The sequence below is a fragment of the Sphingomonas sp. SRS2 genome (assembly GCF_000971055.1).
Classification (GTDB): domain Bacteria; phylum Pseudomonadota; class Alphaproteobacteria; order Sphingomonadales; family Sphingomonadaceae; genus Rhizorhabdus.
Genome location: NZ_LARW01000093.1, coordinates 1 through 57,671, shown reverse-complemented (window position 1 = coordinate 57,671; position 57,671 = coordinate 1). Strand labels below are relative to the sequence as shown.

Below are 57,671 nucleotides of genomic sequence, written 5' to 3'. Positions count from 1 at the left end.
CCGGCCTTCTCGTGGCGAAATGACCGACGCGGCGATGGCCGCGCGCGCCGAATGCGTGATGCTGAACAAGGGCCCACATATCCTCGAGGCGATCGAGGTTCTCGACACCCTGCTCGGCCGCATGGGCGAGCACCAGCACAAGAAGACACCGCAACTGCGTGCTCTGAAAAGCTGGTAGCCTTCGACACACATTAGCCCAATGAGGTATCTGGAACTGTCAGGCGCTCTCGCCGGTTCTGGGGATGCAAGGAGATAGCCATGGCCAGCACCCCACCCGATCCGCATCCCGACTCTCCACCCCGCGGCCCCGACCAGACCCCGGAACAGCTTCCGCAGCCGGATGACGATGGCCGGGAAAGCGTCGAAGACCTGCCGGAAGAGTAGTGCTTTACGATCATTGCACCGCAGCTAAGCTCCGGGTCCTTGTCAGTGGTGGCCTGAGCCGTGTCCGGAATTATGATGGCCACCGCTCATGCGGTGATGGCCGCGTGATCCATGGCCGATCGAACGGTGCCCCAAGCCAACGAACGCCGATCCGTAGCCGAAGGTGCCAAAATAGGGTTGGCCGTAATAACCGGCAGGGTAATAGCCGCGCGAGGCTACCGCCGGAGAGAGGACAAGCAGGCAGGTCGGCGCCGCCGTCACACCTCCTTCAGTCGGGGTCGCGGGAGGCGACGGCGATCTGGTAACGGGCGCAATCGGCTCCGCGGCTATCGAACCCGGGGTCGTGCAGGGCACGCGGTAATAGACGTACCCTGGTCCGCGCGGCGTGGTGGCGCATCCGCTCAAAGCAAGTACGGCCAGCAAACCAACTCCCGCAAGCCTCGATCTCGTGAACAACATTGTTCTTCCTTCTGGCGTGCCTCCCCGAAGGCCGCATGTTCACGATACACCACAGAGCCTCCTTCGCATAGCAAACTGCGCAGCGTGCTGGCTTTACGGGGCGTCAGCGTCATTCACCGCCAATTCAACCAAAGGATGCCACGCTGCTCGCCCACGGTTGACTAAAGTCAGGAGGTTGTCGTGAACAGGCGTGCTTTGTCGCTTTTGGCCGGATCGGCAGCGGCTCTCTTTCTGGCCGCGCCGGCACTTGCCGGACAGCATGGCGGCGGCGTGAATTGGACCGGGTCACATGGCGGCGTCAACTGGGACGGAGGCCACCCCTACTCGGGCGTCGACTACAAGGGCAATTCCACCCCCACTACGACCGAACGCTACCCGCGTCGGGCGCCCTATCTCACCCCCCGTGCTGATCCGGCAAAGCCCACACCTACCGACCGAGAGGCCCGCAACGGCTCTAAAAAACGTTCAGGCTCACCATACGGTACTCGGTAGACTTTCGCCGACTATCGCTCCTTTGAAAGCCCGTTCCGAGATAGGCAATGGGCAGTCCTTCACTGCTTGTTAACCTTAATGAAGGACAATTTTCTCGCCTCAAGGAGCAGGACGAATGAGCGACATCGGCAGCATCATGGCCGCGCGCAACGCGATCATCCAGGGCAATGCCGCCCTGCGTGCCGCGGTGCAGCGTTCACCGGTCGATGCCCAACGAGGCGCACAATTCGCTACGGCATTGGTGAATGCCCAAAACGCTCCTTCTACCCTTCGTGCAACGAGCACAGGCGGGACTCCTCCCCCCGAAACCGCGGGTCCCGTGCCCGGTTTCGCCTCGACGCTTTCAAGCCTGCTGGCCCGGGTCAATACCGGACTGGACGCCGAGGACACCGCGGCGGAAGCCTATGAGCGCGGAGAAACAACCGACATCGCAAGCGTCATGCTCACTCAGCAGCAGGCGTCCATTCAGTTCGAAGCGACTCTGCAGGTACGCAACAAACTGCTCACAGCCTATAAGGACATAATGAACATGTCGATTTGAGGCGCTATGGCTTCACTGCTTAGCGCTCACCGGTGAGACACCGGCCTGCTCACACCCAATGCCTGATTACGCCGGTCCGACTTAGCGATGCTTCCGACCGAAGGTCGCAACGCGCCAAAGATACCAGATTCCTGCCAACGCCAGCACGGCATTGCTGACCGGCTCGACAATCGTGGCGATCTGGCCGTAGCGCTCGCCCAACTCATAGCCTGCGATGGCCAGCATGGCAGTCCACGCCGCCGATCCGATGGTGGTCCAGGCCAAAAATGGCCCCAGCGCCATGCCGGTGACACCAGCCGGCACCGAAATCAGCGTGCGGATGCCCGGCAACAGCCTGCCGAACAGCACCGCCCAGCGACCATAGCGATCGAACCATTTGTCCACCCGATCGATTTCTTCGGGTGTCAACGTCAGCCAGCGGCCATGATCCGCGGCAAACCGCTTGAGCCGCTCGATCCCGATCCAGCGCCCCACATAATACCAGAGGGTGGCACCAGCGACCGACCCCAGCGTGCCGGCCATGATCACGACCGGCAGCGAGCCGCGCCCCTGCGCTGCCGTATAGCCGGCCAGCGGCAGGATGACCTCGGACGGGACAGGCGGGAAAAGAATCTCCCCAAACATGAGCAGAAATACGCCAAGGCCGCCCAGGTTGGAGATCAGCGCGACGATCGCGTCATACATTCTGCTTTCTCCAAGCGAGCGTTGCCGTGACGGTTACTTTCATCAACAATCCCTCCGCGCGATCATCGTTTCAGGCAAGCGACGATCGCGGTGATCACCGAAACCGTCTCCGCGACGTCACGAACCCTTACGGTGTCGAGACCAATCTCGGCCGCCGGATAGTCGTTGCCGCCCGGATAGATCGCATCGCCCAGAAACAGCATTTCATCCAGCCCGACGCCGCTTTCCGCGCTCAACCGCTTGAGACCGTAGCCCTTGTCTACGCCTGCGCGCGTGACGTCGATCGACGTGGTGCCGCCGAGGTTGATCGAAAGACCGGGTAGTGCTTCGCGGAGAACGGCCTGAAGCGCCGTCCGCTTGGTGCGATCCGGATCCCATGCCTCCTTGGCTTCGAGCGGCGCTTGCTGCCCGAGCCCCGAAAAGGTGAACTGGCTGCCGCGGTCTTCGAGCCGGTCTCCCCAGATGCGTTCATCGGTCAGATCCGCCTCCGCCAGCGCCCGGTCGAAAGCTGCGCGGATCTTTGCCTTCTCCTCCTTTTCGAACAGGTCCGCATAGACCGTTTGCCACGCGCTCCCGTCGAACCGATAGAGTTTGGTGCCGGTGGTCGGCATCAGCCAGAGCCGCTCTCGCTTAGCGTCGGCCGGCAGGCGCAATGCGACTTGCTTGTCGAACTGCGGCCAGTCACCGCCCGAGATCACCGCCACATCCGCAACCTCCAGAAGGCTCGATAGCGCGGCGCCCATCTCTTGGGACAAAGGCTGTTTGCTTTCCGCCAGCGTGCCGTCCAGATCGAACGCAATCAGTCGCTTCATGCCACATCCTTCCTCTGTCTAGCCGCGCGCTCATCTCCCGTCGACCGGGTTGGTTAGCCGCTTCGCGCGCGCCCAAAGTTGGTGGAATGCACCAGACCGTCCAAGGTGCCACCATTGCGGCGGCCCGTTCGCGGTTTATTCGGGGCTCTCTGCGCTCAGTTAGCAGTTATTCGACGTATGCAATTCCATTCGACATATCGACAAAGCCGTACATGGCGCAGCGGGCGCTGATCCTATGCAGCACTGCAACACCAATGCGGTCGCGCACGGCGGGAAGAATGCCGTGGACGCAATGGGCGAAATGAAGCAACCCACGCAGTAGTTTTAGTGATTCCTTGAGTTTCCACTGGCTTGATCGAGCACGACGGTGGCGATTTTCGACCTAGCTCGGAAAGATTGAGTCGGTCCAGATGCACGCCCTCCAGCGGTCACGCCCAAAACCCCTGCAGAAGTTCCATCGCCGCTTGCGATCGGTAGCGCTGTTTGAACAGCTCGGCCCCGGGCTCGTCACCGGAGCGGCCGACGACGACCCGAGCGGGATCGCCACCTACTCGCAGGTCGGCGCTCGCTTCGGCTTCCAGCTCCTCTGGGTCATGGTGCTCGTCTATCCGCTGATGACCGCGATCCAGCTCATCAGCGCCCATATCGGTCGTGTCACCGGTTGCGGTCTTGCCAAGAATATGAGCAACGCCTTGCCCAAATGGCTTGTCGCGGGCCTCGTGGCACTGCTGTTAATCGCCAACACGATCAATATCGGCGCCGACCTCGCCGCTATGGGTCAGGCGGCGGGGCTCATCGTCGGCTTCGATGGCAAAATTCTGACCGTTGGCCTGGCACTGGTTTCACTGACCTTGCAGCTGTTCGTCCCTTACAAGCGCTATGCTGCCTTGCTAAAATGGGTGACCCTGAGCCTGCTTGCCTATGTTGCCGTCCTCTTCCTGGTAAAGATCGATTGGTCCGCCGTGTTGGTAGGCCTCGTCTGGCCCAAGGTGGCCGGCGTCGGTGCCTGGACGATGATCGTCGCCGTCCTCGGGACCACGATCAGTCCCTATCTGTTCTTCTGGCAGTCCGCGCAAGAGGTCGAGCAAGTCTCCCAGGACCCTGATGCAAAACCTTTGAAAGAGGCGCCCGGCCAGGCGCGGCGCGAGTTTCAGCGCATCCGCATCGACACCTTCGCCGGCATGGCGATTTCGGTTGTGGTGGCCCTCGCGATCATGATCGGCACGGCGGCGACCTTGAATGCCGCCGGTCAGACATCGATCCAGACCGCGACCGATGCCGCAAAGGCACTCGAGCCGGTCGCGGGCAAGTTCGCCCTGGCGCTCTTCGCCCTCGGCATCATCGGCACCGGCATGCTGGCGGTTCCGGTGTTGGCGGGATCGGCCGCCTATGCCGTAGGTGAGAGCCGCGGCTGGAAATGCGGCCTCGAAGAAAAGCCCTGGCATGCGGTGGGCTTCTACACCATCATCGGCCTTGCGACACTGGTAGGGCTCGCGATCAGCTGGTCACCGATCGATCCGATGCATGCGCTTATCTACAGCGCGGTCATCAACGGCTTTGTCGCCGTCCCGATCATGGCGACGATGATGACCATCGCCCATCGCCGATCGGTGCTTGGCAATTTCACAGCCTCGCGTCCACTTCTGGTGCTTGGCTGCCTCGCAACGATTGTCATGGCCGGCGCGGCGCTCGCGTCCGTGCTCCTGCCGTAGCGCCCGCAAACACCTGCCGTGTTATAACTTGAAGATTGAGGATCAAGCCTCATGAAGGAAAAGAGGAGATCGCAGGCCCGCCGCGCCGCATTCCGACGCCGCTCGATCATCGTCACGGTGTTGGGACTGGCAGCCGCTGGCACGATCATGGTCCTGGGTTCTCTGGGCCTGTATCCGCGCGCCTGTTTGATCGCGAGTTCGCTACTGTCGCTGTTCACCCTTTTCTATGCCATTTCACCTTCCGTTCGATCCGGGCAGACAACGCCCGGCTCCAAAGGGAAATCACGATCGCAAAGCTACGCCTGTCGGCCAACCTGCCACCACCGGTCCGGCCGGCGCGGCCTAAAGGTGCCGGTGGCGGGGACAATGAAGAGGTGTGATCGCCGACCGCTCTCTCAAACGCTACACCCAGCGTTGTCGGCGCAGACGCAGACAGATCGCCGCGCAGAGGCTGCCCATGGCGAGAAGAAAAATGCCTTAGCCGAACCTGGCCGTCACACCTACAATGCCGGGAAAATTCACACTGGAAAGCGCTGTAGCCGATGTCAGAAGCGCGAGCATGACAGACCATGCGGACAATGTACGCACCGTCCGTTCGATTTCGGTCGCCGGTACCCAGTGCGCCCGGTGCGAGCTTCCGGGCGACTACGCCATCCCAATATACTCGCGCGGCCACAACGCGCATGGGGTTCTCCCGCTGATTTCGATATCAATGTCACTTCACGCGGCAGTAGCGGGCGGCACGTCGACGGCCAAGCGAGATGACGAACTCGGAAGATGCACTCGAATGAGAAAGCGACCATCGGTTGTTGTTGCGCTGTTGCCGGCTGGCGTTTGGCTGCTTGCCGCACGGGCCATGATGGCTACCTCAAGCCGGACGCGGCGATTTGGTTTGATCCACCCCCGTCTCGCGCTTTACCTCAGCTTCCGAGCAGCCGCGCTCTATCGCGCGGGCTTTGCGGCCTGGAGTTACAACCGGGGAAAATGGCGCTGACTTCTCTTCGCATCACAGTGCCCTATCTAGGCGAAGCCGACATGATGTACGCTCGTGTCCGGCTGCGTCTAAAGCTCGCGGGATGACGCAGTGACCGACACCCTCAAGGCAGCCGATGTCTTTACCAAGCTCGACATTAAGCTGATGCCCGATCCCTCCCGGACGGTCATCCGCCCTTTCGGTTTCGACTATCCTGCGGCGTTTGCAGCGGGCCGGCCGCCGAGGAGCCAAGCTGTTGCGGCCCGGCTGATGGCGCTCGATCCTACCTATCGGCGGCGGATGCTGGCGTTGCTGCGCCGCGCGATGCAAAGGCGTCATCGACGCGTCGACAATGTGTTCCTGCACCGCTTCGAGGAAGTCAAAGGCGGGCTTGGGATCAACGTGGTCGACCAAGACGATCGGCTGCTCGTCGGTGCCTATTTCAGCCAAGAATACGCCTTCGAAAGCGCGGCGCTGTTCAACCCCAGCATCGTCGAGATTCCCCATCGCGACCCAGGCGACGGCAGCATACGCTTCCTTCTTTCGTTGCGCGGGGTTGGCGAGGGTCACGTCTCGTCGGTCACCTTCCGCTCCGGAAGCTGGGACGGTGGCGACGGCCTCGTCATCGATACGGCGAGCGGCCAAGGCGTGCCACCCCGAATAGAGCGCCAGGAGCAGGGATGGGTCCGACTGCGGTCCGATGACAGCGAGGATATTTCGGAAACGGTCATCTTTCCCATCCTGCCCAGCCAGCGGCAGGGCGTGGAAGATTTGCGATTGGTCCGCTTTACAGATCATGATGGTGCGCAAAGCGTAATCGGCACCTACACAGCTTTCGACGGCAGCACGGCGCGCGCCGAGCTCTTGCGCGGTATCGATGTGCGCACGTATGAAATGCGTCCACTCGTCGGCGCCATGGCGGGATACAAAGGCATGGCGCTGTTCCCGCGGCGCATCGACGGGCGATACACAATGCTCGGACGGCAGGATAGTGAGAGCTTGTGGCTTCTACAATCTGACACGCTTGAGCGATGGGAAGAAGGCGTGCCCATCATGGCGCCTCGTTACCCGTGGGAGTTCGTCCAGATCGGCAATTGCGGCTCGCCGATCGAGATCGACGAAGGGTGGCTGGTGTTCACCCACGGCGTGGGACTGGTCCGCGGTTACTGCATCGGCGCCTGCCTGCTCGACCGGGACGATCCTACGAAGGTGCTTGCGCGGACACCCTCTCCGCTTTTGTTCCCGAGCGGCGAGGAGCATGGCGGCTACGTGCCGAACGTCACCTACAGCTGCGGCGCGCTGCTCCACCGGCGGCGTGTGCTGCTGCCCTACGCCGTCGCCGACGAATATTCCGCGTTCGCGGTGGCGAGCGTCGATGATCTGCTCAGCGTGATGCGGTAGGCCGTTCGATCTTCGCGCGCCCGGGAGAATAGCGTGCCGTGACCGATGAGGCTCAGCAATATCCTACGTCATAACGCTACGATCAATTGCCAAGTGATTTGATTGTAAAATGACCGCCTAGGATTTAAGCCAGTCGAGCAGTTCTGAGCCGAGCAGCTGAGTGTTGAGCTGTTCGTCGGACAATTCGACGAAGGCGTCGAGATCGCGGATGATGACAACGCCCGTGTTACGGAAGCGGGCGGCGATGTGGCGCAGGAAGCCGAAATCGACGTCGTGCTCGCATGCGCCGACGAACAGGAAATAAACCTGATCGCCCCGCCGTTCAGATTCCTCCAGGATTTGAATCGTGCGGCCATGGTCGGATGGGTCGTTCTCGCCATCGGTTACGAAGATGACGATCGAACGCTTCTTCGTACGAAATTCTGGCTCCTGGCCGACCCCGAAGAAGCGACTAAGGAACCCACCCCCCGCCTCAGCTGGCAGCCAACCAAAGTGCTGGAGATTCCGTTCGAGCACGTAGCTGTAAGTTGTGCCGCCGTTCCAGCCAGGCACGCGCTTTACTACGTTGCGGACAATATACCCTCGGCAATCGTCAGGCGCGACTGTACCAACGTGTTGCACGCTACGCTTCCCGTCGCTGAAGGTGAAGACGTCCATCCGCCCGTCTGGATCAAGCTCCATGCCGAAGGGCACCAGCCGCTCGATAAGCCGGCTGGTGGTGCCCTCCTCATGCTCGTGCTCGAACGAGCCCGATACGTCCATGTCGAAGATCAGCTCGGCCTTGACGTCGGCGGCAACACCGGCCTTCTCGAGGGACACGCGCAGGGTACGGGCGGATTTCTGGAGGTCGAGCTGGAGCGTCATGGTCTTGGGCCCTTCATGTCTTGAGCTGCTGCAGAATAGTTTGGAGGCGGTGTTGGAGTTCGCCGGCCTCGGTCGGGTTGGGCGAGCGCGCCCCACTCGCAGTGGCGGTCAATGCAGCTATGGTGGAGAGCCAGGCGGGCATTGCCACCAGCACCGCTTCTTGGATCGCGGCGATCAGGTGCAGCGGCTGCTCGGCCTGCGCGGCGCGGAGCGGATCGTCGCCTCGAAGCTGTACGACTGAGCGGGTCAGGCTCATCGCGCGCTCCAGGAACCGCTGCGACAGCGCTGGCTGCGTGATCGAGAGATGGTCAGCCAGGAACCCCGCCGCCAGCGCCGCCGCCTCGATGTCGCCGCCGGTGGCCTCAATCCGGCGCGCCTGTTCGCTCAGCCGGTCGCGCAGCCGCAGAAGGGGATCGAGTGCGGCGGCCGTCAGCCGCACCAGCTGGTCGAGTTCGGCCCGTGCGTCTTCCAGCGCACAGAGTGTATCGATCCGGCCCGTTCCGCCAAACAGCCGGTCGAACACCCCGGCCGGCCGGCCGATGCCGCAGATCACCGGCAGATCAATCGCACCGAGCAAGTCGATCATCCGCGTCACATACGCCCGAACCCGGCCCAGTTCGTCAGCCCGCGCCAGGTCAAGCGTCCGTGCGACAAGATCGGCGTACTCCTGTTGCGCGCCGTGGCCCCACAAGGTGATGGTGCGGTCGCGCGCACCCTCGACCACGAAGCCCTCGACGAGCCGCACCGCGGTGGCGGCGACGGCGGGGGCGACGCCGGGCGACAGCCGGGCGATATCGGCGACGGTGACGGCGATCCGCCTGCGTTCGACGCCGGGAATAGCGGTGGGAGCTACGACGGGGCGGGTCGCATGCTCGGACACGGACGGCGGCGCGCGGTCGGCGGAGCGGCGCAAAGTCTTTTGGGCCGGCGCGATCGGGCCGATGACCGTCGGGCGCAGCCGGGCCGGCCCGCGGTTGGAAGGCGAGTCGTCGGTCACCAGCTCAGGAGAAATGAGCGAGCACGTCGTTAAATGTCCCGTTGAAGCCACGTCCCACCGCGGCATATTCCCAGCCTTCAGGGCCAAGCAGGAGGCTGCCGAGCTGGACCACGTTGAACTCCTTGAACTCGGACGACAGCTGGTACGCGCCGAGCTCGCGTCCGCTGCCATCGGTCAGCGTGATCGTGCACAGGTCGATGTCGCCGAACGCCGGCTCGTCCTCATCGGCATCGCCCTCTTCATGCCCTCCGCCATGATCCGCCTCGTGGACCGTTACCAAAATAGGGATCTCATTGACCCCCGCAGGCAACTTCGATCCGTCGATGACGATTGATTCGCTGCTGTTCTGCACGCGAAGGTCGCCGCTGTGCGACAAGCCACCGCTCGGGGTGGCGAAGGAGCCGTCCGTGTTAGACGCCAGCGCGCCACCCTGTGGGTTCATTCGCGTGGTGTTGTAGGTCGAGAGCACACTCACCAGCTCGGTCACCTTGGCGCCATTGCCGTCGTTGCGCGCCTCCAGCGCGTGGACATCGACGTCGTCCGCATGGTCGGCGTCGCAGCGCCATTCCACCTTGGCGGTAAAGCGCGCGCCCTTATTCAGCGAAAGTTGCAGCTTAGGCACCGCGACGCCGGGCTTCTCGAGCGACAGGGTGAGCATTGTTGATCAGGTCCTTCGTTTCAATTGGGAGCAAGCGTGGCGAGTTCCCGCCGCGCGTCCGCGAACTTGCGGCGGGCTATCTCGAACTTCTCGTCGGTGGTCTTGCGCGCAACTTCGACCAGTCCGTGAATTTCCTTGGTGGTAGCAATGATCGTCTCGATCTGCTGGGCCTGCGCGACCCGGTTATCGCCGGGTGCGATCGCCGCGGTCACCGCCACGTCCTTCAGCGCGCGGCCGCGCAGCTCGGTCAACTGGCGGTCGAGCTTGGCTTGGCGGCCGGCGATTTGCTGCACGCTTCTTACCGCAAACGCGCCGTGGATCGACAGCAGCGTCATCTTGATGGAGGCGAAACGCGACGCGACGGTGGTCGCAGTTTCCTGCAGGGTGGCGACCCCGGCCTGCTCGATCTGCTGGATTACCAGCTGGTCGGCTGGAAGACGGGTGTAGCTCCCCTCCAGCGCCAGCGCGCGGCTTTCGAGCAAGCGCAATTTGTCCTTCAGCTCCGTCAGCCGAGCCTGTGCCACAGGGTCGGCCGGGTCGAGCGCCGCCTCCTCATTTGCGACATAGGCCTGCGCCTTGTTGAGCAATGCGCGCGCCACCCCGGCGGCGACGGCGAACTCGCCGAAGTGGTTGCCGTAGCTTTTCTTCAGCTGGTCGAGGTTCTGGAGCTCGGCGAACAGCTTCTGCATCTCCTTGCTGAGCTCACCCTCCAGTCGGGCCATCTCGTCGGCAAGCGTCTTGGTCCGCCCCGCGATCAGGTCGCCGATCGCGGTCAACATCTCGTCGATCAGCTGGTCTGGCCGCTTACCGCGCAACCGCCCGAGCAGGCGGCCGAGGAAGCCCGGCTTCTCGCCGTTCTGCATTTTATCAAGGATGGCAGGCAGGTCAGCGTCCTCGACCCCTTTCTCCAGCCGCCCGAACAGCGCGAACACCGCCGCAGCACTGTTCTTGTCGAGCCGCTGAAGAAAGCCGTCGAGCGTGCTTTGCAGCGCTTGTTCGGCTTCGAGGCCGATACGGATCACATCGCCGGAACGCATGGTGGCGAAGTCAAGCTGCGCGAGCTGCTTCTCCGCCTCGGGCAGCTGCTCGGGACGAAGGATGATGGCGCCGGTTTCAAGCGGTATGGGAGAAGCCGCCGACTGCTGAAGTTCGACGGAGTTCCTGCCCGGGTTGGATCCAATGATCGTCGGCTTCATCACTTCTCCTTCGCCCACAGGCGACAATATATTAGCAGCGATGATCGCACCAGCAATTTGCGAGGATAAGGCGCCGCAACCCCAGAGCAGTTCGCAACGGCGATACCGCCCGTCCCCCGGCATAATAGTGCGGCCAGCACGTTGAAAACGGTCACAAACTGCGACGCTTGGCAGATCGTGCCTGATCACGATGAAAATTGGCGCTGCGCGACCGCGTGAACGCCTCTGCGCAACCCGCCGCGATGCTGTGCTCGTTGGCGATGCCTACAATCAGGCCGCGTTTGCCGTCAAGATCGACAAGTGACGTCATGATTGCAATGCTACCAAAAGGGCCAGGGTGTGAAGCGCGATCATCCGCTCCTCGTCGGTCGGAATGACGAGAACGTCGATGCGGCTTTCGCCGGCCCGCGAAATGCGAAGCGCGTTGTCCGCATTGGCGTCGTCGTCGATCTCGAGACCCGCCCAAGCCAACCGGGTACAGATGCGCCGCCGCACATCAGCGTGATTTTCACCGATGCCGGCGGTGAACACGAACGCATCCAGTCCGCCGAGTGATGAGATAAGCCCGCCGGCCTCGCGCGCCACCCGCCAGCAGAAGAGATCGATCGCCTCCTCCGCCTCGACGCTCCCATCCTCCGACAGCGCGCGCATGTCGCTCGAGATGTTCGATACGCCAAGAAGACCGGATTTGCGGTAAAGCAGGTCCTCGACCTCGGCCACCGGCATGCTTAGCTGTGACTGGAGATGCAGCACGACGCCGGGATCGATGCTGCCGCAGCGCGTACCCATGACGAGCCCGTCGAGCGCGGTGAAACCCATCGTCGTGTCGATGCTGCGCCCGCTCTGCATTGCGCACAGGCTGGCGCCGTTGCCGAGGTGCGCGGCAATCACACGCCCGCGCGCGAGCGCCGGATCGATCTTGCCCAGACGCCGTGCGATATATTCATAAGAAAGACCGTGAAAGCCGTAGCGGCGGATACCCTGATCGTGGAGGAAGCGGGGGATGGCGAGCCGGGAGGCGACCATCGGCTTGTCATGGTGGAAGGCCGTGTCGAAGCAGGCGACCTGGGGAAGATCGGGGTTGATCCGGGCAATGGCGCGGATAGCGGTGAGATTGTGGGGCTGGTGGAGCGGCGCGAGAGGGCAAAGCGCCTCCAGGGCGTCGAGCAGGACCGCGTCGACCCGTTGCGGCGCGGCAAAGCGGGTGCCGCCATGAACGACCCGGTGGCCGATCGCGACGACCTGCCGGTCACCAAGATGGTCCGTGGCCCATGCAAACAGATCTTCGAGCAGATCGGCATGGGTCAGCGACGCCCCATCCGGCCAGTCGCGGTCTATCAGGACTTCACCCTCGGCGGAGCGGATGCGGAGAGCGGGTGCAATACCGATCTTTTCGATCTTGCCGCTCGCCGACAAGGTGAGGCTGTCAGGATTGCCGAGCGTATAGAGCGCGAACTTGATGCTCGATGATCCGGAATTGAGACTGACGACGGCCTTCATGCGCGCGTCGCCATCCCCGGCGCGGCCTTTGTCGCCGCATGGGCCATAAGCACAGCGACCGCGCACGAAGCCAGCCGGGTCCGCAGGCTGTCGGCACGGCTGGTCAGGATGATCGGCACGCGCGCGCCGAGAACGACACCGGCGGCATCCGCATCACCCAGAAAGGTCAATTGTTTGGCCAGCATGTTGCCGGATTCGATATCGGGTACGACGAGGATGTCCGCCCGTCCCGCGACCGGCGAGACGATGCCTTTCTCGTGCGCCGCATCAGGGCTGATCGCATTGTCGAACGCGAGCGGCCCGTCGAGCAGTCCGCCGGTGATCTGCCCGCGATCCGCCATCTTGCAGAGCGCCGCCGCGTCGAGCGTGGAGACCATTGCCGGATTTACCGTCTCGACCGCGGAGAGGATCGCGACCTTCGGCTCCTCGATTCCGATCACATGCGCGAGATCGATGGCGTTGCGAACGATATCCGCCTTCTCCTCCAAGCTCGGGGCGATGTTGATCGCCGCATCGGTGATGATGAGAGGTCCCGGGTGGTCCGCCACATCCATCACATAGGCATGGCTGATCCGCCGCTCCGTCCGCAGGCCCGTGCCCGACGTGACGACAGCGCCCATCAGTTCGTCGGTGTGGAGCGAACCCTTCATCAGCAGTCTGGCCTTGCCCTCATGTACGAGTGCGACCGCTCGGGCTGCCGCGTCATGGCTATGGCCAGCAGGCTCGATCGGAAAGGCCGTGATGTCCTTGCCGGCTTCCTCGGCCGCGATGCGTATTTTCGCCACCGGGCCGACCAGGATGGGGGCGATCAGGCCCTGCTCGGCTGCCTCCGCGACCGCCACGATCGCCGCCGCGCTGCACGGATGGGCGACCGCGGTCGGCACCGGCGCGAGCCCGGCCACTTTTTCCATCAATCGACGATAACCATGACGTTCGGCAAGATGGACGTCCGGCAGGGCAATGCGCGGGCGGCGCACTTTCTCGTTCGGCGCCTTGACCTCCGCGCGGCCTGAGATCACCTCCTCGCCGTCCTGGTTGACGCAGCGGCAGTCGAATATCACGATGCTGTGTTCCGTCTGCTTCTCGGCCACCGTGACGCTGGCGGTGATCGTATCGCCAAGGCCGACCGGACGCGAGAAGCGGAGCGACTGACTGAGATAGATGGCGCCGGGACCCGGAAGTTCGGTGCCGAGCACCGCCGATATCAGCCCGCCACCCCACATGCCATGCGCAATCACGCGGCGGAACAGGTCAGTCGCGGCATAGTCGGGATCGACGTGCGCCGGATTGACGTCGCCCGAGACCAGCGCGAAGAGCTGGATGTCCTCCTCGCGCAGTGTTCGCGCCAGGCTCGCCGTATCACCCACCGCGATCTCGTCGAAGGTGCGGTTCTCGATCATTGGTTCGTCATTCATCGCTCAGCGCTCCAGCACAAAATGGCCGGGTGCGTCAGCGAGCGGCGCATAGCCCTTGTCCGTTGCGCCCATCGGCGGCGGGGTGCCCGCGTTGCCCGACAATTTCGCGAGCCAATCGCCCCAGGCGGTCCACCAGCTGCCTTCGTGACGCGGCGCGGCATCCAGCCATGCGTCGGGGTCGAGCGCGGCCCCATCCGCCTCGCGAGTAAGCAGACGATAGGACCGGCCTGGATGCCCCGGCTCCGAGACGATCCCGGCATTATGGCCGCCGCTGGTCAGCACGAAGTCGATCGGCGCCCCGGTCAGCCGGTGGATCTTGAAGACCGAACGCCAAGGCGCGACATGATCGCGCTCCGTGCCGACCACGAACATCGGCCAGCGCAACACCGACAGGGCGATCGGGCGTCCATTGACCTGGAAGCGTCCTTCAGCGAGATCGTCCTCGAGGAACAGCCGGCGCAGATACTGGCTGTGCATGGCATAGGGCATCCGCGTGCCGTCCGCGTTCCAGGCCATGAGGTCGTTCATCGGCTCGCGCTCGCCCATGAGATAAGTGGTGAGCACGCGCGACCAGACCAGATCGTTCGAGCGCAGCATCTGAAACGCGCCGCCCATCTGGGCGCTGTCGAGATAGCCTCGACCCCACATCATGTTCTCGAGCAGGCTAAGCTGCCCTTCGTCGATGAACAGGCCCAATTCGCCAGGCTCGCAGAACTCGGTCTGGGCCGCGAGCAGCGTGAGGCTGGCCAGCCGGTCGTCGCCATCGCGCGCCATGGCCGCCGCCGCGATCGCGAGCAGCGTCCCGCCGAGGCAATAACCCGCCGCATGGACCGAAGCGCCGCCGGTGATCGCGGCGACGGCGTCGAGTGCGGCCATCGGTCCAAGCTGCAGATAATCGGCCATCTCGAGGTCGCGATCGGTGCTGCCGGGATTATGCCAGGAGATCATGAACACGGTGAAGCCCTGCGCGGTGAGCCACTGGACCAGCGAGTTCTCCGGCGAAAGGTCGAGGATGTAATATTTCATGATCCAGGCGGGCACGATCAGGATCGGCTCGGGCCGGGCCTGCTCCGTCGTCGGCGCATATTGGATCAGTTCCATTAGCCGGTTCCGGTACACGACTTTGCCTTCGGCGGTCGCGAGGGTTTCGCCGACTTGGAACGCTTCCGTACCGGCCGGCGGCAGGCCGCGCATCAGCGCCTCGACGTCGGTCATCCAATTTCGCAGGCCATCGGCCAGGCACTGTCCGCCGGTCTCCAGGATACGCTGCTGCAGGACGGGGTTCGTGGCGAGGAAATTGGTGGGCGCCACCGTATCGAGCCACTGGCGGACAGCGAAGGCCACCATCTCCTCATGATGCGCGGTAACGCCCGTGATCCCGGTCGTTGCCGCGTGCCACCATTGCTGGTTGAGCAGAAAGGCCTGCGAGACGAGGTTGAACGGCGCCGACGCCCAAGCTGGGTCGGCAAAGCGCCGATCCTGCGGCAGCGGCTCGATCGCGCGCGCCGCCTGCGCGTCCGTCGCGCTACGCATGGCATAGTCTCCCAGTCGCGTCATTTTGCGCAGCGCCTTGGCAGCGAGCTGCGTCTGCTTGCCCGGCGAGGCTGCAAGGTGCAGCATCCAGTCGGAGACGGCCTGGGCCAGCGTGGCTGGCGACAAGCCGAAGGTTGCCTGAGCAATCATGGCACCCGCGGCGCGGTCCATGGTCTCCGCCAGGCCATCGAGCGGATCACCCACGCCGGGGATCTGGGCTTCGACCATGATCTTCAAACCTTTCATCAACGGGCGAATTCCTAAGCCTTCCGCACATGACCCCGAGACTCGGGAGCGGAGCAGCACAATCGAGGCACGCCTTTCCTATGTTCGGTAACAGACGCGCTATAGGGACATTCCCTATGGTGTCTTTGTTGCGTACGGGTGAAGATGGCCGCTGGGTCGTTTGGCCAGACCCCGCATCTGGCTAATATGAAGGGAATTCGCTTTGTCACATGGCTCGCGACGCTGGAAAAACCAATCGATCGAAGGCTTTCCGCAGGAGGGAGCCACGCGGATCCGAAGCGGGAAATTGCGGCCTTTCGCCTGGATTCTGATCGGCCTCGCGATGCTAATCTGGTCGCTGCTCTCCTGGCTTCTCTACAGCTTTACCGACCCCGTGCTCGCCTGGCTCGCCACCTCGCTCGATCTCGTCGTGGATCGCGGACAGGATACCGCGAAAACCCTGGGCAACAAATCTGCCGGCGACATACTGGCCGCGCTCGATACCAGCAGCCTGCCCGGACAATTGCTGGGGATGCTAAAGAGCACCGGCAAGGGTGCCGTCGTGGTCATCTGGGTAATCGGCATGGCCGCATTAGCCATTTTGCCTATCGGCTTGTCCCTGATTGGCCGTTTCTATGTCCGGGGGCGCCATTGAAGTATGGCGACGCAACGGAACTCGAGCGCCTGGACGGCTTGAGAACGCTCAGCCATCTCCCACCCCGATCGATTTCTTCGCATTCTCGCCCAATGACATCCGTTGAACGTCATGGCCGCTCGGTGCCTGATAGAGGCGCAGGCCGAATTCAGGCAGGATCGCGAGCAAGTGATCGAAAATATCGGCCTGGATGGTTTCATATTCCGACCAGATCGTCGTCGCGGTGAAGCAGTAGATCTCCAGCGGCAATCCCTGCGCGGTAGGTTGGAGCTGACGCACAAGCAGGGCCATATCGCCCGACACACGCGTTTGTGCGCGAAGATACGCGATAACGTAGGCGCGAAACGTGCCGATGTTAGTTAGACGCCGTCCATTCACGACATCCCCGCCATGCTCGACGAGCTGATCGTTCGATTGCGCCAGTTCGCCCTGTTTGCGGATTAGATAATCGTCGATCAGCGCGAAACGGCGCAGGCTCAGTTCGTCCTCTTCGCCCAGAAAGCGGATACTGCTCTGGTCGATGAAGAGAGATCGCTTGATCCGTCGCACACCGACGTCTTGCATGCCGCGCCAGTTCTTGAAACTGTCGGAGATGAGCCGATAGGTGGGTATGCTCGTGATCGTCTTGTCGAAGTTCTGCACTTTGATCGTGTGCAAGGCAATATCGATCACGTCTCCATCAGCATTGAGCGCTGGCATCTCGATCCAGTCCCCGACCCGGAGCATGTCGTTGGAGGTGAGCTGCACCGATGCGACCAGCGACAGGATTGTATCCTTGAACACCAGCATGAGCACTGCCGCCAGCGCGCCCAGTCCCGAGAGCAGTAGCAACGGCGACTGTTCCATTACCACCGCAATCACCAGCACCGTGCCGGCAAGAAACAGCAGGATTTTGAGGACCTGGATATATCCCTTGATGGGACGGTGGTCGGCATCGGGCCGGCGCTGATAGAGCCGGTTTGCAAGATTGAGCGCGGCGTTCATCGCCAGGATGATCGTCAGGATGATGAAGGCATTCGCCACATTATGGATCGCCGTCGCCAAACCAGCTGGCAGATGCACGACCAGTCCGACGCCGCGGGCGAGGATGAGCGCAGGCACGATATTGGCGAGCCGCGCGACGATAGGTGCGGGAGTCGGACCGTCCTTGGGCAACAGCTGCAAGGCGAACTTAAGGATCACCTGCTTGACGATCCAGTTGACGAAGACCGCAACCGCAAACAGCAGGGCGACCCCAAGCATCGCCTCCAGCCATGAAGGCATGGCCGCCGCGAAGGGGAAAGTGACGGAGAAGGTTTGCGAATCGATCATGGCGCTCGCCGGCAACCTATCTTGCATCGCAGCCGAGGATTTCAATAAACGGCAGCCAATATGGGGCCGCCACTTCGACAAATAGAAGCGACGAAAGCTGGATTCGCAACGGACCCTCCTTCAAGATTGCATTGGAACAACACCAGATTGACACCATGGCGACGTAACGACGGCGCAGTAAACGACTGGCGGGTCACACGAACAGGTTTTTTGGTAGATCGTCGCCTTGGCCTGTATCGCCTCCGAACTTCAAGAGGTCAGGGTCGATCCAGAGCAGTGCTTGCGAAGGCTTCTCGGTCGAAACCTGCACGTCACACTTACATGAAACGCCAGTCCCGAAGTTCACCAGATAATTCTGTGAGGTTGAGAACCACCGCCTCATCCAGACGCACCGACGATGAACACCCTCCAGGCAAATTGGCTCGATTGGCTGCGAGACGTTCGTAATCGACCTTGATAGCCGGCCGCCGCCCGGCCCAGAGGATTGCTTCTACCCCCAGGCGACGCCATCCCCATAACACTGAAGGAATTCCTTTCCGAAGTGGTCTCATCGTGCTATCCGCGTCTATCATGCGGCGTGTCCTGCTCATTTTTGCAGCGCTTTATGTCAGCCTGTCTCTGACTGGCGGATCGATTGCACACGCCATGGAGCCGATTTCCTGCGTGGACAGTGCAACAGCCGCCAGCATGGGACACAGCAACGGTGACGGGGACCAGGTTCCTTCCGATGCAAATAAGGGATTCACGCATCACCATGGGGGCTGTCACAGCCACCAAGTTTGCGATGCTGTGAAAAGCGAAGTGCTGCCAATCGCTTTTGGCATGGACAACCCGTCATCGCTTTTCGGTTTCCAGTACCTCCCGCTCGCTACAGCTGACCCCGCGCTGCGACCTCCAATAGCCTGATATTCCGACTTCGCCGCAACGTTCGCGGCCTCCCGGAATTATCAGGAGCTCTCATTCATGCATCGTGTCATTGCGGCCCTGCTGGCCGTGGCGTCTTGCGCGGCTATCGCGCACGCGCAGACGTCGCCATCGCCGCCAAGTTCCTCACCTCCCTTCACGTTGGAACGCGCCCTCATTGCGGCGGGCGCGTCGTCCCCAAGCCTTGAAGTCGCTGATGCGGGCGTACGGGCGGCAGGTGCCGCGCGCACCGTGGCCGGCTTGCGGCCTAACCCACAGGTCCAGGTCCAGGTTGAAAATGTCGGTGGATCAGGCCTCTACCGGGGCACGCAAAGCGCCGAAACGACGACCGGGCTCGCCCTGCCGATCGAGCTTGGAGGCAAGCGGTCGGCCCGCATCGCCGTTGCAGACTCGCGTCGCGATCGCGCGCGGATCGAAGCCGCCATTGTGGAGGCGGACCTGCGCGAGCGGGTCACGATGGCCTATGTCGCCGCCGTTTCTGCAGAACGCCGCGTTGCCGTAGCACGGCAATTGGCGGAGTTTGCCAATCGCGGCTTCAGCGCTGCCAGCACGAGAGTAACGGCGGGGGCGGCTTCGCCGATCGAGCAACAACGCGCCGATGTCGAGCGGGTAAATGCCAATGTCGCGTTCGACAGAGCTGTTCGGGAGGCCGTCGTCGCGAAAGAGAACCTGGCGCGCTTGATCGGCGAACCAATCGCCGGTGAGCTTGACGTTGCCTGGTTCGATCGGGTCGGAACCTATGGTCCGGCAGTCCCCGTCTCCGCGCAGGGGACGCTCATCATCGCGGCGGCCGAGGCAGATGTTACGACGGCCGACGCCCTGGTCAGGCTTGCCCGCTCGCAGCGCGTGCCGGACGTGACGCTCAACGCGGGTGCGCGCCGTCTCTCAGCCTCCGGTGACACAGCAGCGATTTTCGGTCTTAGCATCCCTTTCCCCCTCTTCAATAATGGCCGTGCCGCCGTGAGCCAGGCCGAGTCGGAACGGCTCCAGGTCGATGCGCGACGGCGCGTTACCCTATTGGAAACGGAACAAACCATCGCCAGCGTGCAGGCAGAGCTCGCCAATGCGGCGGCAAGCGCGCGAGCGGCCGGCGGGCCGGCACTCTCCGCAGCCACGGAAGCCGCCAGAATCGCGAGGATTGGCTATGCGCAAGGAAGGTTCAGCCAACTCGACCTGCTCGTTGCCGAGCGGACGCTAGCGGACACCAATGGTGCGTTCGTCGATGCGCTCGTTGCCTATCATGACGCGGAAGCGCGGCTCGCACGTCTGACGGTCCCGGCGCCAGTTATTGCGGAGACACCGCAATGATCGCCTTCACCACAACGCTCAACATTGTCTCCACTGCATTCGCAGTGCCGAGCGAGGTAGTTCTCGCCCGCTGCTCATCCAATTTCGGAGAAACTCGATGATAACACAAGACAAGCGCCTCCTTGGGGGCGTGGCAGGGGCGGTTTTACTCGCTGCAGTCGGTGGCTTCAGCGTCGCGCGCTGCACCGCGGATCCGGTCAGCAGCCAATCAACCGAGAAGGTCGGCGGGAAAAAGAGCGAAACGCCACCAGACAGCCTTGCAATGAGTGCGCAGGCGATTCGCGAAGCCGAAATTGCGGTTGAGGCGGTGCGTGCTGGCGGCCTTGGCTCCGAGATCGTTGCGCAGGCGCTCGTATCGCCCTCCCCCACCGGCGAGGCGCTGGTAACGGCCCGCGCTGGCGGCGCTGTCACGCGCGTGTTCAAACGGCTCGGTGATCCTGTTCGAGCGGGTGAAGCGCTCGCCGTGGTCGAGAGCCGAGACGCGGCTCAGATCGCCGCTGATCGCACGGCGGCGGCGGCTCGCGCCGACCTGGCTCAGAAGTCACTCGCGCGCGAGCGCTACCTTTTCGATCAGAAGGTATCAGCGCGCGTCGATCTCGAACGGGCACAAGCCGAAGCAGCAGCGGCAGCGGCTGAAGCAAGGCGAGCCCAAGTCTCGGCCGGCGCCGCAAATGTCACCAGCGACGGTCGGGGCGTAATCGTCGCCAGTCCGATCGCAGGCCGCGTCACCTCGGCATCGGTAAGCCTAGGTGCCTTTGTCCAGCCTGAAGCCGAGCTGTTCCGCGTCGCCGATCCCAGCCAGATTCAGGTCGAGGCTGCGATCACTCCTGGCGATATTGCGCGCCTTGCTCCTGGCGACCGCGCCGTTGTCGAACTCGCCGATGGCCGCACGGTGGAAGGCAAGGTGCGCGCCGTCACGCCCACGCTCAACAACGAAACCCGATCGGCAACGGCGGTGCTCGATGTTCCGGGCGGGATACTCCAGCCCGGCCTCGGTGTGCGCGTGAGGCTGATGCCGAGTCGGGGTTCCCCGACGGATTCCATTGTCGTGTCCGAAGACGCAGTGCAAAGCTTTGAAGGTCGCGATGCAGTCTTCGTCCGGACCCCCCAAGGGTTCCGCGCTCGCTTCGTGACTCTGGGGCAACGCAGCGCTGGCCGCATCGAGATCGTCTCCGGCCTCAAGTCCGGCGAGACCATCGCTACCCGTAACGCTTTCCTGCTCAAAGCCGAACTCGGCAAGGGCGCGGGCGAGGAGGAATAGGCCATGATCGCAAGTCTCATGGCGCTGTCCGTCCGCGCGCGCTGGGCGGTGCTGTTCATCTTTCTCGCTATAGCTGGCATCGGCGTGTGGCAACTCGCCAAACTGCCGATCGACGCTGTTCCCGACATCACTAACAAGCAGGTCCAGATAAACACCGTCGACCGCGCGCTTTCGCCGGTCGAGATGGAAAAGCTCGTCACCTATCCGATCGAAACGGCGCTTGCCGGCATCCCCGGCCTGGAATCGACACGCTCCTTGTCGCGTAATGGGTTCAGTCAGGTCACTGCCATCTTCTCCGATTCGACCGACCTCTATTTTGCCCGCCAGCAGGTCGGCGAACGCCTTGTCCAAGCCCAGGAAACACTGCCCGAGGGCGTCCAGCCGCAAATCGGCCCGGTGACGACGGGCCTCGGCGAAGTCGTCATGTATACGGTCGGCTTCGGCAAACCCGATGGCCGGGGCGCACGCAAGGTCGCAGGTCAACCGGGTTGGCAGCCCGACGGCAGTTATCTGACGCCCGAGGGTAGCCGGCTCACGGACGAAGTTGCAAAGGCTGGCTATCTTCGCACCATCCAGGACTGGATCATCCGGCCCCAGCTCCGGACGGTGCCGGGCGTCGCGGGCGTCGATTCGATCGGTGGTTACGCAAAAACCTTCGTCGTCGAACCCGACCCGGTGAAGCTCACCAGCTACGGCATTTCCTACACCGAACTTGGCCAGGCACTCGAAGCGGCGAACCTCGCGGTCGGCGCCAATTTCTTCAACCGGGGCGGCGAAGCCTATCTGGTGCGCGCTGATGCACGCATCCGCTCGGTCGATGAAATCCGCAATGCGGTGGCCGCGACACGCGGCGGTTTGCCGATCACGATCGGACAAATCGCCGATGTGCGGATCGGCGGCGATCTCCGCACGGGCGCCGCCAGCATGAACGGCCAGGAAGCGGTCGTTGGCACGGCGCTCATGCTGATCGGCGAGAACAGCCGCGTGGTGGCCCGCGCGGTTGGCGAAAAGCTCGATCAGGTCAAAGCGACCTTGCCGCCCGGTGTTGAGGTCAAGGTGGTCCTCGATCGGGCCAAGCTCGTCAACGCCACCGTCGCCACCGTCCAGCGCAATTTGACCGAGGGCGCTTTGCTGGTCGCGGCATCTTTGTTTCTGCTGTTGGGCAACTGGCGCGCAGCGATCATTGCCGTCCTCGTCATCCCATTCTCGTTCCTGATGATGGCGATGGGCATGAATGCGTTTCGCGTGCCGGGCAATCTAATGAGCCTTGGCGCGCTCGATTTCGGGCTGATCGTCGACGGCGCCGTCATCATCATCGAGAACTGCCTGGCCCGGCTCGCGCACCGGCAGGAGCATGAAGGACGATTGCTGAACCTGCGCGAACGGCTCGAAGAAACAATGCGGGCCAGCCAGGAGATGATCAAGCCGACGGTGTTCGGCCAGGCCATCATCCTGCTCGCCTTCGCGCCACTACTGACATTCACCGGTGTCGAGGGCAAAACCTTCTCGCCGATGGCAATCACCATCATGTTGGCGCTGGTCGCGGCCTTTGTGCTCGCCATCACCTTCGTTCCGGCGCTCGTTGCCCTGCTCATCCGAGGCAAGGTGGCCGAGAAGGAAGTGTGGCTGATCCGCAAGTCCAAGGAACGCTATCTGCCACTTCTCGACAAAGCACTCGCGCGGCCGTGGCTGTTCATTGGCGGCGGTTTCGCCTTCTTCGTCGCCGCAATCCCGGCCTTCGGCCTGTTGGGCTCGGAGTTCATCCCCCAGCTCGACGAAAAGAATCTGGCGCTCGCATCGACGCGGGTTCCTTCCGTTAGCCTCGAACAGTCGCTTACCATGCAGCGCAACGTAGAACGTGCCGTGACAAAATTGCCCGAAGTCGAGCTGATGTTCTCGAAGACGGGCACCGCCGAAGTGGCAACCGATCCCATGCCACCTAACGTGTCCGACGGCTTCGTCATCCTCAAGCCGCAGGATCAATGGCCGAGCGGTGTGACGTCCAAAGCCGATGTAATCGAACGTGTCGAGAAGGCGGCCAACGGGAAGATGGGCCAGCTCTACGAGCTTAGCCAGCCTATTCAGCTCCGTTTCAACGAGTTGATCGCCGGGGTGCGTGGCGACGTCGCCATCAAGCTCTACGGCGACGACCTTGACAAGATGGCACAGTCAGCGAACGAGATTGTGCGGGTGCTGCAGTCGGTCCCCGGGGCGGCAAGCGTCAAGGCCGATCAAACCGGCGGTGCGCCAACGCTCGATGTTCGGTTCGATCGTGCCGCCATCGCACGCTACGGGCTTACCGTCCAGGAGGTCGCGGACACCGTGGCCGCCGCGATGGGTGGGCGCGACTCTGGCCTGCTGTTCGAGGGCGACCGTCGCTTCAACATTGCTGTTCGTGTGCCTGAGAAGACACGCGTCGATCTTGATACGATACTCGCTCTCCCCGTCCTGCTTCCGCAAATAGAGGGGCAGGTAAGGCGATCGGTGCCATTGTCGCAAGTCGCGCAAATCCGCTTCACCGAAGGCTTGAACCAGATCAGCCGTGAGAATGGCAAACGGCGCGTTGTCATCCAAGCCAATCTCCAGGGACGGGATGCAGGTTCGTTCGTAGCCGAGGCGCAGGCAAAGATTGCGCAGGTCAAGCTGCCCGCCGGATACTATCTGGAATGGGGCGGGCAGTTCCAAAGCCTGCAAGCGGCTTCACAACGCCTGTCTATCGTCGTGCCGCTGTGCTTCGCAGCAATCTTCGGGCTGCTCTACATGGCGTTGGGCGGCTTCGGGCGGGCGGCAGCGGTGTTTCTAGCGGTGCCGCTGGGGCTGGCGGGCGGAGTCTTCACACTGGCCCTGACCGGGATCGCCTTCTCAGTTTCGGCCGCCGTGGGATTCATCTGTCTAGCGGGCGTTGCCGTACTGAACGGCCTCGTGGTCATGACGGCTATCCGCGAGCGCCTCGACGGGGGCGTGTCGCTCGTGGAAGCGATCCGGGAAGGCATGACGGAAAAGATGCGGGCCGTCGTAATGACTGGGTTCGTGCCCGCGATCGGCTTCGTTCCAATGGCCCTCGCCCGCGGAACTGGCGCGGAAGTGCAAAAGCCCCTCGCAACCACGGTCATCGGCGGCCTGATCGCGGCGACCATTCTCACCCTGCTCGTACTGCCCGCGATCGCCAAGGTGGTGCTGGGCGTAAAACTCAACTGGCGACGCCGAGGCAAAGAGGTTGAACCCCTCGCCTCGGCAATAACAAGTGAAGGAGAGAAAGAATGAATCAAAATATGAAACTGCTTCGCCTTTATACTGATGACGTAGCTTACATTGGCGACCGCAAGGTTTTCGAATATGTAGCCTCACTTGCGCAAGAGTGGAAGCTCGCTGGCGTAACCGTGCTTGAAGCGCGGCTCGGCTTTGGCCGCTCGGCCCATCTCCATCAGCGCCACGTCTTCGAAAACGACCGGGCAGTTGTCATCGAGATCGTTGACGACGAGGACAAATTGCGTCCCTTCGCCGCAACGGTCGCGGCGACGGCAGACATCGGGCTTATCACGCTGGAGGCCGTCGAGGTCGTCGGCGGCAAAGCCAACCTTGCCGTCAAAGAGTCAGCCGCATGACCTGCCTTGAGTTCCATTTCCAAGGGACGGCGGCGCGATCGTGCATGCCGACTGCCCTGCTTCATCGCAGGAATCCGATGCTGAGCGAGGAAGAAGGCCGCGTTCACGCGGCCTTCCGTTCGGCGAGGCTGCGAACCGTTGGGACAGACAGCCATGAAGGAAGAAACAGCATTCAACTATAACATGTCCGCCCTCAGGGTGTGGTCGTTGCTCGCCGATCTCCACGGCTTCGCTCGCTGGCATCCAGTCTATCGCATCACTGGCCAAATCGAGCACGGAGCCGAATTGGACATCACGTGGCTGTTTTTTGGGGGGGATCGAAAGATGAAAACACAAATGATCATCAACAAGCTCATCAAACCCCGGACAATAGGATGGGAAATGGGAGTTCGCGGCTTCCTTACCTTCGACGAATACTACGAGATTGATCCGATCGCGAATGGAGTTTGCATCCATCATGCCGTCGAAGTTCGAGGCATTTTTGGCCTGGTGCTGGGTCGACTGATGCGAAAAGGACTTCGGCGAACAATGCGCCATCAGGACGCTGCATTTCTCTCGCTTCTTCGTAGGCAATCGAGATTGCCTCAATCTGCGCGGCATCGGCAGCGGCCTATCAAGATGCCACCACGGCCAGGCAGGGCCAATGACTAGCGCGATCCAAATCAAAGCGGTGGCAAAAAGCCTGCGCCATACAAGCATTACCTACCCGGTTATGCTTGGGTCCACAAAGCACGCCCACGCCGCCGCAAATACTCTTTCCCAGAGCAGCTTTAACGACATGTCGGCAATCGACCCCCGCAAGCCATCGCCCCCCCGCGCGCTTGTGAGAAGGGTCCGCGCCGTGGGCGTCAACCCTGGGCGCCCACGGCGATTGCATCTGAGGGGCTGGCCGTGAAGAGATTCTTAGAACATTCGAAGCAGCAGAATCTGCCGTGTTGGTCGATCGCTATCTTCACCGGGATCATTGCCATCATCGGTGCAGCAGGTTGCTCAGCAGACGCCGACAATGCGGCCAAGAGCGATCATGATCGCAGAGCTATCGCGGGACAAGTCGTCAGACATAGCTATGTCTGCGATGATCGTTCGAGGGTGGATCTAGATTTCCTACTCGATGGGCTGACAATCGACCTCAGGGTTCTGCCAGATGGCAAGCCTGAACGCCTGACAGCGCCTGCGATGGGCCTAACCTATGTTGGCGACCAGGCGAACGTAGCAATTTCGAACAGCGACATCGCGATAATGCGCCCTGACAAGCCTACGCGTGTTTGCCGCCGAGCCCCGCTCGACCCGCCCAAGGATCAAGCGCGTCCTCCCTGACAGCCCACTGATCGATCCCAGGGGTGCAGGGCCATGCCAGCGCCCTGCTACAAGACAGGACCACTCATGACACAAAAGCTTCAGCTCGATATTCCCCTCATATTGCCCGAGATCACTGACGCTTCCGACGCGTGTGTCGAGCGTCTGACCTCGGAACTGGCCGCACGGCCGGGGGTCGAACAAGCGCACATCATGGTACCAGACAATGGTACGCCTGCCCTACTGTGCATTCACTATGATCCTGAAATCGTCTCTTTATCCCGCATACGTGAAAGTGCTCACGCTGCAGGTGCGGCGATCACCGGACGTTTCGGGCATCTTTTCTATGAAGTGGAGGGGATCGCCCACCAGCGGCGTGCCCGCACAGTCGTCGGCCGGCTGCGGGCGCTTCCGGGTATCATAGAAGCGGGCGCGAGCGCATCGGGCCAGCTCCGCGTCGAGTTCGACCGGGAAAAACTAACCGAGCGACAGATCTCAGACGCACTTCTTGAATTGGGAATAACGCCGCGCAACATGCCAACTGCAAGCCGGCCGACTCCGGCCGGCAGCGAAGAGCACGGCGAGGCTGACGGACACAAACATGCCGGGAGGGATCATGCAGATCATGATCATGCTCACGGCGCCTTCCTCGGCCCGAACACCGAGCTGATTTTCGCACTTGCCTGTGGCGGGTTGCTCGCGATCGGTTTTGCCATCGAGAAACTCGTTGCCGGCGCGCCGCTGTGGCTCCCCACCGCGCTCTACGTATCGGCCTATGTCTTTGGTGGCTTTTTCACGCTGCGCGAGGCGATCGAGAATCTGAAGCTGCGCAAATTCGAGATCGATACGCTTATGCTTGTGGCAGCCGCGGGTGCAGCGGCGCTGGGTGCATTTGCGGAAGGTGCCCTGCTCCTCTTTTTGTTCAGCCTTGGACACGCTCTGGAACATTACGCGATGGGTCGCGCAAGACGGGCGATCGAAGCGCTCGCCGAGCTGACGCCTCCGACAGCTATCGTTCGTCGCCTCGACGGAAGCACCGAGGAATTGCCGGTCGAGGAATTGGTATGGGGCGATATCGTCGTAGTGAGGCCTGACACGCGCGTTCCCGCCGACGGCTTCATCGTCAAAGGCACAACGTCGGTCAACCAGGCACCGGTGACGGGCGAAAGCATGCCCGTCGACAAGCGGCCAGTCACAGACGACGATGCAGCACGCGCCAATCCGGATAAGCTGGATCGAGCCTATCGCGTATTCGCCGGGACCATCAACGGCAGCGGACTGATCGATATCGAGGTCACGCGTCTTTCTAGCGAAAGCACGCTCGCGAAGGTCGTCAAAATGGTGAGCGAAGCGGAGACGCAGAAGTCCCCCACGCAGCGGTTCACAGATCGGTTCGAGCGGGTGTTCGTTCCGGTGGTCCTAGCTTTGGCCGTGCTGCTCCTATTCGCCTGGACAGTCGTGGATGAGCCGTTTCGCGATAGCTTCTATCGCGCCATGGCCGTCTTGGTGGCAGCTAGTCCCTGCGCACTGGCTATTGCCACGCCCAGCGCGGTCCTGTCGGGCGTTGCCCGCGCCGCGCGAGGCGGCGTTCTCGTCAAGGGCGGTGCCCCGCTCGAACTGCTTGGCTCGCTCGAGGCTATCGCCTTCGACAAGACCGGCACGCTCACCATGGGCGAGCCGCGCATCGAGCAGATCATCCCGGCGACCGGCGTGGACAAGCAGGAGCTTATGGCGATCGCAGTAGCGGTCGAATCCTTGAGCGATCATCCACTGGCGCAAGCAATAGCACGTGACGGGCGCGATCATGTCGGAAACCGTTCCATCCCGCAGGCGGAAAGCCTGAAGAGCCTGACGGGTCGCGGCGTCTCGGCCCTTGTCGGTGAAGATGAGGTCCTGATTGGCAAGCCGGGAATGTTCGGCGCCGATGGCATCCCGCCACTGTCTCCCGCGATGGTGGAGGCCGTCGAGCAATTGCGAGAGAGTGGACAGACCAGCATGGTCGTGCAGCGCGATGGCCGCGATCTTGGCGCGATCGGCTTGCTCGACACGCCGCGCGAAACGGCCAAGGCCGCGCTCAAGCGGCTGCACGAAATCGGCATCAAGCGGATGATTATGATCTCCGGCGACCATCAACGGGCGGCCAAAGCGATCGCGCGTGAAGTGGGGATCGAAGAGGCATGGGGCGATCTCATGCCGGAGGACAAGGTGGAGGCGATCAAGAAGCTGCGCGCCGAAGCGAAAGTCGCGATGGTCGGCGACGGCGTCAACGACGCGCCGGCGATGGCGAGCGCGACGGTCGGGATCGCGATGGGCGCGGCGGGTTCGGACGTCGCGCTGGAAACGGCCGATGTCGCGCTCATGGCCGACGATCTGTCGCACTTGCCTTTTGCGGTCGGGCTCAGCCGCACCACCCGTTCGGTGATCCTGCAGAATGTGTTCGTCAGCCTGGGTGTGGTCGCCCTCCTGGTGCCGGCAACCATTCTCGGACTTGGTATCGGCCCGGCAGTGGCGGTGCATGAAGGGTCGACGCTGCTCGTGGTGTTCAACGCTCTCCGACTGCTCGCCTATCGCGATGCGGAGGGACGACGGTGAACAGATCCATGGCTGCAGCCTGTGACATATTCCCGATCCGGATGGGGTCTGCCGAATGACGTTTCCACCGTGGTCCGAATCCCTCACGCACATCTTCAGCCTGGCGATCGCCTATGCCCTCGCGTTGCCCGTTGGTTGGGATCGCGAGAAGGACGAACGCAGCGCCGGCATTCGAACCTTTCCGCTGGTCGCGATCGCCAGTTGCGGCTTCGTGCTCGTCGGGATCGCGATCCTCGGCCGCACCTCGCCGGCACAAGCGCGCCTGCTGGAGGGCTTGATTACCGGCGTCGGCTTCATCGGTGGTGGCGCGATCTTGAAGCATAAAGGGAAAGCGTCTGGCACGGCGACTGCCGCCAGCCTGTGGGCGACCGGCGCTCTCGGGGCAGCGGTGGGCTACGGCCTTTACGATATCGCGCTGGTGCTTAGCCTGACAACCTTCCTGACGTTGCGCGGCTCGCGGCCGCTGAAGCGCGCAACCCATGACGACATCGACGCATCGGACAGCCCGTGAAGCACATCTGGTCCTCCGATGCCCGCCTGAAACGGCGCCTGCGGGTTCTGGTCGATCGGGCTTGGGCCGATCGGTGTGTGGCCGATCCCGAGGTTCGCAAGGAGGATAGGCATGTGCGGCTCGACCGCTGGGCGGTATTGCTGGAACGCGATCCCCGCCAGATTATCGGGCTTCTCTCTCCCTCCTGGGCCGGCGAGGACAAACGAGGGCCGCTGTTCTCCAGCCCGAGTGCGATCGACGTCGCATGGGACGATCCGATCCTGCGCGTCATGGGCCTGAAAAGCCGTGCGCGCGATGATGTGAAAGCATTTTTCGGTCTGTCGGACGCCGAACTGGACCGGATTGTCGCGGGGTCTTGGCGCGTCCGGCTGCGGCCAGCCTGGCAGGTCGCCGCGCGCATAAGGAATGTCGGCGATCCGCGGGCGGAGAGGCTGGTCGTGGTGGGCGTCACAGCAATCATCCTGATCTTAGTGGCGGTCATTCAGTGGCTGCGATGAAGGATCTGTGCCGAGAGAAAGTCTGATGTCAGCTATGCACTACCCCCTTCTCGCCGATCGCGCTCCAGCAGGTGATGCGACATGAAGTGGCTGATCGTCTTCGATCTCGACGGCACTCTTACCGAAAGCAAACGCCCCTTGTCTGCCGAGATGGCAGCGTTGCTCATCCGCCTGCTCGCGCTGGCGGATGTCGCGGTGATCTCGGGGGGTGATTGGCCGCAATTCTATAGACAAGTCGCTTCGCGATTGCCGGCCGACTCAGCGCGTGATCGATTATGGCTGATGCCCACCACGGGCACCAAGCTCTATCGCTTCATCAACGGCGAGTGGCGCACAATCTATGCCGAGTTGTTCGATGAAGCGGAAAAGGCGAAGATCCGCGCTGCCTTTGACCACGCGCTGTCAATAGTGAGAGTCGCCGATGAGCGGGCCTGGGGGGCTCGGGTCGAAGATCGGGGAAGCCAGATTACCTTCTCTGGCCTCGGCCAGAACGCACCACTGCTCGCGAAGAAGAGCTGGGACCCGGACCGCGCCAAGCGCATCGCCCTTCAAGAGACGCTGCGCGCGGCGCTGCCGGGCCTGTCGGTCAATCTTGGCGGCACGACGTCGATCGATGTGACCCGCGAAGGTGTCGACAAAGGCTACGGCCTGAAGCGGCTAAGCGAGGAAAGCGGCGTGCCGCTGGCGGGAATGCTGTTCCTCGGCGATGCGATCTATCCGGGCGGCAACGACTATCCCGCCGCGCAGACCGGCGTGGACGTGGTGAAAGTGCGCGATGTCGATGAGACCGCGGCCGTCATGTCAGCGATCATCGCGTGTCTGAAGCGCTGAGCCTCGCTGCCGCCGCTCGCCGCGCCGAGGACGGCGCGATTGCTTACTTTTCAGAAAAATGGAGATACGCTATGAACTCATTCCCAAGATTCGCCTGGATTGCCCTACCACTTATCGCGGCGAGCCCCGCGCATGGCGAAACCCTGCGCGAGGCGTTGATCCATGCCTATCGCACCAATCCCAGCCTGACCGGGGCGCGGGCTGGTTTGCGCGCCACGGATGAAGGTGTGCCGATCGCGAAGGCGGCGGCGCGCCCGGCATTGAGCGCGACCGCCGACTATCAGGAATTTGTCGTGCGTTCTGCCAATAGCTTCTCCGCGCCCTTGCGGGCCACGAGCGCAAATGCCAACGTATCGTTTCCGCTCTATCAGGGCGGCCGCGTCAAGAACGGGATCCGTGCAGCCGATGCGCGCGTGGAATCGGGCCGTGCGAACCTGCGCTTCACCGAAGCCGATCTCTTCACGGCAATCGTCTCTGTCTACATGGACGTTATGCGCGATGACGCGATCGTAGGATTCAACCGTCGCAATGTCGCTGTCCTCGAAACCAACCTTCGGGCTACGCACGATCGCTTCGAGGTCGGGGATCTGACCCGTACCGATGTCGCGCAATCGGAGGCACGTCTTGCCGTGGCCCAAGGCCAGCTCGAAACGGCGCTCGCGCAACTCGATACCAGCCTGGAAAATTATCTCCGTTTCGTCGGCCTGCCCGCACGCGATCTGGAATCACCGCCGGCGCTGCCGGGTCTACCACGATCGTCCGCCGATGCCGTCGCCATTGCCGTCGAAAACAATCCGCAGCTTGTCGCGGCGAAGGCCGATGCCAAGGCTGCGCGCTACGATGTCCGTGTAGCGGCGGCCTCGCGCTTGCCCACGCTCTCGGTTGTGGGAAGCAGCGGCTACAACAATTATCTCGGTACGCTCGCGAGCAACATCCCCGGACGCGTGTTCCAGCAGGCCCAAACGACGGCGACCATCGGGCTTTCAGCGACGATCCCGCTCTATCAAGGCGGCCTGCCGGCCGCCCAGGTGCGGCGCGCAACCGCGCTCGAAAGCCAGGCGATCGAGCAAATCATCTTCATCGAACGGCGCGTCGTTGCCGAAGCGCGCGCGGCCTATTCGCGCTATCTGGCCGCGCAGACGGTGATCCAGTCGTCCAAGACCGCGATTGCGGCCAACACGCTCGCCCTGGAGGGGGTTCGGGCGGAAAACAGCGTCGGCACACGCAATGTTCTCGACGTGCTCAACGCGGAGCAGGAACTGCTCAACAGCCGCGTCCAGCTCGTCACCGCCGAACGCGATGCATATGTTGCCGGATTCACACTGCTGGCCGCGATGGGGCGTGCCGAAGCGCGCGACCTCAACCTTTTTGGAGGCACACTGTTCGAACCGGGCTTCAAATGATCGCGGTCCGGCACCGGGCGTTGTTGCCCATGTCGGATCGGTATGCCCACGCTCGTAAGCACCTACCATCGAAAGGAGATTGCCATGACATGCCCCTCCAAGGAAGCTGACCTCCCGGGCCGGACTGCGCGGGCGCGAAACCTTATTCTGCTGGCATTGCCGTGCGCCGCTTTGCTTGCCGGGTGCTCCGGCACCGACACGGCCGACACATCCAGCAACAACCAGGCGGAGGCTCCACCCGTCGCGATGCCGCCACCGATCGTTGCGAGCCATACCTATCGGTGCGTCGGTGGCGACGTCATTTATGTGGATTTTCTCAAGGACGAATTGTCGATCAATGTAAGGCAGGGGTCTTCCGGTCCGTCAGCGCGGCTGACAGCGCCCGCCCCCGACAGCACCTATGCCGGAAATGGCATGACCCTTACCGTGTCCGGTAAGGACATCGATGTTCGCGAGCCGGGTAAGCCCTCGCGCAAATGCGCTCGCGCCTGAGGGGGTGTTGATGCCAGCGATCGCCTATACGATTATCCCGGTCGCGGCCGTTATGGCCGGGGCGCTCCTGTCGCTGTTGCGAAGGCCCAGCGCGAGCTTTGTCAGCGCCATGCAGCATCTTGCCGCAGGCGTGGTGTTCGCGGCGGCCGCGACTGAAATCCTGCCGCAGATCAAACACGATGCCTCGCCCTTTGCCACGCTCGTCGGCGGCATGATCGGCGTCGGCGTTATGTTGCTTCTAAAGGAGCTCGAAGGACGCGCGAAAGGCCCGGTGGCGATGCTCAGCGCTGTCGGCATTGACATTCTTGTCGATGGCCTGGTCCTCGGGCTGGCATTCATCGCTGGGCAGAAGGCTGGCGTGCTTCTGACCGTTGCTCTGACGCTGGAGGTGTTGTTCCTCGGTGTCACCGTCACGGCCGAACTCAGTGAGACGCTCGCGTCAAAACTGCGCGTGATCGCAACCGTATTCGGGCTCAGCCTGCTCTTGCCACTAGGCACCACAGTCGCCATGCCCGTCGCCATGTTACCGACGCCGGTAATCGTGGGCCTCCTGAGTTTCGGTCTGATGGCACTGCTCTACCTCGTCACCGAAGAGTTGCTTGTCGAAGCACACGAGCGACCCGACAGTCCACTCATTAGCGCGATGTTCTTTGTCGGCTTCCTTGGCTTGCTGCTGATCGATGAGTTGATGTAAAAGTCCCTTCCAAAGAAGATGCCTTTGCAAAGATCATTGAGTGATGGCCGAGCATTGGGTCGCACGTGTCTAGCCCGGATGATCTGGTTTGCTGTTTGCCGGCGAGAGCAGCGATGTGATTGTCTGGGGATCCAAGCTAACCTCACGGCGCGCGCCGGAAGCACGTTGGGCTTGCGGCCCGCACAAGCGCTCACAGTGCTTCTGCGTAACCGGTCAGCATGCGCTGCAAGCAACGGGCTTGGACTCATGCTACCCTCGCCAGAGGCTGCCGGGGACATATCGATGCAAGAAGCCAAATCTCGCTATTCCATTGTTTCGATCATCCTCCATTGGACGATCTTCATCCTCATCTTCGCCAATGCGACGTTCGGGGGTTGGATGGAAGATGCGGCGCCTTCACAAAAGCTCGGCTATTACCAACTCCACAAGTCTGTCGGCATCACGGTGCTGCTGTTGAGCCTGTTCAGGCTGGGTTGGCGGATCTCACATCCCTGGCCGCCCTTCCCCCAAGATATGTGGTTTTGGGAACGGGCGCTGGCGCGCGGCACCCATATTGTCTTCTACGTACTGATGATCGGTGTCCCGTTGCTGGGATGGGCCGCGGCGTCAGCAGGCGCTACGCCCGAAGTCCCGCTCTATGGAGTGCTGCCAGCCCCTAACCTGCCACTACCGCAGGACGAGGATGTTGCAGGAGCGCTCGGTGATTCGCACAAGATCATGGTTAAAGCGATCTACGTCGTCCTCGCCTTACATGTGTTGGGCGCTCTAAAACACCATTTCATAGATCGCGACCTCGTGCTGCATCGCATGTTGCCTCTTGTCGGTCGCAAAAAGGCGAGGAATATCCCATAGCCATCCCTCCGGCGACAAGCGGTCTGGGCCGGGTCCGGAAAGGGCACTGACCGGCGACCCTCCGCAGTCCATTGGACGAGGGTAAATAATTCACGCGGAAGGAGATAGAGCGATGAAATATGGGATAGCGGCTTTGACGATCCTGGGACTCGCAACGGCAACCGCGGCGATTGCGCAAACTTCCGCGCCGAAAGCCGTCAAGAGCGACATCGTTCAGGCCGGCGGCGGCAAGATCGGAGAGGTGACCTTGACCAACGGTCGCAGTGGCGTGCTTCTGCGTCTGACGGCGTCCGGGCTGACGCCTGGCTGGCACGCCATGCATTTCCATGCGACTGGCGATTGCTCCGACCAAGGCTTCCAGAAATCGGGCGCGCATATCAACCACGAGGATCACAAGACACCTCACGGGCTTCTCAATCCGGAAGGGCCGGACTTTGGGGAATTGCCGAATATTCATGTGGCGGCGGACGGCACCGTCAATGCCGAAGCCTTCTCGGCACTTGTCTCGCTGGACGCAGCGTCATCCCGGCCGAACCTTCTCGATGCCGATGGGTCCGCCCTGGTTATTCACGCCAGCCCCGATGACCATGTCACGCAACCGATCGGCGGGGCGGGCGCACGCGTTGCGTGTGCCGTTATCCGGTAAGCGCCAGCATACCCAGCACGGGACGCGTGCGGTCCGCCGATCGACCGCATGGCGGATTTTTAACGAATTCGGCGAGGTGCGCCTTAGCCACGCCGTGTTCGGCGCGACCAATGGATGGAGAGAATAACGCGTTTACGCGCCGCAAAAGCGGCGACCCAGAAAATCAGCAACTTTCCGGCCCGCAACTTGAGTGAAATTTAGAAGGTAGGATAATATGATCATAATCAACCCGCGCTCAGCTTGATATCTTCCGGCGCAGATCAACCAGTAAGTGGAGAAAACGAACGACAATTTCCAATTGAATCCTATTTATTACCCAGAAGCGGCATCAGCCTGATGTAAATGAGCGAAGCAACAAGCTCGACAAGCGTCTGAGTGACAATGACGGCGGGCAGCAGCGGTATCGCGCCGGGCACAGCTAGCGCGAGCGGTAATACCACAAGCGAATTGCGCGTAGCTGCGCTGAAAGCGACCGCGCGGCTCGCTGGCGCGTCCAGCCTGACGAGACGCGCGACGCCCCAGCCAACCAGCGGTGCCATCGCTGCAAAGGCGATGTAAAGCGGCGCGACCGCTAACACGGTTGCCACAGCCGGACCGAGTTGCGGAACGACGGCGGCGATGACGATGAACAGGACGAGCGCCGTCGCGGGCACCGGGAGCAGCCCGAGCGTTTCAGCAACGCGGGTGCCCGCTGCGCTGCGAGCCGCCCACATCTGACAGAGCACGGCGAAGGCCAGCGGTATGGCAATCAGCCACAGGAAGGCGTGAACGAACGGCCTCATCTGCATCAGGTCTGCGGCCTGCGACCCGAGGAACAGGGTGAGCCATAGCGGCAGCAAGAGCATCTGCACGACGAGGAGTACCGGCGTCGCTGCTAACAGCAGCCGGGCGTCGGCGCGGCCGAGATGGGAGAAGGTGACGACATAGTCGATGCACGGGCAGAGCAGCACAATGAGGATCCCGAGCCGGACAAGCGGCTCGGGCGGCGCAAACTGAACGAGGATCATCACCAGGATGGGCATGGCCGCGAAATTGACAGCAAGCAGTGCCCCGAAGAACCGGCCATTGCGGAACGCCTCACGCAACGAGGCGAGCGGCACCTGCAAGAAGGTCACGAAGAGCATGAGTGCCAACGCCGGACTGATTGCTGGCTCCAGACTCTCAGTGCCGCTGAGTACCGCGGCGACGACTGCAGCGAGACAGACCGCCACAAAATACATCGCGACCTGCCGCGTCTCCAACAGGTCCCGCAGTTCCTCTCGCCTCATGCGGCGCTCGCCTGCGCTGCACGCCGGTTCCAAAGGAAACCGAGCGCGAGCAGCACCAGCATAGCGAATTGCGCGAGGATCGTTTCACGCGTCGAATAAATCCCGAGCAGGTCGCTGCGTGGGAAACCGGGCCAAGGCGTGATCGGCAGATAGCCCGCTTCCTGCAGCGCGCCAGTACCCTTGCCGATCAGCACCACCGCCAACACCGCGATCAGCGCCGAGCTATAGGCGAAGAACTTGCCAATCGGCAGCGTGCGGCTGTGGCGCAGCATGACGAAGGCGATGACCGCCAGCACCGCGATCGCGGCGAACGCACCGGCGACGACCGCGCCGCCATTCCCCTGGCTCCAAATTGCCGCGTAGAACAGGATCGTCTCAAACACCTCGCGATACACGACAATGAAAGCCAGGGCGAACAGGAACCAGGCCGAGCGCCGGTTGAGGGCTCGGCCGAGCTTGTCGCGGATATAGCGTTGCCAGGCATCAGCGTTGCTCTTGCCATGCATCCAGATGCCGACCCACAGCAGCACCAACGCCGCGAAGACGCCACCAAAGCCTTCAGTCAGTTCGCGGCTCGCCCCACTGATGGTAATGAGCCAGGTTGCGGCTGCCCAGGTGCCGGCCCCGGCGAAGAGCGCAGCGATCCACCCGCCATGGACATAGGGAAGCACGTCGCGCCGATCAGCCTTGGCGAGGAACGTTATCATGGCGATGACGATCAGGATCGCTTCCAGCCCCTCGCGGACGAGGATGGTGAAGGCGGCCACGAAACTCGACGTTGCAGAGGCTTCGCCTGGTGCCAAGGCGCCTTCCGCGTCTTCGAACAGATCGTCGAGCGTTGCGGCATGCCCCCTGACCGTATCGACCGGCTCACCGCGCGCGATCGCAGCGCGTAGGTCCGCCATCGCGCCCTCGATGCGGATCATCAGCGCATTGTCACGCGCAGAAAGCACCGCCTCGACCGGCTCGAACCCATCGAGATAAGCCGACAGCGCCAGATCGGTCGCGGCCTTGCGCTCACCGCGTCCGTAAGCTGCAAGCGCTTCATCCAGCTTCGCACGCGCCAACGTCAGCGTGCCAGTCGCCTGCGCTGCAGCGACCGCTTCGGGATGGCGCCGCAAATAGGACATCAGCGCTTGGGCTTTGTCCTCGCCGATTTCTGCAGCCAGCGCGGCCGGCGTCGTGCCGACCAGCTTCTCGAGATCGAGACGTGTGCGCAGATCGGCATCGCTATTCCACAGCGCCTTACCGCTTGCCACCAGCTCTTCTGGATAGGCGAGCGACCCGGCATAAAAAGCGAGCGCCCAGCGATCCTGCGGCGGCAGGTTCGCGAAGCTTGCCATGCCGGTACCGTCCAGGCCCTGCTCGATCACCTGATAGAGCGCGAAGATGCTGCGTTCGCGCGCGCGCACTTCGTCGGTGAAGGCGATCGCGGGCGGATCGAGGCCCGCGGCCTGGGGACCATCGCCCTTGCCGATGGTGCCGTGGCAACTCGCGCATTGTTCGGCAAAGAGCGCCTTGCCGCGCGCCAAGTCCGGCGCAAGCGTCGGGGCGAGGGGCACCGGATAGGATTTGATGAGATCGGCGGCGAGGCCACGCGCCGCCATAGCGATGGCCGGTGCGGGCAACTTAAACGCGACGATCCGTTCGAGGCGGGCCGCCTGTCGGGAAAGTTCGGCCTTCGCGGATGACGCGGGCAGTTCGCCGATCAGCTTGCTCGCGGTGGACGAAAACTCGACCATCTCGTCGAACTCTGCTTGGTTGACCACCTTTCCGTTCTCGACGGCTTCAGGATAATCGACCGCGATATAGTCAAGCAACCGCCAGATGGTTTGCGCGGGCGCCGTCTGCGCCGACGCCGGAGCACTGAGGCAAGGAAATGCCACCATCAGGAACGTAAACAGCAAAAAGATTTGTCGCATTGCGTCGCGACTGCAGCGCATTAGCAGACCTAGAAAGGACTGCTCCCTGTTTCGCCACGAAGCGGCGCCGATCGCGGGTTCGCGCGCGGCGATGCGGTTATTGCTCATCCGATCGCTCTGTTCCCGCCGCTCGTCCAGACGGCTTCATTTCAAGTAATACTGAACCATTGAATGGCCTATGGACGAAGATCAAGCGCTCACTGCTTTCACTGCCATTTCGAACCAGACCCGCCTTCGGAGCGTGCGACTTTTGGTCGTTGCCGGCACCGACGGTCGATGCGCCGGTGCTATCGCCCGAGCCTTGGGCGGCGCGCCTGCATCGCGCATCTCATTCCATCTCAGTCTGCGCGAGCAATCCGGCCTCGTCGGAAGCCCCCGGGAAGAACGCTCGATCATCTATAGCGCTGTTTTCCCAGCCCTATCCGAGCCGACCGAACTTCTCCCCGCCCGGGTGGCAGAGCGCCGAAACCGAATGAATTCCGACTCCCATCCGTCGAGCGACACCAAGTAGTGACCAAGACGGAAAACTCCTCCCTGACGGATCGAACGAAGGGTGACGCTTCGAAGCAATGCTCCTCGTCGGTGCGCAATCTATTCGCGGCTCAGTTCACATTCCGCTGCCTCGCCGCCGCAAGAAGGCAAAGTTGTGGTCATACCCTGTCACCCAAATTCGGGGCGGAAGATGTGCGAAGTTTCGAAAATCAAACCATCTGCACGCGGCCTCCTCCAGCAAGGAAGAATGAACGCGCCGGTCATTCCAGCCCAGAATCAGAGTTCCATCGAGCTCCAATGCGCCAGCACAAGCCGCCAAGGAGCGCAACTGGTCCGAAAAGCGGTTTACCCCGAAACCAAGCACTCCAGTCAGAACGATCGTCCTGAACACGGTATCAGGGAACAGTTCGCCAATCTTTGTCACGCAACCTGTCTCGTGTCGCCCCTCGACGCCATACACGGATGCGTGAGGATCCTTGTCCAGCGTCCAGCAAACACCGCCGTGTTCCTCAAATTGAGCCGGATATTCACACGTATATGCACGAACACCAACGAATAGGATATTTCCAGCCCGACGCGCGACCTCCGGAAAAATGTGCTCCCTCATGACAAGTCGATCGGGGGCAGAAGCAATGTCGGCGGTTCGCTGCGCCTGAGACATGCGAGCACGACGCAAAAGTTTACGAACTGCGCCTCGTCGCGGCGCGACAAGAGCAGTCTCCAAGAAAACACTTAACGGTCGATCAGAATGCCAACCCAAGTCAAACGCCCGCCCGTCGGGGGACTTATCGTTAGTAATTTGCATAATTAATCCTGTCAGCAATGGCTGCACCCATCTGATACCAGAATTGGTCACCAAGCTTTTCGTCCGCCTCGTGCGTTCATCAACGCACCTTCCTGACCCGAAAGAGCCCGAACCCAACTGCTGAAAATATCCGATGCGCAATAATGTAATTTATCAAAGCGGCGTCAGGACATGACGCGAGAGGATCGGGAATCTATGGGAGGCCTGAGCCTAGGTCCGGCTGACCAGCTTGCAGCCGCGACTGAATCTGACAATCCTGCTGGGTTCCTTGGATAGTAAGAGAACTCTGCTGCGGCATCGCTTGACACCCCAATCAAGCCGGGTCCCTCACATCCGGCATGGTGGTGATCACCCGCCTTCCCCTCTGAAACCGGTGATTGATGTGATTCGAAGTAGCTCGATCCGAGCTTGAAGCACTCAGTGACCGCCGGATTCCAAGGTTGCGCTACATCAACAGCATAAATTGCGGCTAAAAGCGCGACCACGAGTAGTGCCCATCGCCGCAAGGTCCAGATCGTGCTCACAGGATGACGTCGATGATGAACGCCAACCCGACTTAGTCGTTGCTGGAGAGCGTTGCTCAGGACCTTAGGCAATCAAACATATCCTCCAGCAAGTATCTCGCCGCCGGGCAACACGCAGTCAGGCGGAGAACCTCCGGCTCCTCTTGTGCCTGAAATCTTCGAAAGATTGACCATCCCCTGCAACACCGCAAAACGAGTAGAAGATACCCGACAGTGGCAAGATCATGCTCTCAGTCGAACAGTTCGGAAAGAAACCCGCGCCGCCGCTTACCACCATGATGACCTGAGTACCCGTGCCCCCTGCGATCGTCACTGTGCTGTCGGTCAAAGTTGGGTGAAAGCCGACCACGAGGCTCTTCGACACGTTCTGAGCGCTCGATGATTTTGTCGAGTTCACCCCGATCGAGCCAGACACCCCGACATTGCGGACAATAATCAATCTCCACACTCTGCCGCTCGGAAAGAGTCAGTTGAACCCGACAGACCGGACAAAGCATACTTTGCTTGGAAGAAGCTTCATTCATTCTCTGTCTCCTCTCATCAAAAGGATTTGGATGTCAGGCAGCGTTGCTGTCGCGATAAGCAAGCAGCCGCAACGCATTGAACACTACCAAAAGTGTGGATCCCTCATGCACCGCAACCGCTGGACCAATACCGAGACCGAGAATGGTCGCCGGCACCAGAAATGCGACTACGCCGAGGCTGACGAAGACATTCTGGCGGATTACTGACCGCGTGGTGCGACTGAGGCCAACCGCGAACGGCAGATGCGACAGGTCATCGGCCATCAGGGCGACATCCGCCGTCTCGAGCGCGACGTCTGATCCTGCGGCCCCCATGGCGATGCCTACCGTCGCGCTCGCCATGGCGGGAGCGTCGTTAACACCATCGCCTACCATCGCGACCTTTGCCTCGCCGCGCAGCTTCTTGATCGCTTCGACCTTGTCTTCTGGCATGAGATCGCCCCATGCCTCGTCCAGTCCAACCTGCGCGGCGATGCCTTCGGCCGCCCGCTGGTTATCCCCCGAAATCATGATCATCCGCTCGATACCGATGGCACGCAGCCGCTCAAGGGCTTCTCGTGCGGTGTCTCGCGGCGTGTCCATGAGTCCGATCGCGCCCAGGTCGCGATTGTTGCGCCGCACAATCATGGTCGTCTGGCCGCCTTCCCGCAGCAGTTCGATTGTCGTCTTCATCTCATCCGAAAGCGCCGGAAGACCATCAGCCCCGAACATCTCGGGCTTGCCAATCAGGATTTCATCCTCGCCCACAATCGCCGACACGCCCTTGCCCGTCATGCTCTTGAGACTGCTCGCCTCGGGTATCATGCGGTCGCCGATATAGTCGCGTCCGTCACGTGCTATCGCTTGCGCCAGCGGATGATCCGAAAGGCTCTCCACCGCGACCGCGATGGCCATTAATTCTTCCTGCGTAACGCCCGCTGCCGGCACGATGCGTTGAATATGCGGCTCGCCGCGCGTCAGCGTACCGGTCTTGTCGAACGCAATGGCCTTCAATGATCCCAGCAATTCGAGGGGGGCACCGCCTTTGACCAGCACGCCGCCACGCGCGGCTCGCGCGACACCGGAAAGGACCGCACTCGGCGTGGCGATCGCAAGTGCGCACGGGCTCGCGGCCACCAGCACCGCCATGGCACGATAGAAGCTGTCTCGGAAAGGTTCATCTACAACGACCCAAGCGAACAGCAATGCGAAAGCCAGCAGAAGAACTAGCGGAACGAAGATCCGTTCAAAGCGATCGGTGAATCGCTGTGTCGGCGACTTCTGCGTCTCCGCTTCGCTGACCATCTTGACGACCTTCGCAAGCGTGCTTTCGCTTGAGAGACGCGTGACCTCGATCTCGATCAAGCCGCTACCGTTGATCGTTCCCGCAAATGTTCGGCTCGCCGCGTCGACTCGGTCCGGGTTGGCCCTGGCTGCTTTTTCATCTGGAACGGCATGCTTATCGACAGGCATACTCTCGCCGGTCACGGGCGCCTGGTTGATGCTGGTCGCTCCCTTGGTGATAAAACCATCAGCTGGCACACGCGCGTCGGGCTTGACGACGATAATATCGCCCAGCACCAGCTCCTCGACGGCTACTTCCTTGGTACCACCCTCTTGCAAGCGAAGCAGTGCTGTTTGAGGCGCCAGTTCCGCCAGCGCCTCGATAGCCCGCTTCGCACGGCCCATAGCATAATGTTCCAGAGCGTGGCCGAGGCTGAACAGAAAGAGCAGCAGGGCACCTTCCGCGAAAGCGCCAAGCGCGGCAGCACCGGCCGCCGCAACCAGCATCAGTGTATCAATCTCGAACTTGCGGCGCTTGAGATTGTCGATTGCCTCGCGAAGCGTAAAGAAGCCGCCGAAGACATAGGCCGCAATATAGAGCGCGGTCGGCAACCAACCCGGCGCGCCCGCAACCAGCTTCTCGATGGCGAAGCCAACGCCGAGCAGCGCGCCGCAAGCGAGCGCAAAGATCAACTCGGTGTTCGGCCCCAGAAAATTGCCATGATCATGATCGTGACCGGCATCCTTTCCGGCAGCCTTGTGGGGATCATGCTCCCCTGGCCCATGGTCATGACCGGCATGGGCATCGCTTGTCGGCAAGACCAGAGAACGCCTTGTTTGGCGGACGCTCATTGCTGCGAGAGCATCCTGAAGTTTCCGCTCGGAAATCCGTTCGACATCGAACTCGATACGGACCATGCCTGCGGCATTCGCGTCGGCTTCCAGAACTCCCGGCAGGGCTCGCAATTGCTCGCCGACCGCGCGGGCCTTGCGCTGATGTCCGATGCCTTTGACCGACCAGAGGACGTGACCGTAGCGCTCGGCGATCGCTGCGCCCGCGGCACGTGCAATATCGCGAATGCGCGACAAGGAAACCGCTTCCGGATCGTAATGGATGCACAGCAGCGCCGGCTTATCCCCTTCAGGAGCAAGGATATGCGCCTGATCGATGCCCGGTCGCGCAATCAGGTTTTTAGTCAACCGATCGACGCAACCATCGCTCGAATCCGGGATTTCAGGAAGAATGAGGGGAATTTCGAGTTGCAGTTTTTCTGTCATCACCTTGTCCTGTCTGGCGGCGCTACGGCATATCGTGTAACGACGCTGCGTCTAATTAGGATGCAGCTTATCCTGGGAAGCGTCAGTCTTCACTCGGCGGCACGCTTTTGCCGGAATGTCGGGGCGAAGGATCAGTATCTTTCCACTGACAATTTGTAGATTAATACCGTCACCGAAAAAGGGCACACCAGTTCCCGGTGAAATCAGCCTTCTGGTCTCGCCATCGGGCAGAATCGTGAGATCAAGTGTCAGGCCATCACCCAGAAAATCGACATCGACTTTCGTTCCATCTTCGCAGATGTAAAGATGCTGACCGATCATTCCCGCTACCGAGGTCCGAGCCTGATTTCCATCGGTGGAGTCATCAGTCGGCGAAGAACAACCGGCATTGCCCAGAAGCAGCGCTCCCATACCCAGTAGCGCCAAGGGCCGGAGGTAAAGACTGCGGTGTGAACGAAGTCGAGCCAGCATAGCTACATCCAACCTTCGCCAAATCCTTCGCCGTGGACACCTGGGGCAAGGCATCCACGGCGCGGCTCCTTCTCACACCACCGCCCGGGGGAGACGATGGTGGGGGAGCGTCCCCGAAGGAACCCGCTGCGAGCTTCGGCGATCGTTCTGCTTTCGCATATGTCTGCGCGCCGTCTCATGATTTCTGGTGCCCCTTCCGCCGGGATTCTGCACGAGCATCGGCAAGGATCTCTACGCCGCCTTTCATGGCAATCAGCGCAGTGAGAAAACCGACGATCAGATCGGGCCAGTTGGTCTCAAACCAAAGCACAAGACCGCCCGCAATGAGAATACCGCCGTTGGAGATGAAGTCGTTGAGGCTGAAAGTCGTTGCAGCTCGCAACGCCACATCGGGTTGCTCAAGCTTCTGGAGAAGCCGAAGGCAGATGTAATTGACGATCGCTGCGCCCGCAGACATCGCCATCATCGCCGATCCTATGGGCTCGCTGCCATACGCATAGCGCCGCCCCACATCGAGTAGGATACCGAGCGAAAACAGGAGAAGCATCACGCCTGAAACGCTCGCAACACGCGTTTTCCAAAGGGCGCCCCGACTTAGCGCGATCAGGCTCAGCAGATAGACAAGAGCGTCGGAAAGATTGTCGACACCATTGGCGATCAGCGCGCTTGAGTCCCCCGTCAAACCGACGACGAAGAATGCTGCGGAAATTCCAGCATTAAGAATGAGGACGATCCACAAAGTTCGCCGCTTGGAACGCGCTTCATCCATCGTTGGCCGCCTTCCGGGCATGTCGCGCAGCCTGGGCACGCCGCCGCTGCCGGTTCGGCACGGACCCAGCGCTGCGCATCTCCTTCTTCAAGAATCGGACAAATGCGCCGTCTTCGGCGCGCAGCGTCGCACGCAGCCCCCGCTTGGAGAACATGCTCATGATGCGGCCAAATAGGCCCCGATAATTCACTGCATGTCGAACTTCACAACCCGAACCGACACTTTTAAACGTATAAGTTTCATCATAGATAACCATGCCGCTGATCCCGATCGTCCAGCAGATCCGATCCGGTTTCTCGGCCAAAATGAGCGTCGCTTCCGCTTTTATGCGATATTGGCCCCGAAACAGCGCGTAACGCAGCGGCATAGGCTTGTCGGGCTCGGCCTCTACCTCTTCGAAACAATAAATTGGGTGCCACAGAGTAAACGACTTGAAATCGGTCAGATGAGACCAGACTCTGATCGGGGACATATTGATCGTGAAACTGGTTTCTTCTTCCATCGCCAATGTGACCTTTCACGCCGGCGCGAGCGTATACGTGACTACTCACATCCGCTCTCGCTTGCCGTCATGCATCGAGATTGTCGCCGCCCCGTCTGATGGCTCGGGTGGTGTTGGAGGATCGCGCTCGCCGCGATATTCTACATTGATCGACTCAACCGTTTCGATCGACACGCCGGGGATCAGCACGCTAAAGCGCGCCGAACGTCGAACACGCGTAGCAAGCGAACCAGTCCAGCGGGTGTCCCTGCTCACCCGACCGTGAGCCCCGGAGACATCGACGGAGACGTGAAGATGTCCCCAATGCACTGTCCGGGCCATGCTCGCTCGTCGCACATTACCCGTAACGAGAACGCCACCCGCCCGAGGGTAAGCCCGCACCCAGAATATCTCGACCTGCTCGCTCGGAAAAGCGTGGACTCCTTTTGCGAGGGGAGGCCCGGTCGTGCATCCGGCGAGCGCTAGTCCCGTGGCGGCGGCGAGCAGCAAAGCCGCTCGCCGCCTAGTGAGAAGCGCAACCTTACGAACCGCGCGCTCACCTGCCCAGGTCATGGGTGCGCTTCCACCAGACCGCTGTCATCGCCTTCGGATTGATCCGCTGTCCGGTCTTTCGGAACGTCCATCTCTTTACGCCCATAGCGGGCGTAAAGGGTCGGAAGCACGAACAGCGTCAGCAAAGTAGCTGTAATCAACCCGCCGATCACCACCGTTGCAAGCGGCTTCTGAACTTCCGCGCCCGATCCGGTGGCGATTGCCATCGGCACGAAGCCGAGACTTGCGACCAACGCGGTCATGACCACAGGACGCAAACGCATCATCGCGCCTTCATAGGCCGCCTTCGCCCGATCCATCCCATTCGCCATGAGTTCCTGGATCGAAGTCACCATGACGAGGCCGTTCAGCACCGCGATACCGGACAAGGCGATGAAGCCGACCGCTGCCGAGATGGAGAAGGGCATGCCACGAAGAGCAAGGGCGGCAACGCCGCCGACCAGCGCGAGGGGTACACCGGTGAACACGATCAACGCATCGCGAACGCTTCCCAAAGCTCCGTAGAGCAGCAGCATGATGAGCGCGAAGCACGCTGGCACCACCAGCATCAGCCGCTGGCTCGCCGAACGGAGATTCTCGAACTGCCCGCCCCAATCGAGATACTGACCGGGAGGAAGGCGCACTTCGCTGTCGATCATCGCTTGCGCGTCGTCGACGACGCCGGCGACGTCGCGGCCACGCACATTCGCCTGCACCACGACCCGCCGCTTGCCATTCTCGCGGCTGATCTGATTGGGACCATCGGTAACGCCGATCTCCGCCACGCTTTGCAACGGAACGAAGCCACCGCTCGGAAGCGGGACAGGCACCTGGGCCAGCGTTTGAAGATCGGCTCGCGCCGCATCCTCCAGACGGATAGTGACGAAGAAGCGCCGGTCTCCTTCAAAGATCATCCCGGCATTCCGGCCACCAATAGCGGCGGACACGGTATCCTGGACAGTCTTTGCTGAGATACCCAGCCGTGACATGACGTCGCGATTTGGACGGACGTCGAGCATCGGCAAGCCTTGGGTCTGTTCCACTCGAACGTCCGCTGCCCCCTCGGTCTTGCGGAGGATCGCTGCGATCTGGTTCGCCGTCGCATTCATCGCATCGAAGTCGTCACCAAATACCTTGACAGCGACATCCCCGCGGACGCCCGCAATCAGCTCATTGAATCGCATCTGGATGGGCTGGCTGATCTCGAAAGCACCGCCCGGCAAGCCTTCCAGTACCTTCTCGACCTTTGCGATCAACGCCGCTTTTGAAAGGCCGCTATCAGGCCATTGATCCTTCGGCTTCATGATGATGAACGTATCGGAGATGTTGGGTGGCATCGGATCGGACGCCAGTTCCGCCGTACCGGTTTTCGAGAACACGAATTTTACCTCAGGCAGCTTCCCGATCGCACTTTCAATCCGGGACTGCATCGCCTGACTCTGGTCGACCGACGTTCCTGGCACACGCAAGACCTGAGCGGTAAGATCGCCCTCATCAAGCTGCGGCAGGAATTCCTGTCCGAGGAAGGAGAAAGCCAAGATCGCTGCAAGGAAGCCGCCGACACCCACGCCTACGGTGAGCGTAGGCCGCTTCATCGCCTTATCCAGCCCCGGCTCATATTTGCGCTTGAGCCAGGACATGATCCGGCCTTCCTTCTCCTCAACCGGCTTCGACAGCCAGATGGCGAGCATCGCTGGCACGAAGGTGAGCGAAAGGACGAAGGCACCGACCAGCGCCATGATGACAGTGAGCGCCATTGGCGAGAAGGTCTTGCCCTCCACGCCTGTAAGCGTGAGCATCGGCGCATAGACGAGGATGATGATCGCCTGACCGAACACGGTCGGACGGATCATTTCGCGCGCAGCGCGGACAACGGACTCAAGCCGCTCGCCGAGCGACAGGTTTCGTCCAAGATGATGCTGACGTTCCGCAATACGCCTGAGTGCGTTCTCAACAATGATAACCGCGCCATCGACGATCAGACCAAAGTCGAGCGCCCCCAGACTCATCAGGTTAGCCGACACGCCTCCTTGCAGCATGCCGAAACTGGTCATCAACATCGTAATTGGAATGACCAATGCCGCAATCAGTGCCGCCCGGAAGTTGCCGAGCAGCAGGAAGAGCACGACGATGACCAGCAGTGCGCCTTCGGTGAGGTTTTTCGCAACCGTCTTGATCGTTGAATTGACCAACGCTGTTCGGTCGAGCACCGGCTGGATCACAACATCAGTCGGCAACGAGGCATTAATCCCCTCAAGGCGTTCAGAGACCGCCGAGGCCACGGTGCGGCTGTTCTCGCCAATCCGCATGATGGCGGTGCCGACCACGACCTCCTTGCCGTTCTCGGAGGCCGAGCCGTACCGAATAGCCTGGCCGAGACGCACCTGTGCCACCTGGTCGAGCCGGATCGGCGTGCCTTCGCGGGTTGCAATGACCGTACCGGCCAATTCGCCGATATTGCGGATACGCGCATCGGAGCGGACAGCGAGACCCTCACCGCCACGATTGACCACGCCGGCACCCACGCCGACATTATTCTCTTCAAGAGCCTGGGCGAGATCAGTCAGATTCAGCCCCAGGGCGGCAAGCCGCTGCACATCAGGAATGACCTGGAACTGCTTCACATATCCGCCAATGGAATCGACGCCCGCAAGGCCAGGCGTGTTCTTCAGCAATGGAGCAACGATCCAATCCTGCGCCGTCCGCAGATAGGTCGCCTGATCGGCCTCGCTTACCAACCGATCGCCCTCTGGCGTTATGTAGCTGCCATCGGGCTGCATGCCGGGTTCGCCCGGCTTATGTTTGTCCTCCTTGCGGTGCTCGAAGTGGACGGTCCACATATAAACTTCGCCGAGACCCGTCGCGATCGGTCCCATAGTCGGGACGGCACCGTCGGGCAGGTTTTCCTCGGCCACCCTGAGCCGTTCAGCGACCTGTTGACGTGCGAAATAGATGTCGGTCGATTCGCTGAAGACAGCCGTGACTTGAGCAAATCCGTTGCGGCTGAGCGAGCGGGTATATTCAAGGCCAGGCACACCTGCGAGCGCCGTTTCAATCGGAAAGGCGATCTGCTTCTCGACCAACTCGGGCGAGAGAGCGGGCGCGGTGATATTCACCTGCACCTGGTTGTTGGTGATGTCGGGAACGGCATCGATCGGCAGTCGAGCGATTGCCCAGCCTCCGATGACCATGGCGATAAGCGTCATGAGCAGCACAAACCAGCGCCGCTCGACGGAAAATGTGACGATACGATCAATCATGATTAATGTCCGCCATGCTCCGCTTCGCCCTTGCTGAGCTCAGCCTTGAGGGTGAAGCTGTTAGGACCAGCGAGCTGCTCGTCGCCCCTAAGCCCCGAGGTTACGACTACGTTGTCCCCGCTCGGGCTGCCGAGCGTAACGGGTGTCGCCTGAAAACCATGATCTGTGCGCACGAACACCGTGGGCCGCCCTTCGACGGTTTGTACCGCACTTTGTGGCACCAGTACCGATGCCGCTCCAGTTCCACCCGCCAAGCGGATCGAGGCAGTGACCGGTTCTCCCACCCGCCATTGTCCTGAGCGATTATCGATGACCGCGATGACGCTCGCGAGACGAGTCGCTTCGTCAAGGATTGGCGAAACAAAGTCGACCCTCGCGACGGATTTGCGGGCACCGGATACGATCTCGATTTCAGACCCGGGCCGCACCTTGCCTGCGTCAGCGGGTGCCAGTGAAAGTGTGACCGCGACCCGTCCGAGATTTGCAACCCGGAACAATTCCGCATCGGCTGCTACTGTCTGACCCAGCGTTACGCTGCGCGAGACCACCTGACCGGCAAGCGGGGCGGTGATGGCAATGCGATTAAGCGCACCGCCGCCACCGCCCGCCGCCGACACCTGCTGCTGTGCGAGACGCAGCGAAATCCGGGCTTCTGTCGCCGCGGTCCGCGCCGCGATCAGATCCTGTTCAGGAGAAACCTTCTGATCGAAAAGTCTCTGCTCGCGCCGCAGATTGGATTCGGCAAGCGACAACCGCGCGCGCGAAGCTTCGATTTCTGCATTGAGCGATGCGGCCTCGCGGCTTTCGATGATCGCCAGTGTCTGCCCCCGACCAACCGATTGACCGAGATTGCGTGTAAGCGAAACCACACGACCACCGATTGCTGCGGAAACGACCTGCATACCTTGCGGATCACCTTCAATCGTCGCCGGCAAAGTCAACGCACCTCCACCACTGCGTACCGCACGAACCAGTTCGATGCCTGCAGCCTTTATCTGGTCGGGGTTAAGGTCGATCTCGCCTTCCTTCTCGGCATGTTCTCCTTTTTCCCCGGCGCCCGCTGCATTTTCAGCATTTTCAGCCTTCTCAGGTGCAGGATCGCCCCCGGAGCACCCCCCCATCAGCATTGCGGCGAGAGTAAGCGGCAAGGCCGCTTTCACATAATATTTCATGATCAGTTCCCCTGGAGGTCGTTCGCGGGAGCAGTCAGCCGCTCGAGCTGCGCCTGGGCGTTGTGATAGTTGAGAAGGGCGTCAATCGCTGCGAGGCGCGTTTCAGCTAATGTGCGTTCTGCATCGAGCAGTTCGAGCTGACCGAATTTGCCTTCGCGGTAGCCTATTCGAGCGATACGGGCTGCCTCTTCGGCAGCCCGCAGGGCTGGCCCCTTGGCTGTTACGGCAGTGGTCGCCGCATTCGCCGCATCCGCCTGAGCGCGCGCGATCGCCTGATCGACCTCGAGGGCCGTAACTCGCCGCTGTGCTTCAGCAAATTGACGTTCAGATGTCGCCTGTGCCAACGCAGCTTTGCCGTTGTTGAACACCGGAATCGGAATTGTCAGACTAAACATAGCGGCCGTATCGCCGGTCTCGCGGAACTGGCGCGCGCCTGCACTCACGGTGAGATCGGGAACCCGCTGCGAACGCGCCAACCGTACACCCGCGTCAGCGATCGCCAGATCAGCCTCAGCGGCCGCCATGGCCAGCGTGCCTGCGCTTTCGATCTCCTGCATCGGCCCATAGCCGCTGCGCACATCGGCAAACCAGAATGTATCAAGTTCGCCGGACACCGGCTGGCCAACCAGCTTTGACAATGAAAACCGGGCTACTTCTACCAATCGCTCGGCCCGCTGAACCTCGGCATCCGCGTTGATGCGGGTTACATCCGCGCGCTGGACTTCTATGGGCGATGCCCGACCGGCCTGGACCCGCACTTCAGCCGCCCGAAACCCCTCTCCCGCAATTCGCGCCTGGTCCCGCGCTGTTGTCAGTCTCTGCTGGGCCGCCGCCGCCTGCGCATACGCTTGTATGACCGTTAGCCGGAGATCGGCCTGAGTGATTGCGGCCTGAAGCGCGACACGCTGCGAACGAGCATCGGCAACGCCGATCCTGGCTGATCGCTTTCCTCCCAGTTCGATCGGCAGTGCAAAGGAGGTGGTGGTCTCCAGGCGATCGGCCCTCCGATAGGGTCCACTGCCGACCAAGTTTTCCGCTTGGACGGAAATTTGCGGGTTTGGCCGCAAGCCAGCCACGGTCCTCGCGGCCTCGGCGGCCCGGACATTGGCCTCGGCCGCATCAAGTGACGGAGATGTTGCACCGGCCAGTGCCAATGCGTGGTCAAGCTTGAATGTTGCGCTCGTCTCGGCAGACGGCGCAGTCTGCGCCTGCGCGATAGTCGCGCAGGACGCCGCGGCCAGCGCGGCCGCGATCAGTCGATGCATGGTAAATAATCCTGATCAAAGACGTATGACAGCACCGCCGACAAGCATCAGCGCTGCAAGATCGTTACGACTCGATCAAGCGATAGGAGGTCGCAAATCCGGCCCCAAATTTCGGAACACAAAAACATCTGCAGATGCAGGACCGTATAAGGCCGCAGCACGGTCGAGCATCTGCTCGCCCTGCCCCACACCAATCACGAACGAGGATGCGTGATGGCATCCGTGCTGATGCGGGACCGCTGGATCAGCATCGCCGGGAGCCGGCTTTTCATTCTGCTCCTCGCGCATCTCCGCAGTACACGCTTGGGCAATCGGGGTCGAAAGCTCCTGGGCATGCACGACGGTCGATGTCACGAGTGACATCGCCAGCATCCAGAGAATCAGAAACCCTTGCCGAACCATAACGGCCCCCTAACCCAATCCTCTCATACTGTCATCGGAAAATCGTGCCCTAAAGCAGAAATCTGACATACACTCGCTAGATGCTCACGTCTCTCTAATCCAGAGACGCACGTTTTTATCGGAATTACCCCCAATATCCCATACACGGGCAGTTATGGTATGGTATATCATAAATTTAATATTGCAGGCAGCGATCTTATTTAACATATACCTCTATCCGCTCTCCTCGCGCGAACTGATCTTTATCTAAAGCTAAACTTCACTGAAAAGACAAGATCGTAGTCCTGTATTTCGACAGGTGGCGGTGGCAGAGGACTGGCGGCGTGTACGCTTCTGAGCGCCAAACGATCGAGCATCCTGTTGCCGCTAGATGATTCGATCCGCGCGTCGATCAACTCGCCCCGAGGATCGAGCGCGATGCGCAATCCGACTTCGCCCGACAGACGAATGCCGCGTGGTTTGCTCACCTGAATATGCCGCCAGACCTGGGCCTGGTAGGCAGTCCAGATGCTGTCAGCCTCCGCCCTGTCGCGAGGAGAGACAGACGCGGAAGGGAGGGTCAGTGCGGGTGATGGAGCAAGAACGGGAGGTTGTGGGTGTAAAGGAGATGTCGCTCGCATTTCTGCTGCTGCAGGCTGGGCCGCCGGTTTCGCAGAGCGTGCATCGGCCGCAGCCATAGCGACCTGCTGCTGTCTGGCCACGGATCGTTTAGGACGCTCGGAAGCCAGTTCCGGTTGCGCATCTAATTGGGGTTCGGTTGGTAGCGTGAACAGGCTGACAGATCGTCTGTCCGACCGTTGTACTTCAGGAGAGAGCACACCCGCGAGGCCTACTGCCAGGCCACAAAGCCACCCACAGGTGACCAGAAGAGAGAGCAGCGCCCCGACAAACCTTGCTCGAGGCGAAGCCGAAAGGAAGCCGGGAGATGTTCCATCCCCCGACTTGTCTTGATATGGCTTCCTCGCAGTGAGCAAGGCTAGAACTTCACGCCAAAGCCGACATTGATCGAACGGCCGCGCCCCGGCACGGGACGCAGCATGCCTGTTGCACCGTAATCACCGAGCGATATGCCGCCGAGCGGCGCAAAATACGCCTTATCGAGCAGATTTTCAGCCGCCAGCGTGACGCGGTAGGTCTTCCAGCTATAGGCAATCTGAGCATCCACCAGCGCATAGCCTTGGGTCCGCGGCTCGTTGCGGGTCGGATCGACCCGGTCCTTGTCGGCTGCCCAGCTGAGCTGCACCTGCGTCTCAAGGCCGCCAAGGCTGTGTTCAAGGCTCACTGACCCGTTGAAGGGCATCTGGTGATAGAGCGACGCACCATCACTAATATTCCGGCCACGCAGCCAACTCGCCTTGGCGTTCAGCCTGGTCTTGCCGAAGCGCTCGCTCGACCAGAGCGGCACCGCGCCGGACACGTCGATTCCATAGATTTCCGCGTCCTGATTGGCGAATTGCAACTGCGCGAAGCCCGTTGGCATGCCCATCATGTCGGTGAAATCCTTCAGCTTCACGACGTCGATATAGTCCGTCACATGGGTGTAATAGGGCGAGATTCTTACCGACCAACCCGTCTCGCCGCCCCCCTTGAAGGTAAGGGTCGCGCTCAGCGTATCGGCCTTTTCCGGTTTGAGATCGAGATTGCCGACATAACCGTTGCCGTCGCCGAACCAGCCGATCATGCTGCTCGACATGCTGCCCCGGCCCCAGGTGTAGCGCTCGTAGATGTTCGGCGAGCGCGCCTTGCGGGCATAGCCAAGCTCAAGGCTGGCGATCTTCGACAAGTCGTAGCGCAGCAGCGCCGAGGCGCTCCAGTTGCTGTCGTGCCGGCGGCGGCTGGCCGCGTTGAAGGCAGTGGCGGCCATGACGTCGGCCATCTGCATCATGCCCGTGCCATAAGGCTGGACCTCGCCAGCGTTCATCCATAGCTGATCGTTGCGGATCCCCGCAATTGCCGTCACGCTGGACCAGTTCTTTTCCCACTCCACATAGGTCCCAAGCCGGTCGCGCTTCGCACCGTTGACGTTGATATAGGGGTCAGGCCCCATCATCATGCTGCCCGCGACCGCAGGCCAGTAATCGTTTAGCCACTGGTGCTGGAATTCGTTGCCGACCCGCAGCGTGCCGGCATTGCCGAGCAGAATATCCACCTTCACATTATAGCCGGCCGAGCGGGTTTCGGTGTTCATGGGCATGCCGCCGTTCGCGGTCCCGCCCTTGTCGGCCAGGAAATTCATTTCATGATCGGTGTTACGATAATGAGCTCGCACATCGAGGTCGCCCCAATCGAAGGCCCCGGCATAATGCCCGTTGAGGAACCAGCTCTTGTTGGAGGTCATGTCCATATACTGGTTGGGAAAGCCCTCATAGGGCGAGAAATGATAGCCGCCCTTGAGCTCGAACAATCCGATATCCGTCTGCGCGGCGAGGTTGAGGCTATGGTCGGTCTTGGCGAACTCGGACGAACGCACCGTGCCGTGTGAGCCGCCCCCTTCAAAATTATCGGCTTGGGTATAGGAGCCGTTATAGGTGAGGCTGAGCACATCATTAGCCATGGTGAGCGACATGGCGCCACCAAAGCCATCGCCGTTGCTCCGGTAAAAGGCGGAGGCTTCTCCGGTGAGGAGCGTTTCTCCCGAGCGCGCGAACTGCGGCGGCGCGGTTTCGACCGCGATGATCCCGCCGATGCTGTCGCCGCCAGAACTGACAGGCGAGACGCCGGTGATGACGCCGATCGACTGCACGGTCTGTGGGTCGGTGTACGAGAGCGGCGGATTCATGTCGTTGGGGCATGCGGACATGATGGTGACGCCATCGACCGTGACACCGAGGCGCTGTGATTCGAGCCCCCTGATGACCGGCAGCGTCGAAAAGCCCCCCGCCGAGAAGCCGCTGACGCCGGGAACCGATTGCAGGAGCTTTGCGGTATCGCTCGAACTGCTCTGGCGCGCTCGCAGATCCGAACGGTCGATGCGTTGGGCTCCCGCTGCCGTCTCGCCCTGAACGACTTCGGAATCGATGTCGATGTCGGGAAGCGCCGTTGCTTCCTGGGCAAATGCCTGACCTGAAGCGCCTAGCAAGGCGGCTCCCGACAAAAGGCAGAACCGCCGGCCGCTGCCGAAATATCTGTGAATGGTAGATTTGGACATACATGATCTCGCAATTACACGGGCCGTGAGGCCAGGGCCGGCACCCAATCGGGTGCCGGTCGACAAAAGGGGCGCGACATGTGTTCGCGCGACGTTCCGTCAGTTCATTGCGGAAGGAGGTGCCTGGGAGGGTGGCGGCGGCGCGGCCATGCCGCGCCCTGGTGCACCGATGGAAATGAACGGCGATCCGAGGCTCAGCGCGTACCGCAGCGGCGCCTTCGCCAGCGCGAACCCGACGGATTGGTCGAAAGGGGTGCCATTGGTTGCATAAGCGCAAGGCGTCTCGTGAGATGCAGGCTTATGATCCTCATGACCGGCTTCCTGCTTTTCCATAGGAAGAAGCATGGTTGTCCGGACCGGTCCGAAACCGGTGCAGAGCGTCACGACAAACCCGGATACGCCCTGTGTCGGCATGAAGCCCGGCGGAACGAGCATGCGAGTGGCGAAGACGCAAAGAATCAAGAGGACGAACGTCCCCCGCATCCTTTGCGCTTGCCTTATCCAGACCATGGTCGGATCGATTCCGGTGTAGCCTGCGACCAGGCTTTTGCTTGCGTCAGACCGAAAGCGGCAGCCCTTCAGCTGTCAGATTTTCGGCCCCTCGAACGGCGGCGCGGGGAAGCCTGCCCGCTTATAATCGAACAGGCAGAAACCCAACGGCTCCGATGTTCAAGATGCCAAAGGAGGACCGCGAAGCGGTGGAAGGGCAAAAGGTCTGGCGGCAACCTCGACCTGCAAGGGCGGTGGCTGGGCGATCTCGTGAAACAGGCCGGGACCTGGGAGCAACTCTCGAGGCACATCAGCGGCCAGCGCTGGCGTCGATAAACCGAAGAAAGGGCAGGTTACAGACTGAAGACTCCGATCGCCTCCATGCTCCCCCTGGCTATCCGACATCGGGATATCGATGACGGCCTCTCTTGCTCCCTCGCCCGTGCACAGGATGACGGTCAGTCCCATGCTGTCTGAGCGGGCATATAGCCCGTGGGAACTAATGCACGGGTAAGCAGAGCCAGCACAAACATTACGGCCACGAGGCCATGCTTGTTCGATGTTTTCCCTGCCTGCCCGATCATGCAGCCGTCACTAGCGGGAGCAGGTGCCCATGTCATCCTTTGAGCGTACTTCGCCGGGCGAGCGTTACATACCAGCGCTTGCTGTCTGGATCAGGCAGTCACCGCTATTGCAAATCCGTCCTCACCGGTCGGTCTCTGCAGACTGGAACAGGCGCAGCGTTAGGTCGAGGTGAGCGCCCGCTCGATTAATCGTCAGGACTGGCCCGACTGCTCGATAATGGTTGTGAACGCCCACGCCGTCAACGATGGCTAGACGGTGTAGCCTTGCCGCGAAACTGCGAAACACTGCGCGATCCATGTCAAGACACCTCAATAGGCGTTTACGGGGCCTGAGCTGACGCCCATCCTGTTGCTAAACGTCGCGCTTACAAATTCCGGTCTCCGCCATCATGTCGAGCTATTCATCGCCCAAGATCGCCGAGAGTGAGACATGGACAGCTTGCACCATGCCATTCAAACTGCCGCAGACGAGGATGGCCGCGCCTTTGTTATCCATCGCCGCAAATCGGCGTGCGCTGCTTTCAACAGATACTGGACATAGCGCGCGCAGTCAGGCGCGCGCAAGAGCGGTGCCATCTCTCACGGTCCCCCGCGCTCGATGTGGGTGAAGTATCATACCGAAGATCAGCGATAAGCAAACATCTGGACATGGGGCAAAAAAGATGTAACGCATATGCATGTTTTTAGCGCGAGCCGACCAAATGCGGGGAAAAGGCCGTGAAACTTACCCTCTTCACAGATTATGCCATGCGCACACTGCTCTATCTAGGCGCCCGGCCTGAACGGCTCTGTTCGATCGGTGAGGTGGCGCAGGCCTACCGGATCTCACAGAACCACCTGATGAAAGTGGTCGTTGAACTGGTGCGAAGCGGTCATGTCGAGAGTGTGCGTGGACGGTCCGGGGGCATTCGCCTGGGTATGCCACCAGAGCAGATCAATATCGGCGCGGTCGTTCGTCGCACAGAAGATGGCTTCGATCTTGTCGATTGCGGAAGCTGCGTTGTCGCTCCGGCCTGCGGCCTTACGGGCGTGTTAAGGGAAGCACTCGGTGCGTTCATGGCGGTGCTTGACCGCTATACGCTCGCCGACCTGCTTGCCAAACGAGGAGATATCGCAGCGATCTTCGATCGCCAGGAGGTCGGCGCTCTTCAGGGGCCCCCTGTCCGAAAGCGCAGTCGGCAACTGGCATTGGAAAAGGAGGCCTGAGGCATGGTCTGCCCTGAATGCGGCCAGCCGGTCGATCCTTCGCCGTTCGACCCTCGTCGCCAGTCAATAGGCCTGTTCGCGGGGATCGCGGCGCAGTTCCGCCGGATCGTCGGCCGCATCGTTCCACGCGAACATTGCCATCATCGCATCGTAAGGGAGAAATCCGAATAATGGCTCTGCATCACGCGGCAGCCGGCGAGGTCGTTGACCTTTCATTGATGCCGCTTTCAGCCGAAACCGAACACTCGACGGCGATCGTCAAAACCGCCCAGTTCGAAGCCATTCGCCTCTTGATCCCGCGTGGGACAGACATGCCGCGGCATCAGGTTCCCGGCAGCATAACCCTACACTGCCTTGAAGGATGCGTGCAATTGGGGCTCGGCGAAACAGTGACCCAGTTGGCGGCGCATCAGTGGGTCTATCTCGAAGGCGGTGCACCCCATTCGATAAAGGGTCTCGACGATTCCGTGCTGCTGTTGACAATCCTTTTTCCGCCTGCCGATGTGAGTATTGGTGAGCCGGCAGGTGCGTCGATCAGTCAGGATTAGCGCGCGGATAGCGTCTTCCTGCGGTTCTTCTTCCCGCAACACACACTTGATATACTTCGGCACCTGGGCGCGCAAGCAGTGCGCCGTTCCGTCGCCAACAGGTTGAAGGACAGGTCCCAGCCCAAGATTGTATCGCTTCGAACGGGATAGCCGACAAGGGGGAATTCCATGAGCAATACGCGCAAACTCTGGATTTGGCTCTTCGCATTGCTTGCGACATCGTTCGCCGTTCTGCTGCTGGTGGGGCGCGATATCAGCATTCAGGCACCCCCATTGCCCGAACGCGTAGTCACGCAAAGCGGCCAGACCTTGTTTACACGCGCCGACATGCAGCTCGGCCGGCAGGTCTGGCAATCGATGGGCGGCATGCAGCTCGGCTCGATATGGGGGCATGGGGTGTCAATCGGCGTGCAAACGGGACCCCCGATAGGCGTCTAAAAGGGACCCCCTTGCGGGATCGGGTAACGTTGTTGTGAGGCGCCAGCTTGCGCTGAGCGCGGCGTAGGGAGGGCGTAGCCCGACCG

At 61.5% G+C, this 57,671-nt stretch carries 50 protein-coding genes (1 of these 50 running past the window's edge); 24 read left to right on the top strand and 26 right to left on the bottom strand.

Going from position 1 to position 57,671, the window contains the following annotated elements:
* The 3 genes from WP12_RS13190 to WP12_RS13185 all read left to right on the top strand — a co-directional run.
* On the top strand, positions 1–178 hold the 3' portion of the coding sequence (locus tag WP12_RS13190; protein WP_200894526.1) for a pyruvate kinase. Its footprint begins 1,376 nt before the window's first position; only the last 178 of its 1,554 coding nucleotides appear in the window; its start codon lies beyond the left edge, outside the window; it ends in the stop codon at positions 176–178.
* An 80-nt stretch (positions 179–258) separates the two neighbouring features.
* The gene (locus WP12_RS26230; RefSeq protein WP_007015382.1) at positions 259–384 is read left to right on the top strand and encodes a hypothetical protein; all 126 of its coding nucleotides are present in this window, start codon (positions 259–261) and stop codon (positions 382–384) included.
* A 1,066-nt stretch (positions 385–1,450) separates the two neighbouring features.
* Complete coding sequence (locus WP12_RS13185; RefSeq protein ID WP_007015384.1) at positions 1,451–1,876, top strand: flagellar hook-basal body complex protein FliE; 426 nt, start codon at positions 1,451–1,453, stop codon at positions 1,874–1,876.
* Positions 1,877–1,957: 81 nt separating this feature from the next.
* Here WP12_RS13185 and WP12_RS13180 read toward each other — a convergent pair whose 3' ends face one another.
* A complete protein-coding gene (locus tag WP12_RS13180) occupies positions 1,958–2,560 on the bottom strand; it encodes a DedA family protein (protein WP_046194150.1) in 603 nt (200 codons plus the stop codon).
* A 62-nt stretch (positions 2,561–2,622) separates the two neighbouring features.
* Positions 2,623–3,372 carry an HAD-IIB family hydrolase gene (locus tag WP12_RS13175; protein ID WP_007015386.1) on the bottom strand — a complete coding sequence of 250 codons (750 nt, stop codon included), beginning with the start codon at positions 3,370–3,372 and terminating at the stop codon, positions 2,623–2,625.
* Between the two features lie 410 nt (positions 3,373–3,782).
* Between WP12_RS13175 and WP12_RS13170 the strand changes: the two genes are divergently transcribed.
* Together WP12_RS13170 and WP12_RS13165 are read left to right on the top strand one after the other, a co-directional pair.
* A complete protein-coding gene (locus tag WP12_RS13170; protein WP_039858469.1) occupies positions 3,783–5,084 on the top strand; it encodes an NRAMP family divalent metal transporter in 1,302 nt (433 codons plus the stop codon).
* A gap of 1,138 nt (positions 5,085–6,222) precedes the next feature.
* Complete coding sequence (locus WP12_RS13165) at positions 6,223–7,458, top strand: glycoside hydrolase family 130 protein (RefSeq protein WP_046194156.1); 1,236 nt, start codon at positions 6,223–6,225, stop codon at positions 7,456–7,458.
* A gap of 117 nt (positions 7,459–7,575) precedes the next feature.
* On the opposite strand, the gene WP12_RS13160 is transcribed toward WP12_RS13165, so the two are convergent.
* The 7 genes from WP12_RS13160 to WP12_RS13130 form a co-directional block, all read right to left on the bottom strand.
* Complete coding sequence (locus WP12_RS13160) at positions 7,576–8,322, bottom strand: VWA domain-containing protein (protein ID WP_041565047.1); 747 nt, start codon at positions 8,320–8,322, stop codon at positions 7,576–7,578.
* 13 nt (positions 8,323–8,335) lie between these two features.
* Positions 8,336–9,319 carry a hypothetical protein gene (locus WP12_RS13155; protein WP_052118041.1) on the bottom strand — a complete coding sequence of 328 codons (984 nt, stop codon included), beginning with the start codon at positions 9,317–9,319 and terminating at the stop codon, positions 8,336–8,338.
* A gap of 4 nt (positions 9,320–9,323) precedes the next feature.
* Positions 9,324–9,977, bottom strand: a complete 654-nt coding sequence (locus WP12_RS13150; RefSeq protein ID WP_007015393.1) for a TerD family protein — start codon at positions 9,975–9,977, stop codon at positions 9,324–9,326.
* A 20-nt stretch (positions 9,978–9,997) separates the two neighbouring features.
* Positions 9,998–11,173, bottom strand: coding sequence for a hypothetical protein (locus WP12_RS13145; protein ID WP_039858488.1), 1,176 nt, complete (start codon positions 11,171–11,173; stop codon positions 9,998–10,000).
* Positions 11,174–11,479: 306 nt separating this feature from the next.
* Positions 11,480–12,673, bottom strand: a complete 1,194-nt coding sequence (locus tag WP12_RS13140; RefSeq protein WP_046194149.1) for an acetate/propionate family kinase — start codon at positions 12,671–12,673, stop codon at positions 11,480–11,482.
* Positions 12,670–14,088: a bifunctional enoyl-CoA hydratase/phosphate acetyltransferase gene (locus tag WP12_RS13135; protein WP_007015397.1), complete on the bottom strand. Its 1,419-nt coding sequence runs from the start codon at positions 14,086–14,088 to the stop codon at positions 12,670–12,672. The genes WP12_RS13140 and WP12_RS13135 overlap by 4 nt, the downstream gene beginning before the upstream one ends.
* Before the next feature lie 3 nt (positions 14,089–14,091).
* The gene (locus WP12_RS13130) at positions 14,092–15,867 is read right to left on the bottom strand and encodes a PHA/PHB synthase family protein (protein WP_007015398.1); all 1,776 of its coding nucleotides are present in this window, start codon (positions 15,865–15,867) and stop codon (positions 14,092–14,094) included.
* A 202-nt stretch (positions 15,868–16,069) separates the two neighbouring features.
* Between WP12_RS13130 and WP12_RS13125 the strand changes: the two genes are divergently transcribed.
* Positions 16,070–16,501, top strand: coding sequence for a hypothetical protein (locus WP12_RS13125; protein WP_200894525.1), 432 nt, complete (start codon positions 16,070–16,072; stop codon positions 16,499–16,501).
* 48 nt (positions 16,502–16,549) lie between these two features.
* Here WP12_RS13125 and WP12_RS13120 read toward each other — a convergent pair whose 3' ends face one another.
* Complete coding sequence (locus tag WP12_RS13120; protein WP_007015400.1) at positions 16,550–17,812, bottom strand: mechanosensitive ion channel family protein; 1,263 nt, start codon at positions 17,810–17,812, stop codon at positions 16,550–16,552.
* 963 nt (positions 17,813–18,775) lie between these two features.
* Between WP12_RS13120 and WP12_RS13115 the strand changes: the two genes are divergently transcribed.
* The 14 genes from WP12_RS13115 (at position 18,776) to WP12_RS13050 (ending at position 34,724) form a co-directional block, all read left to right on the top strand.
* Positions 18,776–20,044: a TolC family protein gene (locus WP12_RS13115; protein ID WP_007015403.1), complete on the top strand. Its 1,269-nt coding sequence runs from the start codon at positions 18,776–18,778 to the stop codon at positions 20,042–20,044.
* Positions 20,045–20,141: 97 nt separating this feature from the next.
* The gene (locus WP12_RS13110) at positions 20,142–21,305 is read left to right on the top strand and encodes an efflux RND transporter periplasmic adaptor subunit (RefSeq protein WP_039858481.1); all 1,164 of its coding nucleotides are present in this window, start codon (positions 20,142–20,144) and stop codon (positions 21,303–21,305) included.
* A gap of 3 nt (positions 21,306–21,308) precedes the next feature.
* Positions 21,309–24,569 (top strand): efflux RND transporter permease subunit, encoded by a 3,261-nt coding sequence (locus tag WP12_RS13105; RefSeq protein ID WP_152663992.1) that lies wholly within the window; start codon positions 21,309–21,311, stop codon positions 24,567–24,569.
* 8 nt (positions 24,570–24,577) lie between these two features.
* Complete coding sequence (locus WP12_RS13100) at positions 24,578–24,910, top strand: DUF190 domain-containing protein (RefSeq protein ID WP_007015406.1); 333 nt, start codon at positions 24,578–24,580, stop codon at positions 24,908–24,910.
* Between the two features lie 153 nt (positions 24,911–25,063).
* Complete coding sequence (locus WP12_RS13095; RefSeq protein ID WP_039858486.1) at positions 25,064–25,561, top strand: SRPBCC family protein; 498 nt, start codon at positions 25,064–25,066, stop codon at positions 25,559–25,561.
* A 732-nt stretch (positions 25,562–26,293) separates the two neighbouring features.
* Positions 26,294–28,798, top strand: a complete 2,505-nt coding sequence (locus tag WP12_RS13090) for a heavy metal translocating P-type ATPase (protein ID WP_007015409.1) — start codon at positions 26,294–26,296, stop codon at positions 28,796–28,798.
* Positions 28,799–28,853: 55 nt separating this feature from the next.
* Positions 28,854–29,309, top strand: a complete 456-nt coding sequence (locus tag WP12_RS13085; protein ID WP_007015410.1) for an MgtC/SapB family protein — start codon at positions 28,854–28,856, stop codon at positions 29,307–29,309.
* A 77-nt stretch (positions 29,310–29,386) separates the two neighbouring features.
* On the top strand, positions 29,387–29,806 hold the full coding sequence (locus tag WP12_RS13080; protein ID WP_235399130.1) for a hypothetical protein: 420 nt from the start codon (positions 29,387–29,389) through the stop codon (positions 29,804–29,806).
* Between the two features lie 81 nt (positions 29,807–29,887).
* Positions 29,888–30,637 (top strand): HAD-IIB family hydrolase, encoded by a 750-nt coding sequence (locus WP12_RS13075; RefSeq protein ID WP_007015412.1) that lies wholly within the window; start codon positions 29,888–29,890, stop codon positions 30,635–30,637.
* Between the two features lie 71 nt (positions 30,638–30,708).
* Positions 30,709–32,040, top strand: a complete 1,332-nt coding sequence (locus WP12_RS13070; protein WP_039858499.1) for a TolC family outer membrane protein — start codon at positions 30,709–30,711, stop codon at positions 32,038–32,040.
* Between the two features lie 84 nt (positions 32,041–32,124).
* Entirely contained in the window at positions 32,125–32,532 is a 408-nt protein-coding gene (locus WP12_RS13065; RefSeq protein ID WP_235399129.1) for a hypothetical protein, read from the top strand.
* Positions 32,533–32,542: 10 nt separating this feature from the next.
* Positions 32,543–33,226 carry a ZIP family metal transporter gene (locus WP12_RS13060; protein ID WP_039858502.1) on the top strand — a complete coding sequence of 228 codons (684 nt, stop codon included), beginning with the start codon at positions 32,543–32,545 and terminating at the stop codon, positions 33,224–33,226.
* 282 nt (positions 33,227–33,508) lie between these two features.
* Positions 33,509–34,078, top strand: a complete 570-nt coding sequence (locus WP12_RS13055) for a cytochrome b (RefSeq protein ID WP_007015416.1) — start codon at positions 33,509–33,511, stop codon at positions 34,076–34,078.
* 133 nt (positions 34,079–34,211) lie between these two features.
* A complete protein-coding gene (locus WP12_RS13050) occupies positions 34,212–34,724 on the top strand; it encodes a superoxide dismutase family protein (protein WP_235399128.1) in 513 nt (170 codons plus the stop codon).
* Positions 34,725–35,029: 305 nt separating this feature from the next.
* Here the strand turns inward: WP12_RS13050 and WP12_RS13045 are convergent, their stop codons facing one another.
* The 16 genes from WP12_RS13045 to WP12_RS12985 form a co-directional block, all read right to left on the bottom strand.
* Positions 35,030–35,992, bottom strand: coding sequence for an arsenic resistance protein (locus WP12_RS13045; RefSeq protein ID WP_007015418.1), 963 nt, complete (start codon positions 35,990–35,992; stop codon positions 35,030–35,032).
* Complete coding sequence (locus WP12_RS13040) at positions 35,989–37,899, bottom strand: FTR1 family protein (RefSeq protein ID WP_443027869.1); 1,911 nt, start codon at positions 37,897–37,899, stop codon at positions 35,989–35,991. Before WP12_RS13040 ends, WP12_RS13045 begins: the two co-directional genes overlap by 4 nt.
* A 622-nt stretch (positions 37,900–38,521) precedes the next feature.
* Positions 38,522–39,211, bottom strand: a complete 690-nt coding sequence (locus WP12_RS24865; protein WP_152663991.1) for a hypothetical protein — start codon at positions 39,209–39,211, stop codon at positions 38,522–38,524.
* A 754-nt stretch (positions 39,212–39,965) separates the two neighbouring features.
* Positions 39,966–40,259, bottom strand: coding sequence for a TFIIB-type zinc ribbon-containing protein (locus WP12_RS24155; protein WP_081474083.1), 294 nt, complete (start codon positions 40,257–40,259; stop codon positions 39,966–39,968).
* A 33-nt stretch (positions 40,260–40,292) separates the two neighbouring features.
* Entirely contained in the window at positions 40,293–42,800 is a 2,508-nt protein-coding gene (locus tag WP12_RS13025; RefSeq protein WP_039858509.1) for a heavy metal translocating P-type ATPase, read from the bottom strand.
* 51 nt (positions 42,801–42,851) lie between these two features.
* On the bottom strand, positions 42,852–43,211 hold the full coding sequence (locus WP12_RS24860) for a hypothetical protein (protein ID WP_007015428.1): 360 nt from the start codon (positions 43,209–43,211) through the stop codon (positions 42,852–42,854).
* Between the two features lie 235 nt (positions 43,212–43,446).
* Positions 43,447–44,040 (bottom strand): cation transporter, encoded by a 594-nt coding sequence (locus WP12_RS13020; RefSeq protein WP_007015429.1) that lies wholly within the window; start codon positions 44,038–44,040, stop codon positions 43,447–43,449.
* Positions 44,033–44,542: an SRPBCC family protein gene (locus tag WP12_RS13015; RefSeq protein WP_039858511.1), complete on the bottom strand. Its 510-nt coding sequence runs from the start codon at positions 44,540–44,542 to the stop codon at positions 44,033–44,035. Before WP12_RS13015 ends, WP12_RS13020 begins: the two co-directional genes overlap by 8 nt.
* Positions 44,543–44,587: 45 nt before the next feature.
* Positions 44,588–44,797: a hypothetical protein gene (locus WP12_RS24855; protein WP_152663990.1), complete on the bottom strand. Its 210-nt coding sequence runs from the start codon at positions 44,795–44,797 to the stop codon at positions 44,588–44,590.
* Positions 44,798–45,090: 293 nt separating this feature from the next.
* Complete coding sequence (locus WP12_RS13010; RefSeq protein ID WP_007015432.1) at positions 45,091–48,333, bottom strand: efflux RND transporter permease subunit; 3,243 nt, start codon at positions 48,331–48,333, stop codon at positions 45,091–45,093.
* 2 nt (positions 48,334–48,335) lie between these two features.
* Positions 48,336–49,505, bottom strand: a complete 1,170-nt coding sequence (locus WP12_RS13005) for an efflux RND transporter periplasmic adaptor subunit (protein WP_007015433.1) — start codon at positions 49,503–49,505, stop codon at positions 48,336–48,338.
* Positions 49,506–49,507: 2 nt separating this feature from the next.
* Positions 49,508–50,770 carry a TolC family protein gene (locus tag WP12_RS13000; RefSeq protein ID WP_007015434.1) on the bottom strand — a complete coding sequence of 421 codons (1,263 nt, stop codon included), beginning with the start codon at positions 50,768–50,770 and terminating at the stop codon, positions 49,508–49,510.
* Between the two features lie 75 nt (positions 50,771–50,845).
* Complete coding sequence (locus tag WP12_RS12995) at positions 50,846–51,172, bottom strand: hypothetical protein (protein ID WP_007015435.1); 327 nt, start codon at positions 51,170–51,172, stop codon at positions 50,846–50,848.
* Between the two features lie 242 nt (positions 51,173–51,414).
* A complete protein-coding gene (locus WP12_RS24150) occupies positions 51,415–51,792 on the bottom strand; it encodes an energy transducer TonB (protein WP_084691143.1) in 378 nt (125 codons plus the stop codon).
* Between the two features lie 356 nt (positions 51,793–52,148).
* Positions 52,149–54,320, bottom strand: a complete 2,172-nt coding sequence (locus tag WP12_RS12990) for a TonB-dependent receptor (protein ID WP_084691141.1) — start codon at positions 54,318–54,320, stop codon at positions 52,149–52,151.
* A gap of 99 nt (positions 54,321–54,419) precedes the next feature.
* Positions 54,420–54,803, bottom strand: coding sequence for a hypothetical protein (locus WP12_RS12985; protein WP_039858535.1), 384 nt, complete (start codon positions 54,801–54,803; stop codon positions 54,420–54,422).
* A gap of 1,307 nt (positions 54,804–56,110) precedes the next feature.
* On the opposite strand from WP12_RS12985, the gene WP12_RS12980 reads away from it, so the two are divergent.
* The 4 genes from WP12_RS12980 to WP12_RS12970 all read left to right on the top strand — a co-directional run bounded on the left by WP12_RS12980 (position 56,111) and on the right by WP12_RS12970 (position 57,585).
* Positions 56,111–56,599 carry an Rrf2 family transcriptional regulator gene (locus WP12_RS12980; RefSeq protein WP_007015446.1) on the top strand — a complete coding sequence of 163 codons (489 nt, stop codon included), beginning with the start codon at positions 56,111–56,113 and terminating at the stop codon, positions 56,597–56,599.
* A gap of 3 nt (positions 56,600–56,602) precedes the next feature.
* Positions 56,603–56,770 carry a hypothetical protein gene (locus WP12_RS25300; RefSeq protein WP_153811644.1) on the top strand — a complete coding sequence of 56 codons (168 nt, stop codon included), beginning with the start codon at positions 56,603–56,605 and terminating at the stop codon, positions 56,768–56,770.
* Positions 56,770–57,147 carry a hypothetical protein gene (locus WP12_RS12975; protein ID WP_007015448.1) on the top strand — a complete coding sequence of 126 codons (378 nt, stop codon included), beginning with the start codon at positions 56,770–56,772 and terminating at the stop codon, positions 57,145–57,147. The genes WP12_RS25300 and WP12_RS12975 overlap by 1 nt, the downstream gene beginning before the upstream one ends.
* Before the next feature lie 168 nt (positions 57,148–57,315).
* Positions 57,316–57,585: a hypothetical protein gene (locus WP12_RS12970; protein ID WP_046194145.1), complete on the top strand. Its 270-nt coding sequence runs from the start codon at positions 57,316–57,318 to the stop codon at positions 57,583–57,585.
* The last annotated feature ends 86 nt before the right edge of the window (positions 57,586–57,671 follow it).

What these genes read in the sequence shown, in the direction of transcription:
- WP12_RS26230 (WP_007015382.1), top strand. Translation starts at nt 259, where the DNA reads ATGGCCAGCACCCCACCCGATCCGCATCCCGACTCTCCACCCCGCGGC.
- WP12_RS13185 (WP_007015384.1), top strand. Translation starts at nt 1,451, where the DNA reads ATGAGCGACATCGGCAGCATCATGGCCGCGCGCAACGCGATCATCCAG.
- WP12_RS13180 (WP_046194150.1), bottom strand. Translation starts at nt 2,560, where the DNA reads ATGTATGACGCGATCGTCGCGCTGATCTCCAACCTGGGCGGCCTTGGC.
- WP12_RS13175 (WP_007015386.1), bottom strand. Translation starts at nt 3,372, where the DNA reads ATGAAGCGACTGATTGCGTTCGATCTGGACGGCACGCTGGCGGAAAGC.
- WP12_RS13170 (WP_039858469.1), top strand. Translation starts at nt 3,783, where the DNA reads ATGCACGCCCTCCAGCGGTCACGCCCAAAACCCCTGCAGAAGTTCCAT.
- WP12_RS13165 (WP_046194156.1), top strand. Translation starts at nt 6,223, where the DNA reads ATGCCCGATCCCTCCCGGACGGTCATCCGCCCTTTCGGTTTCGACTAT.
- WP12_RS13160 (WP_041565047.1), bottom strand. Translation starts at nt 8,322, where the DNA reads ATGACGCTCCAGCTCGACCTCCAGAAATCCGCCCGTACCCTGCGCGTG.
- WP12_RS13150 (WP_007015393.1), bottom strand. Translation starts at nt 9,977, where the DNA reads ATGCTCACCCTGTCGCTCGAGAAGCCCGGCGTCGCGGTGCCTAAGCTG.
- WP12_RS13145 (WP_039858488.1), bottom strand. Translation starts at nt 11,173, where the DNA reads ATGAAGCCGACGATCATTGGATCCAACCCGGGCAGGAACTCCGTCGAA.
- WP12_RS13140 (WP_046194149.1), bottom strand. Translation starts at nt 12,673, where the DNA reads ATGAAGGCCGTCGTCAGTCTCAATTCCGGATCATCGAGCATCAAGTTC.
- WP12_RS13135 (WP_007015397.1), bottom strand. Translation starts at nt 14,088, where the DNA reads ATGAATGACGAACCAATGATCGAGAACCGCACCTTCGACGAGATCGCG.
- WP12_RS13130 (WP_007015398.1), bottom strand. Translation starts at nt 15,867, where the DNA reads ATGAAAGGTTTGAAGATCATGGTCGAAGCCCAGATCCCCGGCGTGGGT.
- WP12_RS13120 (WP_007015400.1), bottom strand. Translation starts at nt 17,812, where the DNA reads ATGATCGATTCGCAAACCTTCTCCGTCACTTTCCCCTTCGCGGCGGCC.
- WP12_RS13115 (WP_007015403.1), top strand. Translation starts at nt 18,776, where the DNA reads ATGCATCGTGTCATTGCGGCCCTGCTGGCCGTGGCGTCTTGCGCGGCT.
- WP12_RS13110 (WP_039858481.1), top strand. Translation starts at nt 20,142, where the DNA reads ATGATAACACAAGACAAGCGCCTCCTTGGGGGCGTGGCAGGGGCGGTT.
- WP12_RS13105 (WP_152663992.1), top strand. Translation starts at nt 21,309, where the DNA reads ATGATCGCAAGTCTCATGGCGCTGTCCGTCCGCGCGCGCTGGGCGGTG.
- WP12_RS13100 (WP_007015406.1), top strand. Translation starts at nt 24,578, where the DNA reads ATGAAACTGCTTCGCCTTTATACTGATGACGTAGCTTACATTGGCGAC.
- WP12_RS13095 (WP_039858486.1), top strand. Translation starts at nt 25,064, where the DNA reads ATGAAGGAAGAAACAGCATTCAACTATAACATGTCCGCCCTCAGGGTG.
- WP12_RS13090 (WP_007015409.1), top strand. Translation starts at nt 26,294, where the DNA reads ATGACACAAAAGCTTCAGCTCGATATTCCCCTCATATTGCCCGAGATC.
- WP12_RS13085 (WP_007015410.1), top strand. Translation starts at nt 28,854, where the DNA reads ATGACGTTTCCACCGTGGTCCGAATCCCTCACGCACATCTTCAGCCTG.
- WP12_RS13075 (WP_007015412.1), top strand. Translation starts at nt 29,888, where the DNA reads ATGAAGTGGCTGATCGTCTTCGATCTCGACGGCACTCTTACCGAAAGC.
- WP12_RS13070 (WP_039858499.1), top strand. Translation starts at nt 30,709, where the DNA reads ATGAACTCATTCCCAAGATTCGCCTGGATTGCCCTACCACTTATCGCG.
- WP12_RS13065 (WP_235399129.1), top strand. Translation starts at nt 32,125, where the DNA reads ATGACATGCCCCTCCAAGGAAGCTGACCTCCCGGGCCGGACTGCGCGG.
- WP12_RS13060 (WP_039858502.1), top strand. Translation starts at nt 32,543, where the DNA reads ATGCCAGCGATCGCCTATACGATTATCCCGGTCGCGGCCGTTATGGCC.
- WP12_RS13055 (WP_007015416.1), top strand. Translation starts at nt 33,509, where the DNA reads ATGCAAGAAGCCAAATCTCGCTATTCCATTGTTTCGATCATCCTCCAT.
- WP12_RS13045 (WP_007015418.1), bottom strand. Translation starts at nt 35,992, where the DNA reads ATGAGGCGAGAGGAACTGCGGGACCTGTTGGAGACGCGGCAGGTCGCG.
- WP12_RS24865 (WP_152663991.1), bottom strand. Translation starts at nt 39,211, where the DNA reads ATGCAAATTACTAACGATAAGTCCCCCGACGGGCGGGCGTTTGACTTG.
- WP12_RS24155 (WP_081474083.1), bottom strand. Translation starts at nt 40,259, where the DNA reads ATGAATGAAGCTTCTTCCAAGCAAAGTATGCTTTGTCCGGTCTGTCGG.
- WP12_RS13025 (WP_039858509.1), bottom strand. Translation starts at nt 42,800, where the DNA reads ATGACAGAAAAACTGCAACTCGAAATTCCCCTCATTCTTCCTGAAATC.
- WP12_RS24860 (WP_007015428.1), bottom strand. Translation starts at nt 43,211, where the DNA reads ATGGGAGCGCTGCTTCTGGGCAATGCCGGTTGTTCTTCGCCGACTGAT.
- WP12_RS13020 (WP_007015429.1), bottom strand. Translation starts at nt 44,040, where the DNA reads ATGGATGAAGCGCGTTCCAAGCGGCGAACTTTGTGGATCGTCCTCATT.
- WP12_RS13015 (WP_039858511.1), bottom strand. Translation starts at nt 44,542, where the DNA reads ATGGAAGAAGAAACCAGTTTCACGATCAATATGTCCCCGATCAGAGTC.
- WP12_RS13010 (WP_007015432.1), bottom strand. Translation starts at nt 48,333, where the DNA reads ATGATTGATCGTATCGTCACATTTTCCGTCGAGCGGCGCTGGTTTGTG.
- WP12_RS13005 (WP_007015433.1), bottom strand. Translation starts at nt 49,505, where the DNA reads ATGAAATATTATGTGAAAGCGGCCTTGCCGCTTACTCTCGCCGCAATG.
- WP12_RS13000 (WP_007015434.1), bottom strand. Translation starts at nt 50,770, where the DNA reads ATGCATCGACTGATCGCGGCCGCGCTGGCCGCGGCGTCCTGCGCGACT.
- WP12_RS12995 (WP_007015435.1), bottom strand. Translation starts at nt 51,172, where the DNA reads ATGGTTCGGCAAGGGTTTCTGATTCTCTGGATGCTGGCGATGTCACTC.
- WP12_RS24150 (WP_084691143.1), bottom strand. Translation starts at nt 51,792, where the DNA reads ATGCGAGCGACATCTCCTTTACACCCACAACCTCCCGTTCTTGCTCCA.
- WP12_RS12990 (WP_084691141.1), bottom strand. Translation starts at nt 54,320, where the DNA reads ATGTCCAAATCTACCATTCACAGATATTTCGGCAGCGGCCGGCGGTTC.
- WP12_RS12985 (WP_039858535.1), bottom strand. Translation starts at nt 54,803, where the DNA reads ATGCGGGGGACGTTCGTCCTCTTGATTCTTTGCGTCTTCGCCACTCGC.
- WP12_RS25300 (WP_153811644.1), top strand. Translation starts at nt 56,603, where the DNA reads ATGGTCTGCCCTGAATGCGGCCAGCCGGTCGATCCTTCGCCGTTCGAC.
- WP12_RS12975 (WP_007015448.1), top strand. Translation starts at nt 56,770, where the DNA reads ATGGCTCTGCATCACGCGGCAGCCGGCGAGGTCGTTGACCTTTCATTG.
- WP12_RS12970 (WP_046194145.1), top strand. Translation starts at nt 57,316, where the DNA reads ATGAGCAATACGCGCAAACTCTGGATTTGGCTCTTCGCATTGCTTGCG.